Here is a 49,763-nt window from a genome sequence, read left to right on the forward strand (position 1 = left end):
AGTCCGCCTCCGCCGAAGGAGCCGCTGCTGCCCTTGCTCCAGCGCGGGCGCTCGTGGGGCTGGTCGGGGTCGCCGGGCCGGGTGCCCAGGTTGCCGAACTCGTACGGCATGCGGCGGCGTCCGTCGTTCGGCACCTCCTCCGGCTCACGGGCCTCCTCGATTCCGTGCACCGCGCCCTCCGGAGGCAGGTGCGGTTGCTCCTCCGGCTTGGGAGGGGCCGATTCGCGGCTCCTGATGCGGTCACCCAGCCAGAAGCCGCCGAGCAGCAGCACCAGAACGCCGAGTCCCACGATGAACGGACCGATGGTGAGTGCACCGCTTGCGGCCATCTCTATCGCTGAGGTAGTCATATCACCTCAATACCCATGAAAACGACATGTCTACCCCGGTCGGTGCCCGCGGGATTCCCGCGTCCCGGACCGGTTCGCCCTGCCGATCGCGTCGACCTTCGCCCTGCCGATCGCGTCGACCAACGCGTAGGTGGCGGCGGACCGGCGGGGCGGCCGGACGCCCGGCCCCGCAGGGCCGGTGCGGGGACGCGAGGAGTGCGGCGCTCCGCGGGGTTTGGCGTTCCGCGACACCGGCTACCCGCGCAAGCGTGACGTCGACTACCCGGCAGGAGCTCATCCGGTTCCTCGAGGACCGCTTCGCCTGCGCGCAGGCCTGCACCGAGTGCGCCCACGCCTGCGCACTGCGCGCGAGCCTGGTGGAGCCCGGAGGCGCGGAGGAACAGGAGCGCGCCCGCCGCAAGGGCATCATGTGCGCCGAGGTCTGCGACGCGACCTGCCGCGTGCTCTCGGACCAGAACAGCGCCGACGAGGCCGGGCTGCGCCTCCAGGTCGAGTGGTGCCGCACGATCTGCCTGGAGTCCGCACAGGCCTTCGACCGGCTGCCCGGCGCCGGGGAGGCCGGGCGCGCATGCCGGGACTGCGCCCGCGCCTGCACCGCCTTCCTGGACACGCTCACCTGAACGCGGGGGCGTGCGCCCCCGCGGCCCGCACCCCCGGGTGTCCGCCGCGGCGCCCGCCCGCCGAGGCGGCGACGAGCGGGAAGGCGAGCCGTTCGCCGCGCGGCGTGCCGGGCCGGCGCACGGGGCCGCCACCTGGCCGACGCCGATCGCGCCGTGCTACCAAGAATCATGACCGCACCCGGACCGCACCGAAGCTATGACACCGTCGTCGTGGGCGGGGGCCACAACGGCCTGGTGGCCGCGGCCTACCTGGCCCGCGCCGGGCGCTCCGTGCTGTTGCTCGAGCGGCTGGACCACACCGGTGGAGCCGCGGTCTCCACCCGGCCGTTCGCCGGCGTCGACGCCCGCCTCTCGCGCTACTCCTACCTGGTCAGCCTGTTGCCGAAGAAGATCGTCCGGGACCTCGGCCTCGACTTCCGGGTCCGCACCCGCACCGTCTCCTCCTACACGCCCGTGCGGCGCGCCGGCCGCGTGACGGGGCTGCTGGTCGGCGGAGGCGAGAGACGCACCCGGGAGGCCTTCGCCCGGCTGACCGGGGGCGGGCGCGAGTACGAGGCCTGGCGGCGCTTCTACGCCATGACCGGCCGGGTCGCCGAACGGGTGTTCCCGACCCTGACCGAGCCCCTGCCCGGGCGAGCGGAGCTGCGCCGCCGGCTGGACGACGAGGAGGCCTGGCGCACGCTGTTCGAGGAACCCATCGGCGCCGCGATCGAGGAGCGCTTCGCCGACGACCTGGTGCGCGGCGTGGTCCTGACCGACGCCCTCATCGGGACCTTCGCCGACGCGCACGACCCGTCCCTCAGACAGAACCGCTGCTTCCTCTACCACGTGATCGGGGGCGGTACCGGCGCCTGGGACGTGCCGGTGGGCGGTATGGGCGCGCTGACCGACGCCCTGGCCGCCGCCGCCCGCGCGGCGGGCGCCGACATCGCCACCGGCCACGAGGCGGTCCGCATCGACACCGACGGCCGGCAGGCCGAGGTGACCTGGCGGACGGCCGACGGCGAGGGCGTCGCCGCCGCCCGGCACGTCCTGGTCGGAGCCTCCCCGCAGCAGCTGGCCGCGCTGACCGGCGACGCCCCGCCCCCCGCGGCGGAGGGCGCCCAGCTGAAGGTGAACATGCTGCTCGAACGGCTGCCCCGGCTGCGCGATCCCGACGTCGACCCGCGCGAGGCGTTCGCCGGCACCTTCCACATCGCCGAGGGCTACGAACAGCTCGCCGCCGCCTACGCACAGGCCGCCGCGGGTGCGCCGCCGAGCGCGCCGCCCTCGGAGATCTACTGCCACTCTCTCACCGACCCGACGATCCTCGGCCCCGACCTGGCCGAACGCGGCCACCACACGCTGACCCTCTTCGGACTGCACGCCCCGGCGCGGATCTTCGCCTCCGACAACGAGGCGGTACGGGAGGAACTGCTGGCCTCCACCCTCGCCCAGCTCGACGCCCACCTCGCCGAGCCGCTCGCGGACTGCCTGGCGACCGACGCGGACGGACGTCCCTGCATCGAGGCCAGGTCCCCCCTCGACCTGGAACGGGACCTGAGGCTGCCCGGCGGCAACATCTTCCACCGGGAGCTCTCCTGGCCCCACGCCCAGGACGGCACCGGACGCTGGGGCGTGGAGACCCGGCACGCCAACGTGCTGCTCTGCGGCGCGGGTGCCGTGCGCGGCGGCGGGGTGAGCGGGGTGCCCGGCCACAACGCGGCGATGGCGGTGCTGGAGCGGCCGGAGGTGTGAGGGCGGGTCCGCGCCGCGGGACGGGAGCCACCGTGCGCCGCGGCCCGGACCGGACCGCCTCGGCCCGGCGCAGGCCGCCTGCCGTGGCGCCCCCGGTCGGTACGACCGCCGTACGGGTGCTTGACCTGCCGCGGCGGCGGCCCGAGCATCGGGTGCCATGACGCCTGGACACGGGAGCACGGTGGACGGGGTGCTGCGCCGCAGCGCCCGCCGCACCCCGGCACGCGTCGCCGTCGAGTACGGCGACCGCCGCTGGACGTACGAGGAACTGGACGACGCCGTCTCGCGCGCCGCGAGCGTCCTGCGGGCGCAGCGGCTCGCCCCGGGCGACCGGGTCGCGGCCTACGGCCACAACTCCGACGCCTACCTCATCGCGTTCCTGGGCTGCGCCCGGGCGGGCCTCGTCCACGTGCCGGTCAACCAGAACCTCACCGGTGGCGACCTCGCCTACCTGCTGGACCAGTCGGGCAGCTCCCTCGTCCTCGCCGACCCGGATCTCGCCGCCCGCCTCCCGGACGGCGTGCGCGTCCTGCCGCTGCGCGACGCCGACTCCTCCCTGCTGGCGCGGCTGCCGTCGGCGGTGCCGTACGACGGCGACGAGCCCGGCTCGGAGGACGTGGTGCAACTGCTGTACACGTCCGGTACGACGGCCCGGCCGAAGGGCGCCGTGATGACCCACCGCGCCCTGGTGCACGAGTACCTGAGCGCCATCACCGCCCTGGACCTGAGCGCGGGCGACCGCCCGGCCCACGCCCTGCCGCTGTACCACTCGGCGCAGATGCACGTCTTCCTGCTGCCGTACCTCGCCGTCGGCGCCACCAACACCGTCCTCGACGCACCCGACGGCGCAACCCTGTTCGACCTGATCGAGGCGGGCCGCGTCGACAGCCTGTTCGCCCCGCCCACCGTCTGGATCGGCCTCGCGGGCCGGCCGGACTTCGCCACCCGCGACCTCGGCGGCCTCCGCAAGGCCTACTACGGTGCGTCGATCATGCCGGTCCCGGTGCTGGAGCGGCTCCGCGCGCACCTGCCGGAGCTGGCCTTCTACAACTGCTTCGGGCAGAGCGAGATCGGCCCCCTGGCGACCGTCCTCGGTCCCGCCGAGCACGAGGGCCGGATGGACTCGTGCGGGCGGCCGGTGCTGTTCGTGGACGCCAGGGTCGTCGACGAGGCCGGAAAGGACGTGCCGGACGGCACACCCGGCGAGATCGTCTACCGCTCGCCCCAGTTGTGCGAGGGCTACTGGGACAAGCCGGAGGAGACCGCGGAGGCGTTCCGCGACGGCTGGTTCCGCTCCGGGGACCTCGCGGTGCGGGACGCCGAGGGCTACTTCACGATCGTCGACCGGGTGAAGGACGTCATCAACTCGGGCGGTGTCCTGGTCGCCTCCCGCCAGGTCGAGGACGCGCTGTACACGCACGAGCGGGTCGCCGAGGCCGCCGTCGTCGGCCTGCCGGACGAGAAGTGGATCGAGGCGATCACCGCGGTCGTCGTTCCGCGCGGCGAGGTGTCGCAGGAGGACCTCGTCGCCCACGTCCGCGCGAGACTGCCCGCCTTCAAGGCCCCGAAGCGGGTGGTCTTCGTCGAGGACCTGCCGCGGAACGCCAGCGGCAAGATCCTCAAGCGGCAGTTGCGGGAGCGACTCGGCGACGGCTGACCGCGCGGACCGCGACGCCGTCGGCCCGGCTGCCGCCCGCCGCGCCGAGCTGCGCCGGGCGGCGGCCGGGCCGACGGCGGGTGGCGGGCGGGGCGCCCGGATCCGCCCGCCGGGCGGGACGGACCGCGGGGCCGCGGCCCCGCCCTCAGCGCGAGCGCAGGTCGACGATCCGCCGCAGCTTCCCCACCGACCGCTCCAGCGTCTCGGGGTCGACGATCTCGACCGCGACCGACACCCCGATCCCGTCCTTCACCGCCGCGGCGACGGCACGGGCCGCCGCCTCGCGGGCCTCCGGGCCCGCGTCCGGTCGCGCCTCGGCACGCACCGTGAGGGAGTCCAGCCGCCCCTCGCGCGTCAGGCGCAGCTGGAAGTGCGGCGCGACGCCCGGGGTACGCAGCACGATCTCCTCGATCTGCGTGGGGAAGAGGTTCACCCCGCGCAGGATCACCATGTCGTCGCTGCGGCCGGTGACCTTCTGCATCCGGCGGAAGACGCGGGCGGTGCCCGGCAGCAGCCGGGTGAGGTCCCGGGTCCGGTACCGGATCACCGGCATGGCCTCCTTGGTGAGCGAGGTGAACACCAGTTCCCCTTCCTCGCCCTCCGGCAGCACCTCCCCGGTGAACGGGTCGACGACCTCCGGATAGAAGTGGTCCTCCCAGACGTGCAGCCCGTCCTTGGTCTCCACGCACTCCTGGGCGACGCCCGGCCCGATCACCTCCGACAGCCCGTAGATGTCGACGGCGTCGATGCCGAAACGCTCCTCGATCTCGCGCCGCATCTCCTCGGTCCACGGCTCCGCCCCGAACACCCCGACCTCGAGCGAGGTGCCGCGCGGGTCCACCCCCTGGCGTTCGAACTCGTCCAGCAGCGTCAGCATGTACGAGGGCGTCACCATGATGACCCGCGGCTCCAGGTCCCTGATCAGCTGCACCTGGCGAGCGGTCATCCCGCCGGACGCCGGGACGACCGTGCAGCCGAGCCGCTCGGCGCCGTAGTGGGCGCCCAGGCCTCCGGTGAAGAGGCCGTAGCCGTAGGCGATGTGCACCGTGTCGCCGGGCCGCCCGCCGGCCGCCCGGAGGGACCGCGCCACCATGTCCGCCCAGAGGGACAGGTCGGCGTCGGTGTACCCGACCACGGTGGGGCGGCCCGTGGTCCCGCTGGAGGCGTGCACGCGGCGCACCCGCTCCCGGTCCACGGCGAACATGCCGTACGGGTAGTTCTCGCGCAGGTCGGCCTTGCCGGTGAAGGGGAAGCGGGCCAGGTCGGCCAGGGCGCGGCAGTCGTCGGGGTGCACGCCGGCCCGGTCGAAGGACTGCCGGTAGAACGGCACGTGCTCGTACGCGTGCCGCAGCGAGGCCTGCAGCCGCTCCAGCTGCAGTGCGCGCAGGGCGGCGGCGTCCAGCCGCTCGCCCGCGTCGAACAGGTCCGTCCTCACATCCGCCATGGTGCCTCTCCCTCGCCGACCGCGGCCATCCGGTCGACCGATCATTCGGTCGTCTTGCCCGGGGATCAGTAATCCAGGCCGCCGCGCCCGGTGCAAGGGTCCGGCGTGCACTTTCCCCGACCTCCCGCGGCAATCGTGTTGCGTACCGGCGGGCGACCGGACCAGGATCACCGCACGCGCGCCCACCCTGCGACGGCACCGCCCCCTGACCGGCCGGCGCGCCGCCGGTGCCGCAGAGCCCGACAACCCGGCGGACCTCCCGCCCGATTGGCACTCACACGGCCTGTCCGTCACGGGTCCGCGATCGATAGTCTGGCCCGCGGACGACGCAATCGGGAGGAGCACGGACGTGGCCGAGAGCACCATCCAGCAGCAGCCGCTCACGGGCTGGGACAAGCCGGAACTGGATCTGAGCAACGCCGACTGGCAGTCCAGCAGCCGAGGGCTGGGAGACGTCCAGATCGCCTTCGTCGAAGGGTTCATCGCGATGCGCAACAGCGACCGCCCCGAGAGCCCTTCCCTGATCTTCACCCCCGCCGAATGGGGCGCGTTCGTGTCCGGTGCCCGGGAAGGCGAGTTCGACCTGACCTGAGGACACCGACCACCGGACCGGGCGTGCGTGTCGGGTCCCGCATTCCGGACACACGGGCGGGGAGCACCGCTCCGGCGCCGCCGGCGGGACGGCCCGGCCCCGGGAGCACCAGGACCCGATCCGGAGCTCAGGGGACCGTGACCAGGCGCACCTGCCGGTGCCGGGTTCGCGCGGGCGCGGCGGTCTCGCCGGCCTGCTGCTCGGCTCCGTCGGCCCGGCCGCCGCGCGGGATGCCGGGTGCCCCGTGGACATCGTGCCGCGTCCCGGTCGCGAGGTCCCCGAGCCGGTCGTGTCCCTCGGTCGCGGGGACCCGCGTCGGCGGGTCGGCGGCCCCCGGACGGCGTCCCGACCGCCGGCCGCGAAGACCCGTGCGGGCCCGCGTCGACCCGTTCCGCCCGCTCGCCGTCGACCGCGCTCGTGCACGTACCATGGCCGCATGTCGTTCCTCCGCCGCCGCAGCGCCACTCCCGCAGGGCCCGACTTCGACGTACTGGCCATGGACCCGGGCGACTGGCCCGGGAACCTCGGCGCCGGACTGCTGCCCGCGCCCGACGGCACCTGCCAGGGTGTCTTCCTGCGCTACGACCTGTTCGGCGGACGCGGACCCGCGATGATCATCGGCAATCTGCCGGAGGGCTCCCCGGCCCGCGAGACCGACGAGGACGAGATCCCCTTCGAGGTGGCGCAACTGCTGCTGGCACTGGAGAACGACGAGGAGGTGACCGTCGTCGGCGCCGAGGACGTGCCGGTCATGCAGGGCGACAACCTCCTCGTGGTGCGCCGGCTGAAGCTTTCCGAGTCCCGCGTCTCCTGCGTGCAGTTCGACCGCAGCGACAACGTGCTGGTCACCATCGCCGCCTGGGACCGGCCCATCACCGACGACCTGTACGCCCTGCTGAAACCGCTCCCGGCGGAACTGTTCCAGCAGGGCTGAGCGGGGCCCGGGCGACGGGACGTCAGGTCGTCGACGGCAGCAGCCGCACGTCGGCCGCGCGGACGAAGGCCACCCGGTGGCCGAACTGGATCTCGTAGTAGAGGTCCTTGCCCACCACGACCCGGTGCGAGTCCCTGGTGAAGGTGACCGCGTAGTAGTACTCGCCCGGCACGCGGTCGCCGACCACATACCTCTGACCGGCCGGCAGCCGGTACGGCAGCGGGGACACCGACCGGGCCGGTACGCCCGCGGGATACGCCGACGCCTCGGGATAGGCGCGGCCGTACACCGGGACGCTGTCGGCACCCGCCTTCGGTGTCACCACCAGGCCCGCCGCGGGCACCGCCGTGGGCTGCCCGCCGGGGTTGCGGAACCAGGCCTTCTGCCCGAGGTACCAGATCGCCGTCCAGTCACCCCACCGGTCGGCGACGGCGTACTGCTGGCCGGTCGACACCCGCGAGGACACGTCGTTCACGTCCGTCGTCGGAGCGGTGCCGATGCCGATGTCCTCGATCAGCGGGGAGTTCTCGTCGTGGTCCGAGTACAGCCGCACCGCGCCGGAGCCGTGCGCCGCGCACGGCTCGCCCGGCGCGGTGCAGCCCGTGAACACCGGCCGGTTGGCCGAGTACTCCGGCAGGATCGTCACCAGGCCGCCGCCTCGACCCGCGGTGCGGTGCAGCGGATGGCCCAGCAGCGCGAAGTAGTGCCGCCAGTCCCAGTAGGGGCCGGGGTCGGTGTGCATGCCGGGGATGTACGCGGACAGCGGAGCCGGTACGTTCTCGTGGCCCAGGATGTGCTGCCGGTCCAGCGGGATGCCGTACTTCGCGGCCAGATACCGGACCAGGCGGGCCGAGGAGCGGTACATCGCCTCCGTGTACCAGGCGTCCGGGTTCGCCAGGAAGCCTTCGTGCTCCAGGCCGATCGACTCCGCGTTGACGTACCAGTTGCCCGCGTGCCAGGCCACGTTTTCGGCCTTCACGTGCTGGGCGACATGGCCGTCGGTGGAGCGCAGCGTGTAGTTCCACGACACGTACGTCGGGTCCTGCACCAGGTTCAGGACACCGTCCCAGGTGCCCTCGGTGTCGTGGATGACGATGTACCGGATGCGCTGGGAGGACGGGCGGTCGCCCACGTCGTGGTTGCCGTAGTCGCCGTCGCCGAACTCCTCGTACGGCGCCGGGACCCACTCGCAGGCGACCGACCTCGGGCACTCGGTGTCTGCGGCGTCGGCGGTGCGCAGCCCGGCGCGGGCGAGCTGCGCCCTGTCGGGTGCGAGACCGGGCCGGGCGGCCAAAGCGATCCGCTGCCCCGAGTCCGTGGTGCGCTCCTCACCGGTCCGCAGCACGTCGTACACGTCGTTCGCGTACGCCGACGCGGTCGCGGTGTCGTCCGCGCCGGAGAAGCGGGCCACCGCCCCGTACCATTCGGCCGGGTCGTCGCTGAGCGGCTCACCGAGTTCTCGCTGAGCGTCCGCCAGCAGGGCGGCGCCGCCGGCCACGTTGGCCCCCGGGTCGGTCTGCAGCTCCCGTGCCGTGAGCCCGGTCAGCCGCGCAGCCCTCGGCAGGGTCCGCAGCCGCGCCGGGAGCCGCACGGTGGGGGAGGGGACCGCCGCCGGGTGCAGGGCGGGGCGGGCGTCGTCGCCGCGGGCGTCCTCCGCGCCGCCCTGGCCGTGGTGCGCCGCGGTCGCCAGCGCGGTGCGCGCGTCGGTGAGGTGCATCGGGCCGTAGCCGCCGGTCACACTGGGCGCACCCGCGTGCGCGTCCCAGCGCGACTGCAGGTAGGAGACGCCCAGCAGCACGCTGAGGGGCACGTGGTAGCGGGCCGCGGCGGTGGCGAAAGCCCGCTGGAGGCCGCCCGCCGCCGATGCGCCGGCAGCGGGGGAGGCCTGCGCGGCGGCGGGGGCGGGGGCCGCGCCGAGCAGCGGAAGCAGCAGGGCCGCCGTCGCGAGGGCCCCGGCGGCCCGGCGGGCGGGTCTGCGGCGCGGTGCGGACGGGGGAACGATGGCGGATCCTCGCAATGCAGCCTCCTGGGACGGTGGGGCGTGGCGGGGCGTGCGGGGCCGAACCCGGTCAGTGGTATCGGCTGGCCGACGATCCGTCAATCATGCCTTCACCAAGGCGATTTCCCATGTCAACGCCGGGATGGGCGAGTTTCGCGACGGCAGTGTCCCCGCCTGCGGCGCGTCAGCGGACTACACCAATGGGGGCTTGCGCGCAGCGAAAAGCCCGCGGCGCGCCGTGTCCGGCGTACCGCGGGCCATCCCGTCCTCCGTGTCCGTTCCCCGCCCTCCGCGTCCCCCGCCTTCAGCCCTTCAGGCCCTCCGCGTCCCCCGCCTTCAGTCCTTCAGCGGGTGCCGACCGCCGCACGCACCGCCTTGCGGGCCAGCTGGCAGTCGTCGTGCAGCCGCCGCAGCAGCAGCCGCTGCTCCTCCCCGGACGGCACGGCACCCGGATGGGCCGGCCCGGCAGCCGCCGGAGCCGCGTCGTGCATCGAACGCTGCACGGCCGTCTCGTAGGTGCGGATCTCCCGGGTGAGGACGAGCATCAGGTTCACCAGGAAGGCGTCCCGGGCGGAGGGACCCGAGGCCTGCGCGAGCTGGCTGATCTGCCGGCGGGCCGCGGGGGCGTCCCCGAGCACCGTCCACAGCGTCGCCAGGTCGTATCCGGGCAGGTACCAGCCGGCGTGCTCCCAGTCGACGAGCACGGGGCCGGCGGGTGACAGCAGCACGTTCGACAGCAGGGCGTCGCCGTGGCAGAACTGCCCCATGCCGCCGCGGCCCGCCGCGTGCGCGATGCCGCGCAGCAGTTTCTGCAGGTCGCCCAGGTCCCGGTCGGTGAGCAGCCCCAGCTCGTGGTAGCGGGAGATGCGCGCCGCGTAGTCCAGTGGTGCGTCGAACGTCCCCGCCGGCGGCCGCCAGGTGTTCAGCCGGCAGATCGCGGCGAGCGCCGCCCGCAGGTCCGCGCGCGGCGGGGCCTCCAGAGGGTGGCGGTGCAGGGCCGCCACCCGGCCGGGCGAACGCTCCACGACCAGCGTTCCGTTGTCCGGGTCGGCCGCCACCAGGCGGGGCACCCGTACCGGCGGGCGGTGCCGGACGAAGGTCCGGTACGCCGCTATCTCCTGCCGGTACCGCTCCGCCCACACCGGGGAGTGGTCCAGTAAGCACTTGGCGACGGCCGTGCTGCGTCCCGTCGTGCCGACCAGGAGCACGGAGCGCCCGCTGCGACGCAGCACCTGCACCGGAGTGAACTCCGGGCAGATCCGGTGCACCGAGGCGATCGCCGTGCGCAGTTGGGTGCCCTGGGGGCCGGACAGGTCGAGCCTTCCGCTGAGCGGCAGGGCTCCGGGCCCGGCGGGGCGCCGGTTCCGGCCCGCCCCGAGCCCGGGGGCCGTGGGCCGACCGGGGTCCAGGTAGGGGCCGGTGCCCGCCGGGCGGGGACGCACGGGCCGGGGCGGGGCGGACACGGAGGACGATGCTGCGTACATGACCGGACAGATCCCTTCGTGTGCCTGCTGTGTCAACGCGCTGCCCGGACCCGGCCGCAGGGGGTAACACCCTGGGGAGTGCGACCGCCGTTCCGAACGGCGGCCGGGTCGGGGTGACGCATTCCTACCTGACACCCGGGTGCCCGTGGCACACCATCTGGCGGACCCTGGCGAACCCTGGCGAATAGTCGCCCGGCACTTCTCCCGGGTCTACTGTCAACTCAGCCGAGAACCTGGGGGCTTGACGTGAGCGGACAACCCAACACCCGCCTGGCGGACCTGTTCGGCCTGGCCGGCTGGTCCAAGGGCGAACTCGCGAGGATGGTCAACAAGCAGGCGGCGGCCATGGGCCACCCCCAGCTGGCGACCGACACCTCGCGGGTGCGGCGGTGGATCGACACGGGAGAGATCCCGCGCGATCCGGTACCGCGGGTGCTGGCAGCGCTGTTCACCGAGCGTCTCGGCCGTGTCGTGACCATCGAGGACCTCGGTCTGGTCCGGCACGGGCGCGCGGGGAGACGGCAGGGCGGCGGGAGCGCGGAGCATCCCGACGGTGTGCCGTGGGCGCCCGAGCGGACCGCCGCGGTCCTCACCGAATTCACGGGAATGGACCTCATGCTCAACCGACGCGGCTTGGTGGGCGCGGGTGCCGCGCTCGCCGCGGGATCCGCACTCAGCGGTGCCATGTACGACTGGCTGCACACCGATCCGACCCTCTCCGCCGACGCTCCCGTCGTCGATCAACTCCTGCCCGCCGACCCCGCCGGGTTCGACCGCTACGAGGCCGCCCCCATCGGGACGCAGGAGATCGAGGAACTGGAACGCTCGGTGGAGGTGTTCCGGGCCTGGGACGCGGCCCGCGGCGGCGGGCTGCAGCGAAAGGCGGTGGTGGGACAGCTCAACGAGGTCGGCGGCATCCTCGCCTACCACCACCCACCCCAGCTGCAGCGGCGCCTGTGGGGCGTCGCCGCCAACCTCGCGGTCCTCGCGGGCTGGATGTCGCACGACGTCGGCCTGGAGCCCACGGCGCAGAAGTACTTCGTCATCGCCGCGCACGCGGCCCGGGAGGGCGGCGACCGGCCGCGGGCCGGCGAGGCCCTGTCCCGGGCGGCCCGCCAGATGGTGCACCTGGGACGGCCCGACGACGCCCTCGAACTGATGAAGCTCGCCCACTCCGGTTCGGGGGAGCAGGTGCTGCCCCGCACCCGGGCGATGTTCCACACCATCGAGGCCTGGGCGCAGGCCTCGATGGGAAAGGGGCAGGCGATGCGCCGCACCCTCGGCCGGGCGGAGGACCTCTTCGTCTCCGACCGGACCGATCTGCGGCCGCCGGACTGGATGCAGACCTTCAAGGACGAGGACCTGTACGGCATGCAGGCCCTGGCCTACCGCACGCTCGCCGAGCACGAACCGGGAGCGGCGGTGCACGCCCAGTACTACGCGGAGAAGGCGCTGGCGCTGCGCGTCGACGGACGCGAGCGGTCGAAGATCTTCGACCATCTGTCCATGGCGTCGGCCTGCTTCCTCGCGGACGATCCCGAACAGGCCGACCGGTACGCGCGGCTGGCGCTGATGTCGATGGGCTCGAACTCCTCCCGCCGGACCTGGGACCGGCTGCGCCAGATGTACCGGCTCACCGCCGAGTACGCGGGCTACCCCAGGATCCAGGAGCTGCGCGAGGAGATCAGGCTGGCCCTGCCGAAAGGCCAGTCCCGCAGGTCCGGCGGCGGAGGCAGCGCGCGGGCGTAGACCCGCCGCCCCCGCGTCAGGCGCCGGGCGTACCGCACGCTCGGGCGGGCAGGGGACTCGCCCGCGCCCCCGAGGGCCGTCAGGCGAGCCGGACGGCGGCATCCTCGGACGCCGACGCCACCCGGGCGACGACTCCAACCGGGCCGGGCTAGGACACCACCCGGGCGACGAGCACGCAGGCGCTCTCGGTGCGCACGGCGGTACCGAACTCGTCCACGACCGCCCGCACGCAGTCCTCGGCGCTGCGGGGCTGCCGGAAGCGGTCGGCCAGGTCGAGCAGGCCGGTCCCGGTCGCGGTGCCACCGTGCTGCGGAACCAGGCCGTCGGTGTGCAGGAGCAGCAGGTCGCCCGCCCGCAGCTCGTCCTCGGCCTGCCCGTAGGCGGGGCCCGGCGGTGCGCCGAGCAGGACACCGTCGGGTGCCCGCAACCGGCGCCCCGTCCCGTCCCGGTACAGCAGCGGTGCGGGATGTCCGGCCTGCGCCCACTCCAGGGTGCGGGTGCCGGGCCGGTAGCGGCAGCACAGGGCGCTGCCCAGCGCCGGCTGGGCGGTGGCGTCCAGCAAGCGGTTGAGCAGGGTCATCAGCCGGCCGGGCGCCTGGTCGGCCAGGGCGATGCCGCGCAGTGCGCCCAGCAGCATCGCCGTGCCGGAGGCCGCCTCGGGGCCGTGTCCGGCGAGGTCCCCCACGCTCAGCAGGGTGTCGCCGCCGGGCAGGTCGAGCACGTCGTACCAGTTCCCGCCGACGGCCGCTCCGGCCGTGGCGGGCAGGCAGTGGGCGGCGAGGTCCAGTACGCCCCGGCCGTCGCGGGGGAGCCGCAGCGAGCCGTGCCGCGCGGGGAGGACGGCCTCCTGAAGTTCGACCGCCACCCGGTGCTCGGTCCGCGCGCGGTCCCGCTGGTGCCGCAGCGAGTCCCGGGTCTCGGCCACCGCCTGCCGGCTGCGCCGCAGCTCGCTCACGTCGCGCAGCACGGCCCACATCGATGCGGTGCCCCCGTCGGCGCCGAGGACCGGTTCGCCCATCATGTGCAGGGTGCGCCGGGTCCCGTCCGGGAGCAGGATCCGGAACTCGCCGTCGATGGGTCTGCCGTCGATCAGGCAGTCGGTGACCGTGGCGGTCAGCCGCGGCCGGTCCTCCTCCAGTACCAGGGAGGGCAGTTCGTCCAGGGTGAGCGGGGGAAGGGCCGGGTCGTGGCCGAGGATCCGGTACAGCTCGGCGGACCAGCTCGCCTCGTCCGTCAATAAGTTCCACTCGGCGGTGCCGACGCGGCTCAGCAGCGACCCGGGTTCCTGCCCGGGCGCGGGCGCCGAGGACTCCGGTTCGGGCCCGGGCAGCGGACCGTCCCGGAGTTCGGCCAGATGGGAGTCGAGGTGGTCGAGTTGGTGGAGCGCCAGCTCGTACAACGCGCGCTGCCAGCGCTGCTCCGGTTCGGAGCCCTCGCCCTGCGCCTCCCGCCGTACGGCGTCCACCGCGCCCTTGAGCCGCCGCGCCTGCGACAGCAACGCCTCCACCGAGCCGCGTCCGGGCGGCTGTGCGGACGGGCGGTCCGCGGACAGAGGGGACGGCATGACGCACTCCGATACGAGAACGAGACGGCCGGGGCGGACTGGAGGGCCGCTACGACTGTGGCACAGGCCGCGACTCCGTGTAAGGGATTCGACGACACCCGATACGGTGGTGCTCCTGGCATATGCCAGAGTCCCCGGGTGGGAGGTGGAGCAGGTGCGCCGCACCTCGCCCGACGGCTCAGGTCCACCCCCTTGGCCTCAGGCGCGCGTGACAGCCGGGGGGACCGCCAGAACCCTTCTGACGCATGGTCAAGAGGAAGCACCCCGGCACTACGAGGTCGGCTGTGGCGCCGACGGGCTCGGGGCCCGCGTTGTCACGAGGCGTCGGCGGTCGCCGCCCGGAGGGCCTTCACCAGTTCGGCACGGCGGCTGCCGTCGGTGAGCTGCTGCTGCCGGTCATCCCAGGCGAGGGCGAACCGGCCGACCTGTCGCCAGCCGTCGGAGGCCGCGAACTCCACTCGGTGGGCGGCGATTGCGGTTCCTCGGCGGATGAGCGGACCGTCCCGGCGGGCGAGCGGTCTCGACGGGACGACCGCTCGCCCCGGGACGGGTGACCGCGCGTCAGCGGTCGGGTTCGGCGTACAGATCCGGGCGCGGGGCGAGCTCTACGGCCACCCGGCCGGCCCCGGCGAGGGACCGCACCCCGGCCTCCGCGACGGCGGAGGCCGCGTAGCCGTCCCAGGCGCCGGGGCCGGTGACCCGGCCCCGGCGGGCGGCGTCCACCCAGGCCTGCACCTCGCGGTCGTAGGCGTCGGCGAACCGCACCAGGTAGTCCTGCGGCACCTCCTCCTGGGCGGCGCCGCCGCGGGTGACCAGCATCCCGTGGTCCTCGCCGATGCGGGCGCTGCCCGCCTCGCACACCGCCTCGCAGCGCACCTGGTAGCCGAAGCCGCAGTTGACGAAGGCCTCCACGTCGACGAGGACGCCCTCCTCGGTCTCGAAGAGCACGAACTGCGGGTCCTCCAGCCCCGGGGGCGCCCCGGCGGAGGACCGCGGGCGCAGCACGGTCACCGCGGTCAATTCCTGGCCGAGCAGCCAGCGGGCGGCGTCGATCTCGTGCGAGACCGAACTGTTCACCAGCATGGCGCTGGAGAAACCGGGCGGCGAGGCGACGTTGCGGTGGACGCAGTGCAGCATCAGCGGGCGCCCCAGCCGCCCGCTGCCCAGAGCGGACTTCAGCCTCACGTACTCCGCGTCGTAGCGGCGCATGAAACCGACCTGGGTCAGCCGCCGGCCGAACCGGGCCTCCGCCTCGACGACCCGCAGCGCACCTTCCGAGTCCGGCACCATCGGCTTCTCGCACAGCACCGGCAGCCCGCGCGCGAAGGCCGCGAGGAGGGCCGCCTCGTGTGCCGGGCCGGGCGAGGCGATCAGGACCGCGTCGACACCCGGCGCGTCCAGTGCGGCCTCCGCCTCCGCATGCACCAGCACGCCGTCGATCCCCGCCGCGGCCTCCTTGGCGCGCCCGGTGTCCGGGTCGGCCACCGCGGCCACCCGTGCGCCGCTCACCACCCGGTCCAGTCGGCGCACGTGGTCGGCTCCCATGTGCCCCGCGCCCAGCACGGCCACACCCAGCAGTTCAGTCACGTTCCGTCGGCTCCTTCCCCAACCCCGGCGCCGCACCCGGCGGCACGGCTCTCGCGCCGCCTCCCGGGCGCGGCCCGCTCCGGCCTCGCCGTGCCGGCCCCTCCCGCCGGGGCCGGTTCGGGGCCCGGCGGTCCCGCGGCCCGGGCGGACCGTCCCGGCGGTGCCGCGGCGCGGCCTGCCGCGCCTGCGGGCGGCCGGTGCCACCGGGACCGCGCCCCCGGGGCGTGGTAGGCGGCGCCGCGGCACCGGGCCCGCGGACCCGGTGGAGGGCGTTCGCGCACACGGCGGGCAGGGGCGGCTCGGGCGACTGCACGGCCACCAGCGTGTCATGGTCGCCGGCAGGCCCGGATGCCGCCCCTGCCGCCCGAGGGTTCAGTACCGCAGCACTCCCGCGATCCCGGCCGAGTCGAGCAGGGTGCCGTCGGGGACGAACCGGACCTCGGCGCCGGTCTCCAGGCACTGCTCCACGATCTCGTCCACGATGTCCTGGCGGGCGTCGAGGTCGTCGGCCCCCGCCGGTTCCAGGTGACCGCCGATATCGCGGACGATCGTCCGGAAGTTCTCCTCGACGGCCAGCAGCCGTACCCGGCCCTCCTGGGCGCTCTGCCAGACCTCGTCCACGCCGGCCGCGAACGTCCGGTGGCCGCGTGCCGCCTCCAGTTCCCTGGCCACGGTGACGGTGCCCTTGTCCAGCTCGGCCTGGTGCGCCGGTCGCACCGCCTGCCAGACCGCCTCCGGCCCGGAGTGCGCCAGACCGCCGTGGGGCACGTGCACCGCGCACTTGGCGACGCTGCCGGCCTCCTCCAGCAGGGACAGGGCCGCCTGCTCCCCGGTGAGGTACACGGGCCGCGGGTCGTCGCGCAGTACGGCGGTCATCGCGATGTCCGCCTCGCGCAGGAACTGGCGGGTGCCCTCGTCGCGGAAGGTGCTCGGCTGGTCGCCGATCCGCTCCCGCCGCTCGGCGTCGAAGTTCTCCCGGCCGCGGGTCAGCGGGAAACCGCCGCTGTGCTGTTCGGCGACCCGGTCGGTGCCGCCGCTCCACAGCGTGACGCGGTCGGCGGAGACCGACAGCACCCAGAAGGGCTGTTCGGAGGCCTGCGCGGAGACCAGGTTGCGGGTGAGGAAGGTGTCCGACAGCACCACCCGCTCCGGTACGGTCCGGGCCAGCGACCACACCTGGTGCTCGCCCGGCGCGGCGAAGATCGCCAGACCGTCCTCGGCGTGGGCCAGGTCGATCTCGGCCAGGGCCCGGTCGAGCTCGCGCACCACGTCGGCGCGGCGGTCTCGGGTCACGGCGGGATCGGCCTCCAGTCGTCGCTTGGCCTGGGCCACGGCATTGCGCAGCCGGACCCGGTCCTGGGTGTTCAGCGGCGCGCGGCGATGCGTCGGTGTCAGCACGGACACCGCCGGGTACGGGCGCGGACGGCGCAGTTCGGCGAGGGTCGCGGGACTGAGTGCGTGCTCCATATCCAGCACCATAGGACCGATTTGTCCGTCGGGCATTCGGGCTAGTCGGCCGAGCTCGCTCCGGGGGCGCCCGGCGCGGTCAACGCCCCTGGGGGTGCGGGTGGTTCGGCCCGTGGCGGGCCGGCGGGGACGGGGGAGGCGCCGTCCGGGCCGGTACTCGCCGGTAGGGCGTCACCCGGCTGGGGGAGGGGCGCGGGAGGGGGCCGGTGTCTCGGGGGTGGCCGTGGCGCGAGGCCGGTGGTGCCGGGGCCGGTGGTGCCGGGGCGGCCGTGACGGGAGGTGGCCCGGCTAAGCTACCGGTCAGTAATCGATGCTGTCCAGGAGGCACCCATGCCTCGGTTCGAGGGCGCCGCACCTCGGCCGTCCCGCGCGAGGCGGTCATGACGCTGTACGGCGCCATGCGGGCGTTCGACGTACTGGACCGGGTCGGCGAGATCCGGGTGCCCACCCTGCTGGTGCACGGTTGCCACGACGTCCAGCTCCCGGCACGGCAGATGCTGCGGATGGCCGAGGCCTGTCCGGACGCCGAGGTGCGCATCATCGACGCGGGCCACGAACTGCCGCTGGAGCGGCCGGCCGAACCGACCGCCGCGCTCGACCGCTTCCCGGCCGCCGGCGGGTGACGGGCACCGGCCCCCGCCGTGCTCACCTCTTCTCCTCGGCGCCGCACGAACTGCCGTCCGGTGGCAGCGCCCCGTACAGCAGGAACGCGTCGACCTTGCGGTGCACGCAGCGGGAGGAGCCGTATCCGGTGTGGCCCTCGCCCCGGTTGTCCAGCACCACCGCCGCCGAGCCGAGCCGAGCGGCCGTCTCCACCGTCCACCGGTAGGGCGTGGCCGGGTCGCCGCGGGTGCCGACGAGCAGCATCCTGGCCGTGTCCACGTCCTTCACCCTCTTCCGGATGAAGTCGGTCCCCCTGGGGCGGCCGTAGCACATCAGCACCTGGGCGAGACGGTACTCGCCGAAGACCGGCGAGGCGTGCTGGTACGCGGCGCGCAGCCGGTCCAGGTCGCGGGTGAGCCTCGCGGCGCCGGGCCGGTCGGGGTCGTCCGCGCAGTCGACGGCCATCAGTGCCGCCGGGAGGTTGTCCCGGGGGATGTCCTCCTCGTCCACCAGGCGGTGGCCCGTGCCGCTCCCGGCCCGGCCGCGCAGCGGCAGCGCGTAGCCGCCCGAGGTGAACGCCCTCAGGCCGCTGCTGTCCCCGTCCCCGACCAGGTCGGACAGCGCCCGCTCCAGGGAGGGCCACAACTCCTCGCTGTAGAGGGCCTGGGCGATGGCGCCCACCAGGTCCTGGCCGGAGAACGCACCGCCGAGGTCGGTCGGCACCGGGTTCTCGTCCAGAGAACGGACCAGCCGGACGACCTCCTCGCGCGCCGACCGCGGGTCCTGGCCCAGCGGGCAGGCGATGTCCCGCGCGCACCAGTCGACGAAGTCCTCCAGCGCCCTCTGCTGACCCTGCGCGGCCGCGAGGCCCTGCTCGGCGAGCGGCTCGGTCAGGGTGTCCACGCCGTCCAGCGCCATCCGGCCCACCTTCCCGGGGAACTCGGCGGCGTACACCGCGCCGAGCCGGGTGCCGTAGGAGAAGCCGAGGTAGTTGAGCCGGTCGTCGCCGAGCGCCTGGCGCATCACGTCCAGGTCCCGCGCGGCGTCCACGGTTCCCATGTGGCGCAGAACGGGTCCGGAGTGCCGGGCGCAGACGGCTGCCGCCTCGCGCAGCCGGCGCAGCACCGTCCCGGGGTCGTCCAGTACCCCCGTGCCGCCCTCCGCGGTCTCCCAGACGCCGTCGGCGCCCTCGTCCTCGCCGCAACTGACCGGCGCGGAGCGGCCGACGCCGCGCGGGTCGAAGGACACGACGTCGTACTCGTCGGTGAGGCCCATGAAGTCCTTGCCGCCCAGGGCCAGTTCGCTCACGCCCGAAGCGCCCGGGCCGCCGAAGTTCAACAGCACCGAGCCGCGCCGGTGGCCCGTCGCCCGGTACCGGGACAGGGCCAGGTCGAGCGTGCCCGCGCCGGGGTGGGCGTAGTCCAGCGGGACGGTGACCTTCCCGCACTGCAGGTCCTTCGGCACCTCCTCGCCCCTGCACGCCGACCAGCTCACCCGCTGGTGGTAGAAACGGGTGAGTCCGGGCCCGGGCGCGGACTCCCGGTGCGGAGCGGCGGCGGGGGGCAGCAGCCCGGTGCCCAGCAGGGCGAGCCCGGCGGCTCCCGCCAGCGCGCAGCGGCCTCCCGTCGCGGACCGCGTGGACAGCTTGGCCAGCATCTGTGCCTCCAGAGACGCCCCGTCGCGGACCGGAACCGGCGCCCTCGCTCACCATAAGTGGGCCTCCGGAGGCACGCCTCCGGACGGGTGGCGCCGGCCGGCGCGGTGGCCGTTGCGTGATCGTGTGTTCTTGTGACGATTTCGGTCGAGATGCCGCTCGATGGGGTGGACGGCGCGATCGGCCATAACCGCTGCGATCCGTCCGCGTTTCACCCGGTGCGGGCGAACGCCCGCGTCCAGGTCTGGAAGGCAGGGCACCAATGAGACGGGTTACCCGAATCGGCGTGATCGCGGTCGCCGCCTCCGGCGCGCTGACGGCGGCGATGCCGGTGCACGCCGCGCTCGCGGCCGGCGACGGCTCGACCGCGGGCGCCACCTCCGTCGGCTCGCCGGGAGTGGTCTCCGGCAACACCGTTCAGCTACCGGTGAACATCCCCGCGAACGTGTGCGGGAACACGGTGAGCCTGGCGGGGCTCCTCAACCCCGCCTTCGGCAACGACTGCGCCACGACCGGCGACAGCCACGCCGGGCCGGCGCACGGCGGCAGCGCGGCAGGGAGCGGCACCCGCGCCGGCGGCGGCGCCACCAGGAGCGGCACGGACGTGCGGGGTGCCACCCACGCACACGGCGGAAGCCGCACCCGCGGCGGGACGCAGGCGCTCGGAAGCGCCCTGGACGCGCCCGGCGTGGTGTCCGGCAACGCCGTGCACCTGCCGGTCGAGTCGCCGCTGAACGTCAGCGGCAACACGGTGAACGCGGGCGGCCTGCTCAACCCCGTCATGGGCAACCGTGCCACGAACGCCGAGGGCGGCCATCCCGCCGAGCCGGCGCCGGAGCACCCCGCCGCGCCGCCGCAGGCACCTCCCCGGGCCCGGCCCGCCCCCGCCGCCCCGCCGCGGGAGACGGTGGCCACGCTCGCCAGCACGGGCGCGGACGCCACCCTGCCCGCGGCCCTCGGGAGCATCGGCCTGATCCTCGGCGGAGCGGTGCTCTACCGGCGCTTCCGCCCGGGCCGGGAGGGCTGAGTTCCGGCCCGCACGGCAGGGCCGCCGGGACCCCTCCCGCGGCCGGCCGGCGGCACCCGGTCGGCCCGCGTCCGGCGCGGGGACCGTTCCGTCGGCGCGCGGCCGGAGGGGTGTGTGCCGGGCGGGCCGCCGGTCCGTCCGGCGTGCCACCGCGCCGGGCCCGCCGCAGACCTGCCGGGTCTGCGCCGGGCCCGCCGCAGACCCGGCGGGAGGGACGGGTGCCGCCTGGTGCCCGACCGGCGTACCGTCAGGCCGCCGCCGGCGAAATCTCCTTGCCGAAGGCGGCGGCCGGTGATGTGGTGAACCCGTGGATCGCGATGCGGTACTCGCCCGCTACGACCGCGAGATGCGTGAGGGTGCCCGCCCGGACTCCCCGGGCGCCCTGGTGGAGCGGGTGGGGGACGTGGTCCGCCAGACAGCGCCGGCGCACGGCTGGAACGGCGTCCTGTGGTCCCGTCTGGACGCGGCCGGTGCCGGCCCGGCCATCGCCGGGCAGATCGCCCACTTCGCCGGTCTGGGACGCGAGTTCGAGTGGAAGGTCTACGGGCACGACGCCCCCTGCGACCTCGGACGGCGCCTGACGGCGGCCGGGTTCCGCGCGGAAGCGCAGGAGACCCTCATGGTCGCCGACACCGCGGACGTGTCACGGGGCGTCGCACTACCCGAGGGCGTCCGGGTGCAGACGGTCACCGACCCCCGTGGAGTCGACCTGGTGGTCCGGGTGCACGAGCAGGCGTTCGGCTCGGACGGTTCCGGGCTGAGAAGGCGGCTCCTGGAACGGCTCTCGGCCGATCCGGGCGCGCTCGTCGCGGTGGTCGCTCTCGCCGCCGGTGTCCCGGTGGCCTCCGCCCGCATGGAGCTCGCGCCCGGCACGCGGTTCGCCGGCCTGTGGGGCGGTGGCACGGTCGAGGCCTGGCGCGGCAGAGGACTGTACCGGGCTCTCGTCGCCCACCGGGCGCGCATCGCCGCCGAGCGGGGCTACCGCTGCCTCCAGGTCGACGCCGGTGCCCTGAGCCGCCCCGTGCTGGAGCGCCTCGGCTTCGAGCCGCTGACGACCACGACGCCGTACGTCCGCCCGGTGTGACCGGCGCCTGCGGGCGCGCCCTCGGGGCGTTGGCTCGGGTGCGACCCGGGTGCGTTCCGGGGCGTGTGCGGCGGGAGGGAGCCGGGGGGCGGGGATAAGGACCCGCGGCCCGGCCGATGCGGGCCGTTCGGCCCCCGTCCGCCTTCCGGCGGGTACGGGAAAGTGGGGTGCGCGGCGGCGACACCGCCGCGTGGGGGGAAGCCTCCTGCGAGCCCGATCCTCTCCCGCACGGGCGCGCGGTCGAGGCCGAGGCCCGTCGCCGCGGTGGTGAACCGCGGCGGCGGGCCTGTGGGAGGAGGGGGAACTCCGCGGAACGGGGGCCGTCCCCGCGTCCCGCGGCGTGCCCGGCCGGTCAGCGCCGGGCCCGGCTGCGGTCCAGCGCCGCCACGCCCGCCGCGGCGAGGCCGATCTGGATGAGCCACTCGATCCAGTCGACTCCCTTGGTGTCGGCCACACCGAGGCCGCCGGCGAGCGCCGACCCGAGCAGCGCGGCGACGATGCCGACCAGGATCGTCCACAGCACTCCGATGCGCTGGCGGCCGGGGACGACCAGGCGTCCCAGGATGCCGATGATGGCGCCGATGACGACGGCGCTGATGATGCCCGAGATCTCCATGTGTGTCCTTCTTGGGGTGACTCCAGCTTCCATTCTGATGCCCACTCGGCGGTGGTGCAGTCCCTTCCGCTTGCGGGGCGTCCCTGCGTCCGTTGTTCACCGCGTCGTCACATCAGAGGTCTTTCCCGAGAGGTTGACGCGGGTAGAACGTGGGTGACGCTCCTTCACCTGCCAGTCCGCGCGCGGAAATCGGCCGCGCGCGCCACCTCTCCCCCCACCCACTCGGAGGTTCGCCGCATGCTCGGATCACGCAGGCCCCCCACAGCCGGAACCGGAAGCACGGCCGGAGCGCAGGGCGCACCCGGAACGGAGAGCGCGGAGGGAGCTGGTGCGGAGGGCGCGGCCGGGGGGCCGCCCATATCCCGTCCGGCGCGCAGACGCCCGCGTGCCCTGGTCACCGCCCTCACGGCGCTCGGGCTCTCCGCGGGCGCCGTGTTCCAGATCGGCGCCCCGGCGCAGCAGGCGCACGCGGCCACCGCGCACCGCGTCCTGTTCGACAACGCCCACGCGGAGACGGTCGGCAACGCCGACTGGATCATCTCCACCAGCCAGCCCGACCCGCTCGGCCAGGACGCGTCCCCGTCCGCCGAGACGGACTGGACGGGAGCCCTGTCCTCCTGGGGCGTGGCCCTGCAGAAGACCGGTGACTACCGCCTCGACACGCTGCCCCCGGGCTCCCACCTCACCTACGGGGGCTCCTCCGCCACCGACCTGTCCCAGTTCGACACCCTGGTGCTGCCGGAACCCAACACCCTCTTCACCAGCGCCGAAAAGACGGCGATCATGAACTTCGTCAAGGACGGCGGCGGACTGTTCATGATCTCCGACCACACCGGAGCCGACCGCAACAACGACGGTGAGGACGCGGTCGAGATCCTCAACGACCTGATGAGCGACAACAGCGTCGACTCCACCGACCCCTTCGGCTTCTCCGTCGACTCGCTCAGCATCGGCTCCGACCACCCCGCCGCCGTCGACGACAGCTCCGATCCGGTACTCCACGGGCCCTTCGGCACCGTGACCGGAAGCCTGATCGCCAGCGGCACGACCGCCACCCTCAGGCCCGCCGACAACCCCTCCGTCGCAGGCCTGGTGTACCGCACCGGATACTCCGGCAACTCCGGCGCCTTCTTCGCCACCAGTACCTTCGGCAGCGGCCGGGTCGCCTTCTGGGGGGACAGCTCCCCCATCGACGACGGTACCGGCCAGTCGGGCAACACCCTGTACGACGGCTGGAACGACTCCAGCGCCACCAACGCCGCGCTCGCCCTGAACGCCACGGCATGGCTCTCCGGCGGGAGCGGCAGCGGGGGCAGCGGCGGCGGGGGCTCCGGCACGTGCACCGCGGCGCAGCTGCTGGACAACCAGGGCTTCGAGTCGGGTGCCGCGTACTGGAGCGCCACCAGCGGTGTGATCACCGACTCCGGGGGCCGGTCCCCCCGCTCGGGCTCCTACTACGCGTGGCTCGACGGCTACGGGACCGCGACCACCGACACCCTCGCCCAGTCCGTGGCGATCCCGTCCGGCTGCTCCGCGACCCTGAGCCTCTACCTGCACATCGACACCGCCGAGACCACGTCCAGCACCGCCTACGACACCCTCAGGGTCCAGGTCCTGAACGGCTCCGGGTCGGTGCTCGCCACCCTCGCCACGTACTCCAACCTGGACGCGTCGTCCGGCTACACCCGGCACACCTTCGATCTGAGCGGCTACGCGGGGCAGACCGTCACCCTCAAGTTCACCGGCACCGAGGGGTCCAAGCTCCAGACCTCCTTCGTCATCGACGACACCGCCCTCGACGTCGGCTGATCCGGCCGGGGAGCGCGCCGAGGGGGGCGGTCCGCCGCGTGCGGGCCGCCCCCCTCGCCCTCTCGGCCGGGCCGAGGCTCCCCTACGGCCTGGCGCTCTTCGCCGCCGAACCGGCGCACAGCAGGCCCAGAATCACGGCCAGCCCGCCGATCACGGCGTTGTTCCACACCACGCCCGCGTCGGGGCTGTCGCCCACGATCCACGGGGCGATGATCATCCACACGCCGAGCGCGCACATGGCCCAACTCAGGCCGTACATGCGCTCCGGCGACAAGGTGAAGCCCAGCCCCAGCAGCCCGATCGCGATCCCGACGATCACGTTGTGGGTGACGAGCGGGGGCTGGCTCGCCGTGTAGTGGAGGATCCACGGCGACACGGCGCAGTACAGGCCGAGCAGGAAAACCGGCCCGTCCACGAGCGCCACATCGCGACCGCCGAGCATGCGGGCGTACCGGGCCCGCATCTCGGAGACATCGGGGTGCGTGGTCATGTCCCCTCTGGTGTGCGACACATCGGCCATGGCTCGTCTCCTTCGACTGAATGGCCAGACCGCTCGAGGGAGCGGTGTGCGGTGAGCGCCGCCTGCCTCCATTGTGCCCTTATCTGTCCTTTATGTGTAGAGGTGGGGTCCGGTGTTCTCGGGGGCGGCAACGACGGGCCGGGCGGGGCGCCGCCGGGGCGCCGGAACGTGCCGTGACCGCTGCCCCGCCCGAGCGGTCCGCTGCCCGGGCGGGGTCGACGCGCATCGATTCTGCGTCGCTATAGTCGGTGCCATGAGTCGCACGGCGGACGACGGCGCGACGGTGCGGCATCCGGCACCGGTCGCCCCCGGCACCGGCACCGGCCCGGCGGCAGCTGCCGATTCGGGGCTCACCACCGGAGCCGTGGCCCGTCGCCTGGGCGTGGCCCCGACCACGCTGCGCTCCTGGGACCGCCGCTACGGCATCGGTCCCGCGGTCCGCGCCGACGGCCGGCACCGCCGCTGGTCGCAGCAGGACGTGGCGATGCTGGAGACGATGTGCCGGCTCACCTCGGAGGGAGTTCCTCCCGCCGAGGCGGCCCGGGCAGCCAAGGAGAACGCCGGCCCGGTCCGGCCGGTCCCGGAAACCGGCCCGATGCCCTCGCTCCACTCGGCCCGGGGACCCGTCCACTCCCCGCGGGCGGCCGGGACGCTGCCGCTGGGCGACGTGCGGCAGGAGTGCCGCGGTCTGGCCCGCGCCGCGGTGCGGCTGGACGCGCCCGCCGTGGAGGAGCAGGTGACCACCGCGGTGGAGGAACACGGTCTGACCGTGGCCTGGCAGGAGGTCATGGTGCCGACGCTGCACGCCGTCGGCCGGAAGTGGGCCTCCTCGGGTGACCGGTACGTGGAGGTGGAACACCTGCTGTCCTGGCACGTCTCCAGCGTCCTGCGCCGCTGCACCCGGCCGCCCGCGCCGTACGGCGGCTCCGCGGCCGGCCCGGTCCTGCTGGCCTGCCTGCCGGGGGAGCAGCACACCCTGCCGCTGGAGGCGCTGAACGCCTCGCTCAGCCTGCACGGGGTGCCGACCCGCATGTTCGGTGCCGCCGTGCCGGCCGAGGCGCTCACCGCGGCGGTCCGGCGGCTCGGCCCGGCGGCCGTCGTGCTGTGGGCGCAGACCCGGTCGAACGCGAGCCTGCCGCTGGCGCAGCACGTCGCCGACGCCCGGTGGGGAGTGAAGGGCGCACGGAGCCGGACCCGGGTGATGCTGTGCGGCCCCGGCTGGGCCGGGCGGACCGCCTACGGCATGCTCAGGTCCTCGTCCCTGCACGAGGCGGTGCGGATCCTGACCGGCCTGCACCAGGGGCAGCAGGGCGACTGAGGGGCGGCCCCGCCCGGCGATCGGCGGCCACCCGCCGCCGACCGTCCGCCTGCCGCCTGCCGCCTGCCGCCTGCCGCCTGCCGTCGGTCGACCGGTGTCCGACTCCGGCCGTCCCGCCGGGGCGGTGCCGCCGGAGCGCGACCGGATGCCCGCAGGCGGCGAACCCGGCGCGGCGCTCACACGCTGAGCGCCTCGCGCACGGCGTGTTCGGCGTCCCCGCCGCCCTCGCCCTGCGCGGTGACGCGCCCGGCCTCCAGCACGTAGTACCTTCCGGCCGCCCGCATCGCGAATCCGACGTGCTGTTCCACCAGCAGCACCGACAGCCCGCCGCGGGAGGCCAGGGCGAGGATCGTCTCCTCGATCTCCGCCACCACGGACGGCTGGACACCCTCCGTCGGCTCGTCCAGGAGCAGCACCCGCGGTTCGGTCACCAGCGCCCGGGCGAGCGCGAGCTGCTGCCGCTGACCGCCGGAGAGCAGACCCGCGCGACGTCCCGACAGTGCGCGCAGCGCCGGGAACAGGTCCAGCGCCTCGTTCACCGCCTCCCGGCCGCGGCGCCGGCCGTCCGCGACGAGCTGGAGGTTCTCCGCCGTGGTCAGGTGCGGGAAGGACTGCTGGCCCTGCGGCACGTACGCCATGCCCCGGGCCACCCGCTCGTGCGGCCTGCGGCGGGTGATGTCCTCGCCGTCCAGGCGGACCGCGCCGGCGCCGGGGGAGAGCAGTCCCACCGCCGCGCGCAGCAGGGTGCTCTTGCCGGCGCCGTTGTGCCCGAGCACCGCCGCCACACCGTCCTTCGGCACCTCGACGGTGACACCGTGCAGCACGGTGCTGCGGTGGTAGCCGACCCGGACGTCCTCGATCTGCAGCATCACGCCTCCTCACACCTCCTGCACGGCCGCGTCCGCGGCCGCCCCGGCGGGAGCGCCGCCCAGGTAGACCTCCTGCACGCGCGGGTCCGCCTGCACCTCGGCCACGGTCCCCTCGCTCAGCACCCGTCCCGCGTGCAGCACCGTCACGCTGCGCGCGAAGGACCGCATGAAGTCCATGTCGTGCTCGATGACCACGACGGTGCGCTCGCGGCTGATGCCCCGCAGCAGTTCGCCGGTGGCCTGCCGCTCCTCGTGGCTCATGCCGGCCACCGGCTCGTCGAGCAGCAGCAGCCGGACGTCCTGCACGAGCAGCATCCCGATCTCCAGCCACTGCTTCTGCCCGTGGGCGAGCGTCCCGGCCGGGGTGTCGGCCGCGTCCGACAGGCCGATCGTCTCCAGCGCGCGTGCCACACTCCCGGGCACGCCCCTGCGGCGGCGGAGCATGGTCCACGCGCCGCGGCCGGCCCCCGCCGCGATGTCCAGGTTCTGCAGCACCGTCAGCTCCTCGAACACGGTCGCGGTCTGGAAGGTGCGACCGATCCCGGACCGTGCGATGCGGTGCACGCTCCGGCCGAGCAGTTCGGTCCCGCCGAACCGCACCGAACCCCGGCCCCGGACCAGGCCGGTCACCGCGTCGACCAGGGTCGTCTTGCCCGCCCCGTTGGGTCCGATGAGGAACCGCAGGTCACCGGAGTCCACCCGCAGGTCCACCCCGTCGACCGCGGTGAAGCCGTCGAAGGCCACCGTCAGTCCTCGTACGTCCAGTCCGCTCATGCCCTCTCTCCCACCGGTGCCGGGGTCGCCGCGTCCGCGGTGCCCTGCGCGGTCCCCGCCGCAGTGGACCGGCGCCGCCGCAGGGCACCGGTCAGCGAGGCCAGGCCGCCGGGCAGGAACGCCAGCGCCACGATGAACAGCAGCCCCTGGAAGTACGTCCAGGCAGCCGGGAACTCCTCCGAGAGCGCGGTCCTCGCCCAGGCGACCGCGAGCGCGCCGAGGACCGCGCCGACCAGACTGGCCCGTCCGCCCACCGCGGCGCCGATCACGAACTCGATGGACGGCACGATGCCGACCAGCGCCGGCGAGATGATGCCGACCGCGGGCACGAACAGGGCACCCGCCAGGCCCGCCGTTCCGGCGGCGACCACATAGGCGACCAGCTTGACGTTGGCCGGGTCGTAGCCGAGGAAGCGCACCCGTTCCTCCGAGTCCCGCACCGCGACCAGGAGTTCACCGAACCGGCTGTGCACGAGCTGCCGGACCAGGGCGACCACCAGCAGCAGGGCGGCGGCGATGAGGAAGTACACCATGCGCTGGTTGACCGGGTCGTCGAGGGCGTAGCCGAAGAAGCCCTGGATGTCGGTGAGCCCGTTGGTGCCGCCGGTCGTCGCCTGCTGGCCGACCAGCCAGATCGCGAACGCCGAGGCGAGTGCCTGGCTGAGGATCGCGAAGTAGGCGCCCTTGACGCGGCGGCGGAAGACGAACAGGCCGAGCAGCGCCGCCACCGCCATCGGCAGCAGCACGGTCGCCGCGACGGCGAACAGCGGGTTCGCGAACGGCCGCCACCACCAGGGGAGTTCGGTGGCGGAGCCGTACAGCTGCATGAAGTCGGGGAGGTTGCCCGGCCCCGCGTCGGCGAGCTTCAGGTGCATCGCCATGGCGTAGCCGCCGAGCCCGAAGAACACGCCCTGGCCCAGGGTCAGCAGCCCCCCGCGGCCCCAGGCCAGGCAGATGCCGACGGCGACCAGGGCCGTGCACAGGTACTTGGCGAGCAGGGAGAGCCGGAAGTCGGACAGCGCGAGCGGCGCCACGGCGAACAGCAGCACCGCAGCGCCCGCGAAGCCGGCCCAGGTGCGTGCCGGGCGGCCGCGGAGGGGGCCCGTGCGGTGGGAGGGCGGGGCGGTCATACCAGACTCCTCGTGCGCAGCGTGTACAGCCCCTGGGGCCGCCACTGGAGGAACGCCACGATGGCGACCAGGACGAGCACCTTGGCGACGCTCACGGTGGTGGAGTACTCCAGCACCGACTGCAGCACCCCGAGCACGAAGGCGACGATGACGCTGCCCTTGAGCTGCCCGATCCCGCCGACCACGATGACCAGGAAGGCGTCGATGATGACGTGGGTGCCCATGGTGGGCCCGATCGGGCCGACGAGGGTGAGCGCCACCCCGGCGACGCCGGCGAGCCCGGAGCCGATGAAGAAGGCGGTGCGGTCCACCCGGGAGGTGGAGACGCCGGACACCTCGGCCAGGTCGCGGTTCTGGACCACGGCCCGGATCCGCCGGCCCAGCGGCGTCAGCCGCAGGGTGAGCGACAGCGCGACCACCGCCGCGACCGCCAGCCCGAGGATGAACAGCCGGCTGCTGGCGACGGTGAGCGGATCGTCGCCGCCGACGAGCGTGAGGTTGCCGGTGAGGATTTCCGGCGCACGGGTCTGCACGTTCGGTGCACCGAATACGTCGCGGGCGAGTTGCTGGAGCATCAGCGAAACGCCCCACGTGACGAGAAGGGTGTCGAGTGGCCGCAGATACAGCCGGCGTATGAGCAGCCATTCGAGCAGGGCGCCGAGGGTACCGGAGACGAGAAATGCCACGGGAAGAGCGACGATCAGCGAAATTCCCGCGGCGGAAATGGACTTCTGCAGGACGTACGTGGTGTAGGCGCCCGCCATGATGAACTCGCCGTGGGCCATGTTGATGACGTTCATCTGGCCGAAGGTGAGGGACAGGCCGAGCGCGATGAGCAGCAGGACGGCACCGATCGAGATGCCGGTGAAGGTCTGACCGAGGACCACGGTCACGGGGCGGCTCCGAAGGGGCGGGGCAGGGGGCCGGCGGCGGCGCGGCCCCCTGCGCGGCGGACGGTCAGGACAGCCCGGAGGCCCATGCGTAGCCCTTGAGGAACGGGTCCGGCTTGATGGGTTCGCCGGAGTCCCACACCTGGGTGATCAGACCGTCGGTGCCGATCTTCCCGATCCGCGCGGTCTTGTAGATGTGCTGCGAGGCCCCGTCGACGGTGACGGTGCCCTCAGGTGCGTCGAAGGTGATCCCGTCGGACGCGGCCTTCACCTTCTCCGGGTCGAACGACTTCGCCTTCTCGACCATCGCCTTCCACAGGTAGACCGAGGTGTAGGCGGCCTCCATCGGGTCGCTGGTGGGCTTGTCCCGGCCGTACTCGGCCTTGTAGGCCTTCACGAACTTCTCGTTCGCCGCGCCCGGGGTGGTCTGGTAGTAGTCCCAGGCCGTCAACTGCCCCGCCAGGTACTGCGCACCGATCGACTTGACCTCCTCCTCGGCGATCGACACCGAGACCACCGGCATGCTCGCGGCCGTCAGGCCCGCGGACTTGTACTCCTTGAAGAAGGCCACGTTGGAGTCGCCGTTGAGGGTGTTGAAGACCGCGTCCGCCTTGGAGGCCTTCACCTTGTTGGCGATCGTGCTGAACTCCGTGGAGCCCAGCGGGGCGTAGTCCTCGCCGAGGATCTGCATGCCGTTGGCCTTCGCGTACGCCTTGATGATCTTGTTGGCGGTGCGCGGGAAGACGTAGTCGCTGCCGACCAGGTAGAGCCGCTTCCTGCCCTGGCTCTTGAGGTAGTCGAGGGCCGGCACGATCTGCTGGTTGGTGGTCGCGCCGGTGTAGAAGATGTACGGCGACTCCTCCAGGCCCTCGTACTGCACGGGGTAGAAGAGCAGCGACCGGTTCTTCTCGAACACCGGTTTGACGGCCTTGCGGCTGGCGGAGGTCCAGCAGCCGAACGTCGCCGCGACGTGGTCGTTCTTGATGAGCTTGGCCGCCTTCTCGGCGAAGGTGGGCCAGTCGGATGCGCCGTCCTCGCTCACCGGCTTGATCTTCTTGCCGAGCACCCCGCCGGAGGCGTTGATCTCGTCGATCGCCAGCAGCAGCGAGTTGCGTACGGTCACCTCGCTGATCGCCATGGTGCCGGAGAGCGAGTTGAGCAGGCCGACCTTGACCGTGTCGCCGCTGACGTCGATCTCCGCGCCCTTGTCGGACGACGGGGCGCCCGCGCCGGTCTTGGCGCCGCACGCGGACAGCGCCACGACGGCGGCGAGCGCGGCGCCCCCGGCCAGGAAGCGGCGGCGGAGCATCGCGGAAGAGCTGGAACTGCGGGAACTGCGGGAACTGCTGGGACCGCTGAACAAATGAACCCCCTCGGGTGTGGAGGACGACCTCCTCCTGAAGTGCGGTCCACAGCTTCAAGTCGCCCTGTTTCAGGGGTGTTTCGCGATACTTTCCCGGAGGCAACAAAAAATGCCCCGACGGTCTGTGACGTGTATTCAGATCCTGAATTCACAATTCGCCGGAGCATTCTCATTACTTTCCGCGGGAAGTATCTTGGTGCCGGCGAGAGCTGTCAAGGGCGGGGGCCGCCGGTATCCAGTTCCGTGACCACGTCGAAATCCGGGCCGTCCGCACGCGCCAGGTAGATCCGCTGCCGCACATGGCTCCCCCGCAGGTGCAGCAGTCCGCGGGGCCCCTCGTACGACACCGTGTCGGCCGCCGCCCCGATCGCCCCCATGTCGAGTGTTCCGGCCCGCTCCAGCAGCGCCGCCAGCAGCAGCACCCCCTCGTAGCAGGATTCGCCGAGGCTGCCGGGCACCGGGGCCTCGATGCCGTAGCGGCGCGCGTACCGGCCGTGGAAGTCGAGGGTGTCCTGGTTGGCGAGCGAGGCGAAGAAGCCGGCCGTGCTGTACAGGTCCGCAGTGGCTGCCGGGCCGCTGGCCAGCAGCATGTTCTCGTCCATCAGCGTGCTCAGCCGCAGGCAGCGGGCGGGCAGCCCGCGAGCGGCGAACGCGCGGTTGAACCGCACCGCGTCGCTGCCGACCAGCAGCATCAGCACCGCATCCGCCTCCGCGTGCTCGATGCGCCGCAGTACGGGCCCGAAGTCGTCGGTGCCCAGCGGCAGATAGGCCTCGCCGCCGATCCCGGCACCGCACCGGCGCGCATAGGCGCGCGCCGCCCGCGCCGTACGCCGCGGCCACACGTAGTCGTTGCCGACGACGAACCAGCGGCGCACCCGGCGCTCCCGGGTCAGCAGGTCCATCGCCGGGCGCAGTTGGTCGCGAGGCGTCTCGCTGGTGAGGAAGACGCCGGCGGTCCGCTCCCCGCCCTCGTAGAGCGCGGTGTAGACGTACGGCACGCGAGAGGCGATCCTCGGCGCCAGCGCCCGCCTGACCGAGGAGATGTGCCAGCCCGTGACGCCCTGGACGACCCCCAGATCGACCAGCGCGGCCACCCGGTCGGCGACCTCGCGCGGCGGCGCCCCGCCGTCCACGGGCAGCAGCCGCAGCTCGCGGCCGAGGACCCCGCCCGCGCGGTTGACCTCCTCGGCGGCCAGCCGCGCGCAGAGTTCGCAGGCCGGCCCGAAGATCCCCGCGGGTCCCTGCAGGGGGAAGACCAGCGCCACGCCGAGCGCCGAACCGTCGGCGGTGAACCACTCGGGGACAGGGGGCACGTGCCGGAACATGGCGCCATGATTTCGGGTCCACCGGGTGAACTCCAGCCCCGCCTCCCGCCGGAGGGCGGGAGCGCTCGCACCCCGGGCGCCCGTCAGACCTCCAGCATCACCTGGTCCAGCGCCTTCCGCTTCAGGTCCGGCACCTCGCAGTCCTCCGCCGGATAGCCGACCGGGATCACCGCGAAGGCCTTCTCGTTCTCCGGGCGCCCCAGCGCCTGGGAGAGGAACCGCATCGGGCTGGGCGTGTGGATCAGCGCGGCCAGGCCCGACAGGTGCAGGGCGGACAGCAGCATGCCGACCGCGATGCCCACGGACTCGTCCACGTAGTAGTGCTTGCGCTTGGCCCCGTCCTCACCCAGCCAGTACCGCTGCTGGAAGACCACGATCAGCGCCGGCGCGTCCGTGAGGTGCGTCTTCACCGCGTCCGTGCCCAGCGGGCGCAGGGCGGCGAGCCACTCCTCGCCGAGCCTGCCGTCGTAGGAGGTCCGCTCCTCGCGCTCGGCCTCCTCGCGGATGCGCCTGCGGATCTCCGGGTCCCGGACCAGGACGAAGGTCCAGGGCTGCTGGTGCGCACCGGAAGGCGCCGTGGCCGCGCAGGCGATGGCGTCCCGTACGACCTGCGCCGGCACCGGGTCGGAGGAGAACCGGCGCACCGTGCGCCGCTGCCGCATGCGGTCGCGCAGCTCCGCCGCACGGGTCAGGGACTCCGCGGGCTCCATGCGCTCCGGGCGGTAGGGGACCGGGCGGTAGGGGGCGCCGTGGGTGGGCTCCCAGCGTTCTTCGGTGGTGGCTGTCATGGGGGAGAGTCTGGTGCCCCGCGCCCCCCGGGTTCCAGGGGCGGGAACGAAGGGCAGAGCCAAGAAGGACGTCCCGCTGCCTCGAGCGACACCTCGCCCGCCGGATCCACCGCGCACCGGCGGGCACACCGGCGTCACGAAGCACGCGAACCGCCCCCGCTCCTGCGGCCCGCCGGCCAGGGGAGCATCCACCGGAACGACTGCGGAGGCCCGAACGATGAACCACGAACTCGCCGCCGAGTTCCACCGCCGCGCCGAGCAGGACCAGGCCGCCCGCCGCCGCGCGCTCGAGGGCGGCGACGGCCGCGAACTGGTCCGGATCGACGCGGACAACACAGCCTGGCTGAAGCGGGTCGTCGAGGAGCACGGCTGGCCGGGGATCACCCTGGTCGGTGAGCAGGGGGCCGACGAGGCATGGCTCCTGGCGCAGCACGCAGACGCAGCTCCCGGCTTCCAGCGCCGGGTACTCGACCTCCTCCGGGGCGCCGTCGAAGCCGGGGAGGCCCTGCCGTGCCACCTCGCGTACCTCACCGACCGGGTCCGCGTCGCCGCCGGCGAGCCTCAGGTGTACGGGACCCAGTACACCAGCGACCCGAACGGGAACCCGCGGCCGCTTCCCGTGACCGAGCCCGACCGGTTGGACGCCCGGCGCGCCGCGGCGGGTCTGGAGCCGGCCGCGGAGTACGACCGGCGCGTGCGCGGCCGCGAGTAGCCGCCGTACGGAGGATGCCCTCGCACCGGGCGCCACCGTGTCGACGAGGACGTCGCTCCGCCGGCTCGGCGGGACACGCGAGGGCGCCGGGCCGCTTGACGGCCCCTGCGGCCGTCGTGCGTCCTTCGCCCCGCCGGCCCCCGCCCCCGCATCTCCTACGATGTACCCACGCCGTGACCTAGGAGCAGGATGCCCGCTTCATCTCCGCGCCGCCCCGACCATCTGGTGCAGCTCCTCACGCGGGCCGAACGCCTGACCGCGCGCCGGCTCGAGACCGCCCTCCTCGGCGAGGACTGCACCCTGGAGGCGTGGCGCGTGCTGGCCGTGCTGTCCGACGGGGCCGGGCACCACATGACGGCGATAGCCGAGGCGGCCTTCCTGCCCGCGCCGACCCTCACCAAGCTGGTCGACCAGCTCGTCGACCGCAATCTGGTGCACCGCCGCGTCGACCCCCTGGACCGGCGCAGGGTCCTCGCCCATCTGACCCCGCGCGGGCAGGAGTACTGGCGGCGCGTCGACCGGGCCGTGCGCGCCGACTGGCCCCCGATCGGCGAGGGCGACGAGGAACTGCTCCGCGCCCTGCTGTCGCGGCTGTCGGCGGCGCTAGGCCCGGCGCCGGCCGCGGAAACGGCCCGGGACTGACGGGACGCCGCCCCCGGTGGACCCGCGCGGCGAGGCTGCCGACCGGGCAGTGGTGCACCGCGCCGTCGACCGGACCTGCCGGGCAAGAGGACGCGCCGGGAGTGCCGCTCGGCGGCATGTCCCTCCGGCCCGCGCTCCACCTCACTGCGGGGTGCGCTCGGCGATCAGCAGTGCATAGCCGAGCACGCCGTCCGCGACCGCCGCACGGGCGGCGTCGAGAACGGCCGGAGCCGCCGCGAGGTCCGCACCGGCCTCGTCGAGGCGGGCCGAGGCCGTGATGCGCAGCAGGTCCAGCCGCGCCTCGATCTGGTCGATCATCCGCAGCACCGCCTCGTCGTGGCGCTCGGTACGGAGCGTGCGCAGGCCCGCACCGGCCAGGATCCCGACGTACTCGCGGAGCGGCCGGGCATCGGCGATGCAGGCGATCCGCGCGCCGAGACCGGACAACTCGGGCGGCAGCCGGGCCGGGTCGACCGTGACGTCGGTGAGGCCGAGACGGCCGCCCGGCCGCAGGACACGGGCGAACTCCGCTGCGGCCCGGGCCTTGTCGGGGAAGGTGCACAGCGCGCACTCGCACACCACGGCGTCGAACGCGCCGCCGGGCGAGGGCAACTGCTCGGCGTCGCCGGTGGTGAACCGCACCCGGTCGGCGAGCCCGGCCGCCCGGGCGGCGCCCCGGGCGAGGGCGGTGTTCGCCGGTGCGTAGTCCACCCCGTCGACCTCGGCGCCGTATGCGTCGGCCAGCAGCAGGGCGGTGGTGCCGCGGCCGGAGGCGACGTCGAGGACCCGCGCACCCGGGGTCAGGCCGAGGCCGTCGGCGAGGCGGCGGGTCAGGGCGGAGCCCCCGGGATGGTACGAGTCGCCGAGGAGGAGGGCGACGATGTCGGAGGCGTACGCGGCGGCGCAGCACGCTTTCAGCTCCTCTCCGCCGGGCGGCAGGCTCATGACGGGAGCCTCCCTTCTCCGGCGCCCGCGGTGCGGACGGTCCTGCTTGACGTTGAGGGTGTAGGGGTCCTGGAAGTCCTGCACGACGATCATGAACGCCTTGTCGTCGAGGTCCTTCACCGCTTCGGGCAGGTCGATGCCGCAGCCTCCCCCACCGCCGACGGCTGCGGAACCGCCCCCGGTGCAGTCCAGGGCCTCGGCCGTCGCCCGCAGCTTCTCCCCGGTCGTCGCCGCGCCCATGAACGCGGAGGCCGACCACAGCTTCTCCAGGGCCTCGCGGATCGCGGGATCGGGCATGACCCGGTTGGTGACGTAGTCGAGATGGTCCTCCACGTTCAGCAGCCTGGGGATGGGCACCACGGTGCGGTCCCCCGGTTCGCCGTCCACCAGAAGGTAGGTGAGGGAGCGGCAGGTCGGGAAGCAGCACGGCACCGGGAAGAAGTCGCCCTTGCGGAACCAGTCCGGGCGCTGCTCGCCGATGAGGCGGATCACGTCGGGGTTGGTGAGCCGGTCCAGCGGGTCGAACTGCAGGTGTCTGCCCGAGTGGGTGACCGGCTGGAACACCACCGAGCGGACGGCGGGGTGGTCGATCCCGTACTCGATGACGGCCCCGAGTTCGTGCTCGTTGAGGCCGCGTTCGACGGCGGCGACGAGCGCGACGGTCAGCCCGGCCTCGGCGCAGTTGTCCAACGCCCGCTGTTTGAACGACCGCAGGTCGCGGCCCCGGATCCGAAGGTGGGTGCGCTCGTCGAAGCCGTCGAACTGCAGGTAGATGTTGACCGATCTGCCGGGCACCCGGTTGCGCTCGCCGAGCGCGGCGACGAACGCTCTGTCGGTGGCCAGGCGGATGCCGTTGGTGTTGAGGGTGACGTTCCTGATCGGACGGGTCTGGGCGAGGTCGACGAAGTCGAGGATGTGCTTGTGGATGGTGGGCTCCCCGCCCGAGAACATCACCACCTCCGCCTCCCCCTCGGATTCCACGAAGGCGTCGAGCATGGTCGCGCACTGCTCGCGGGAGAGGGAGTAGCCTCCGCCGCCCTCGGGTCCGCTCTCGGCACCGCTCGCACCGGGGGACTCGCGTGACGGGTGGCCGGAGTCGGCGAAGCAGATCGGGCAGTCCAGGTTGCAGCCGGTGTTCACCTCGATGATGCCCAGGCACGCGTGCTGCTTGTGCTCCGGGCACAGCCCGCAGTCGCTGGGGCAGCCGTCCTTCACCTCGGTCTGGAAGACGAGCGGGACGGTGCCGGGCTTGTTGAAGCGGGCCGACGACAGGTACTCCTCGGCGTCCCCGTACACCAGCGCCTCGAACTCCCCGTGCTCGCGGCATCGTTTACGCAGGTAGACCTTGTCGTCGCGGATGTTGACCTGGGCGTCGACGGGTGTCTTGCACAGCGGGCAGACGGACTTGGTGAACTCCACGAACACCTCGTCGCGGTCCGTCTTGCGCCGGGGCTCGGATGCCTGGGCCATGCGGAGCTCCTTCGTGTACGGGTTTCCTTCACTCACCGGACGGCGCCACGATCAGGGGTGCCGCCCGCAGGCAGTGCGGGTGGGGCGGGGCCGGCCGGACCGGACGCGCCGGGGGCACCCGCCGGAGCCTGACGATCGGGGCGACGCGTACCGCCCCGCGGGGCCTGCCGGGGCGGACGCACCTACGCCGGTCCACCGAGGGCTGCGCGCCGCTCCGCCTCCCGCGCCACCGCGGTCAGCGTGGCCTCGACGGCGGTCTCCCAGCGCGCGGCGACGGCATCGCCCCACCACCGGCCGAGCGCCCACAGGTCGGTACCCAGTTCGCCGCGGTACACGAGCCGCGTCCCCGACTCCTGCTCGGCGAGTTCGAAGGTCTCGGTGACCGCCGGGACGGGACCGCGCACCAGGCGGAAGTCGATCCGGGCGGGCCGGGTGAAGCGCACGGTCTCCACCGTCGTCGCCGTCAGCCGCCCACCGGCGACCGGCGTGCGGTGCGCGGCGAGCACCATGTCGCTGCCCCGCTCCAGCACCGTGACCTTCTCTCGCGCGGCCCGGGTCGCCCGGCCGAGGTAGGGCTGGGCGATCACCTCGAACACCGTCCCACGCGGCGCGGCGATGTCGAACCGCCGCGGACCGAGCGGGCGGGTGCGCCGGCCCACCCCCACATCCAGCGGCATCGCTCCGGTCACCAACCCCAGGTACCCGGCCGCCAGGGCCGAGCCGGCCGCGGCCACCGCCGCCGCCCCACCGATCCGCACCATCGCCCCGACCTCTCCACTCGTCCGTTCCCGTCTCCCGTGCGACGCTAAGCCGTACCGGCCCGCCGATCAGTGAGCGCGCTCACCGTCCCCGCTCCGTGTCGCCCCCGGTTCCGAGCGCCGGCAACCGGCGGAGGACGGAAGGACGTGGTGCCCGTGTCCGGGACCGGCGACAGCCGCGCCGCGACGAACGCGCTGCTGGCCGACCTGCGTGAGGCCGGCCCCGTGCCGTCAGCCGCCATGCGCTTCCTCGGACGGGCCGCACGCCGGTCGCTGCGCCAGGCCTCCCGGCGCCCGCGGGCCCTGGCCGAACTCACCGCCGTGCACGCCGTGCTGTACGCCGCGGCGGCCGGCCGGCGGCCCGGACGGCGCTGGGTGGTGGCCGGCTGGGGTATGGCCGTCCTGCACCTCGGACTGCTGGAGCACCGCAACCGCCTGGCCGCCGCGGATCTCGTGACCCTGCTGCGTGCCAACCTCCCCGCCCTGCCCGGCGGTTCCGGCAGGGCCTGCGGCGTCCTGGCGATCGCCCTGGACGTCGCCGACGGAAGCCTCGCCCGTCGCCGGGGGACGACGTCCCCCTTCGGCGACCACGCCGACACCTTCGCCGATGCCGCCTTCTGGACCTGGTTCACCCTGCGCCACGACCCCAGCCGCACCGTACGGACGGCGGCCGTCGCCGCCTGGGCGCTGCCGGTGGTCGTCGTGACCGACGTGGCGCTGCGGCGCGGGGCCGTGCCGGAGCGGCCGCGCCCCGTCCTGCTGCGCCCGGCTGCCGCCCTGCAGGTGGTCGTCGCCGTGCGGCGCCTGGCCCGCCGCTGAGTCGTCCCACCCCGCTGCCCTTCCCGCTGCCCGCGGTCCGTCCGGAGGGACTGGCATCCCGCGGGGTTTTACGTATAACCTCTCCCGTCAACCGCCCGCACCGGAAGGTTCCCGATGAGACGCATCGCCCTGGTCACCCTCGTCGTCGACGACTACGACGAGGCGATCGGCTTCTACACCGGCGCCCTCGGGTTCCGTCTCGCCGAGGACTCGCCGCGCCCCGACGGCTCCCGCTGGGTCGTCGTCGAACCGGGCGGCGACCGCGCCGCCACCGCTCTGCTGCTGGCCCGTGCGAAGGACGGCGCCCAGCGGGCCCGCGTCGGCGACCAGACCGGCGGGCGGGTCGGCTTCTTCCTGCACACCGACGACTTCGCCCGCGACCACGCCCGCCTGACCTCGGCGGGCGTGACCTTCCTGGAGGAGCCCCGCACGGAGGCGTACGGCACCGTCGCCGTCTTCCGCGACCTGTACGGCAACCGCTGGGACCTGCTCCAACCCGCCACCGCCTGAGGCGGCACCCGCCGCCCGAGGAACCGCACCACCACGAGGAACGCCCGCTCATGACCGCTCCCGCCCACCGTATCGACGCCGACACCCTGCGCCGCCTGCCCAAGGCGGTCCTGCACGACCACCTGGACGGCGGGCTGCGCCCCGCGACCGTCGTGGAACTCGCCGCGCAGGCCGGCCACCCGCTGCCCACCACCGACCCCGGCGAGCTGGCCGCCTGGTACGTCGAGGCCGCCGGCTCCGGCGACCTGGTCCGCTACATAGCCACCTTCGAGCACACCCTCGCCGTGATGCAGAGCCGCGAGGGCCTGCTGCGCACCGCCGAGGAGTACGTGCTCGACCTCGCCGCCGACGGCGTGGTGTACGGCGAGGTGCGCTACGCCCCCGAGCTGATGGTGCGGGGCGGACTGACCCTGGAGGAGGTCGTCGTCGCCGTGCAGGAGGGCCTGGCCGCGGGAATGGCGAAGGCGGCCGCCGCCGGCACTCCGGTGCGGGTGGGCACCCTGCTCTGCGGGATGCGGATGTTCGACCGGACCGGGGAGGTCGCCGAGCTGGCGGTCGCCCACCGCGACGCCGGTGTCGTCGGCTTCGACATCGCGGGCGCGGAGGACGGCTTCCCGCCCGCCGACCACCTGGCCGCCTTCGAGCACCTGCGCCGGGAGAGCGTGCCGTTCACCATCCACGCCGGGGAGGCGCACGGCCTGCCCAGCATCCACCAGGCGATCCAGGTGTGCGGCGCGCAGCGGATCGGGCACGGTGTGCGGATCACCGAGGACATCGTGGACGGCAAGCTCGGCCGGCTGGCCGGCTGGGTCCGCGACCGCCGGATCGCGCTGGAGATGTGCCCGACCTCCAACCTCCAGACCGGCGCCGCCGCCTCGATCGCCGGGCACCCGATCACCGCGCTGAAGGACCTCGGCTTCCGGGTCACCGTCAACACCGACAACCGACTGGTGTCCGGCACGACCATGACCCGGGAGATGTCCCTGCTGGTCGAGCAGGCCGGCTGGACCGCCGAGGACCTGCGGGCCGTCACGGTGAACGCGGTCAAGAGCGCCTTCATCCCGTTCGACGAGCGCAGGGCGCTGATCGAGGACGTCGTCCTGCCGGGCTACGCGGACCTCTGCTGAAGCAGCCCGCGCACGTAGGCCGCCTGCCCGACGTGCTGGAGGTCGTCCGACAGGACGCTGACCAGCCGTACGCCCAGGGTGACCGGCGGGTCCCAGCGCTTGTCCACGACACGCTCCAGGTCCTTCGCGGTCAGTCCGCGCAGGGCCTGGAGCGACTGCTCGTGCACGGCGTCGTAGTAGCCGGTCAGCAGGTCGGCGGAGTCGACGCGGACCTCGCCGACCTGCTGCGGGCCGTGACCGTACCCGGTGTCGAGGCGCGGCAGGCCGAGGCCGAAGGCCCGGTGCCAGTCCCGCGACAGCCACACCTGCTCCAGGCCGAAGGCGTCGGCGATGTGGTCGTCCTGGATGCGGGTGAGGTGCCAGACCAGCCAGGAGACGGAGTTGGCTTCGTGGGAGGGGCGGGCGTTGAGTTCGTCCGGGCCGAGGCCGGCGACGGCGGCGTGCACCTCTTCGCGGATGCGGCCGTAGCCCTCGATGAGGATGTCCTTGGCATGCATGACTCCACGATCGCTCAGCCGCCGCTCAGCCGCTGCCCGTGTCCAGCAGCGCCATCAGGGCCCGTGCCGCCGGGCTGGTGGACTGCTGCGGCGGCAGCAGCGCGGCCGTCGCGTAGGCGGTCTCGTCACCGCACCTGACCGGCAGCGCGGTGAGCGAGGGGCGCTTGTCCCGGAAGTGGCGCGGTACGACGGCGACGCCGAGGTTCTCGTCCACCAGGTCCAGCAGGCTGTGCACGTCGTTCACCTCCAGCGCGACGGTGCGCCGCACGCCCGCGGCCGCGAAAGCGGCGTCGGTGGCCCGCCGCGGCCCCCAGTCCGGGTGGAAGTCGACGAAGACCTCGCCCCCCAGCTCCCGCGGTGCGACGGCCGCGCCGGCCGCCGCGAGCCGGTGCGTGGGATGGCAGAGCACCGTCATCGGCTCGCCGGCCAGCGGCACGGAGCGCAACTGGCCGGTGTCGGCCTGGGGGCTGTACGCGAACGCCAGGTCGAGGCGTCCGGCGGCGACCTCCTCGGCCAGTGCGCCGGAACCGGTCTGCCGCAGCCGGATCTCGACGTCCGGGTGGCGGCGCCGGAAGGCGGCCAGCAGGCCCGCCACGTTCACTCCGGCGATGCACTGCTCGGTCCCCAGCGACAGGGTGCCGCGCAGCACGCCCTGCACCGCGGCCACCGCCTCGTGCGCGGCCCGCACCCCGGCCAGGATCCGTTCCGCCTCGCGCAGCAGCGCCCGTCCGGCCTCGGTGAGCGTCACCCGGCGTGTCGTGCGCACGAACAGGGCGGACTGCAGTTCCCGCTCCAGGGCGCGGATCGACGCCGACAGTCCGGACTGGGACACCATCAGCCGTTCGGCCGCCCGGGTGAAGTGCTGTTCCTCGGCGACCGCGGTGAAGTGCTGCAGATGACGCAGTTCCATGATTGAGAAGGTTATCCGCTGAATCCCATCGGATTCTTCTGTTGGACCGCTGGCCCGCAGCTCGCGCAGAGTGGGTACCGCTTTCCGGCGAACCCCTCACCACCGTGCCCACGCCCGTCATCCATGGAGTCGCGTTGTACACCGCACACCCCGACCGCTACGCGGACCTGCCCTACCGGCGCACCGGACGCAGCGGACTGAAACTCCCCGCACTGTCGCTCGGGCTGTGGCACAACTTCGGTCCGGACCGGCCGGCCCGGACCCAGCGGGCCATCCTCCGGCGCGCCTTCGACCTGGGCGTCACCCACTTCGACCTCGCCAACAACTACGGCCCGCCGCCCGGTGCCGCCGAACTGGCGCTCGGCGAGGCCCTGCGGGACGACTTCGCGTCCTACCGCGACGAACTGGTCGTCTCCACCAAGGCCGGATACCTGATGTGGCCCGGTCCGTACGGCGAGTGGGGGTCGCGCAAGTACCTGCTGTCCTCGCTCGACCAGAGCCTGAAGCGGATGGGCCTGGATCACGTCGACATCTTCTACTCGCACCGCCCGGACCCGGACACTCCGCTGGAGGAGACGATGGGCGCCCTGCACTCGGCGGTGCAGCAGGGCAAGGCCCTCTACGTCGGCGTCTCCAACTACTCCGCGGAGCAGACCCGCGAGGCGGCCCGCATCCTCCGCGAACTGGGCACCCCGCTGCTGATCCACCAGCCGCGCTACTCGATGCTCGACCGCCGGCCCGAGGACGAGGGCCTGCTCGACGCCCTCGACGAGCTGCAGGTCGGGTCCATCGCCTACTCCCCGCTGAAGCAGGGCCTGCTGACCTCCCGCTACCTCGACGGCATCCCGGACGGCTCCCGCGCCGCCGGGGACAGCCCGTTCCTGAACGCCGACGCCGTCACGGAGGACCTGGTCGCCAGGCTGCGCCGGCTCGACGAGATCGCCGGGGCCCGCGGCCAGTCGCTGGCCCAGATGGCGCTGGCCTGGGTGCTGCGCGGCGGCAGGGTGACCTCCGCCCTCGTCGGGGCGAGCAGCCCGCGGCAGCTTGAGGACAGCATCGCGGCCACCCGCAACCTGGACTTCGACGCGGAGGAACTCGCCCGCATCGACGCCGTCCTCAAGGGCTGAGGCACCGCGGTACGCAAGGGCCGAGCCGTGGCCGGGGGAGGACCCCGACCGCGGCTCGGCGCTCTCGGCCGCGCCTCGACCACCCCGGCAGCGGCTCGACCGACCCCGGCGGCGGCTCGCCGCCCGCGGCGACCCGGGGCGGCCACCCTGCCGGGCGGCCCGGTCCGGGCGGTTCCGCTACCTCCCAGGTCATCGCCGTCCCCGCGGTCCCCCCGGCGGCCCCCCGCGCCCGGGAGCGGACACCGGTTGCCTTGTTTCGGCCAGTCGGCCCGGTGAATATGCCAGGAGACTGGCCGAAAAGCATGGTGACTGTGGTTCAGCGGTGAACATACTCGAACACGAGCAGTAGTGCACCGCACACAAGCCGCAGGCAGGGAGAGGCGACGCCGCCAGGCGGGCGAGGCGCGACGGGGGAGTGAGACGTGCACGACGAGTTCCTGTGCCATGTCACGGCGTACGGAGTCTGCGACGGCCGGCGCATCGGAGTACCGCTCGGCACCTACCGCGCGCCCACCCTGGCCCTGGCCCTGTGGTGGCTGCGCGACCGGGCCTGCTGGATCGCCGACCGGCTCGACCCGGAGCCGGGCGGGCCGCACTTCCCGACCGGCGCGCTGGTCCCGGTCGCCGACACCGTGACCGACGTGCCGGGCGTGCTGCGGGCCTGGTGCGCGGACCCCGACCGGCAGGGGCAGGTCGCCGACGAGCTGGCCGGCGGGCGCCTGGTGCGCATCGCCACCAGCGACGACACCACCGAGTACGAACTGCTCGCCGAGTCCGTCGACGCCCTGCGCATGCAGCGGGCGGCGCCGCCGCTCCTGGTGCCCGTCGCCTAACCGAGTTCGGACTGACCAAGAAGTCGCTGTCGCTGACCGGCTTCACCACCGTCGGCCAGTTCGTCGGCACCCTCGACTACGTCGCCCCCGAACAGATCTCCGGGCGGCCCGTCGACGGCCGCTGCGACGTCTACGCCCTCGCCTGCGTGGTCCACGAGTGCCTGACCGGTCACCCGCCGTTCCGCCGCGACGACGACATGGCCCTGCTGTGGGCCCACCAGTACGACGAACCGCCGCCGCCGACCGAGGACCGGCCGGACCTGGCGGTCGGCCTGGACGCCGTGTTCGCCCGGACCCTCGCCAAGAGCCCGGACGACCGGTACGACTCCTGCCTCGCCTTCGTCGCCGCGCTGCGTGCCGCGGGCACCGAGGACCCCGGCACCGGCGCCTCCGACGGCGGGCACCCGCTGACCGAGGTGGACCTCGCCGCCCGCCCCCCGGCCGGCAGCGGGCTCAAGTCCCCTCCGGGCTGGGCCGAGCCGGTCCTCCGACCTCGCGGAGCAGGCCGCGCCGCCGCAGCGCGGTCGCCGTCAGCGCCCCCAGGAATCCCGTGACCGCTCCCCACAGCAGCGCCAGGCCGACCGCCGTCGCCGTCTCCGGCCTCAGGAACAGCCGACCGGACAGGCCACCGCCCAGATCGCCCAGCCCCAGCAGGGACAGTCCGTAGTGCGCGGAGATCCGGGCGACGAGGCAGACCGTCCACACCGTCAGCGCCGACGCCACCGCCATCTGCACGGCGTGCTGCCACGCCCGCATCCGGGCGGGTGAACGCGCCGCCAGCACGAAGGCCGCCGCGAGCATCAGCACCGCGGTCGCCGCCACCAGCCACCACACCCGGCCGTCGTGCTCGGCGAGGGTGCGGAGGTTCAGCGCCGAGATGTCCGGGGTGCGCAGCACCTCGTCCAGCACGTGCGGCATGGGCAGCCCGAACGGACCCTCCACCCGTCCGTTCCAGGTGGCGCCCATGCCGACGGTCAGCGCCGGCCAGGCCACGTTCGGCAGGCCCAGCAGCACCACCGCGAACGTCTCCGCCGGACGGCCGCGGGTCGCGGCGACCACCAGGGCGATCACGAGGCCGACGGCGACGCAGGCCAGCAGCAGCGTCACCATGGCGTACGCGGCCGGCCGCACCGACTCCTGGAAACGCAGCAGCCGCCCCGGAAGCGGCGCGCCCCGCGCCACCAGCAGGGCCAGCACGAACACCCCGGCCAGCCACAGCAACCCGAACACGACCGAAACCGGGACGTCGGCGCGGAAACCCACCTCGGGCGTGATGCCGAACAGGTCACCGAGATCGCTCAGGACGTTGTCCCCCAGCGGGATCGCGAAGGTGTGCCGGGCAGCGAGCGCGAACCCGAGCAGCCCGAGCAGCCACACCACCGCGATCCGCGCGGCCCAGCCGGCCAGCTCCCCGGCGCCGGCGACCGCCCGGTGCCGCAGCGGCCGCAGGAAGCCCGCCGCGACCACCAGGGCACCGGCCAGGGTGACGGACAGGGGCATCACCGTCATCCCGGCCGAGGTGCCGGCGAGTGCGCCGGCGTTCCCCGACACCTCCACGCTGCCGCCGACGGCGGTCACCACGGTCGCCGCCACCACGCGCGCGAAGGCGCCGTCCGGCAGATCCGCCGCACCGGCCGCCCACAGCCCCAGCGCCGCCGTGGCGCCCATCGCGAGCAGACCGAGCACCGCGGCGGCGACGGCCTGCGGCCAGCCGTGACGGGCGGATGTCCGAACGGAGGCGGTGGGGGAGCTCACAACGCCACGCTAAGCAGCGCGCCCGGCGGGCGCCCGCCGGGAGGTCCGTCCGCGTCCGCTTGCGCCCGCCACCGCACCGGAGCACACGATGGCCGCACCCCAGCCGCCCCTGTCGAGCCCGGCCACCGCGGCGGGAACGGCGTCCCGGTCGGCCGCCGCCCCACCGGGACCGTCGAGCGGCCTCGCCGAGCTGTAACGCACCCCACTCCACCCCCGCCCCGGAAGGGGGAGTGGCCGGCGCGGCACGGGGTACGAGGACAGGTGCAGCAGAGTCCGGCCGGTCCGGAGAACGAGGAAGACCACGCATGACCGAGTATCTGGGCGGGGCAGTGATACCGACTGGTTTCGACGTGCCCGTGGAGCCACTGAGACGGGCGGCCCACTACAGCGGGGAACCGGGGAGCATCGCGGAGGCCCGTGCGCTGGCCGCGCGCTTCGTCGAGCAGCTCACGACCGAGTGGTGCGCCGCCGTCGGCGACCGGACCCGCGAGGAGCTGCTGCTGGTGGTGAGCGAGCTCGTCACCAACGCCGACCGGCACAGCAGCGGCCCGTACATCCTGGAACTGGAGGGCACCGACGCCGCGGTGACCGTCTCCGTGTACGACAGCAGCGGCGCGCTGCCCGTACGGTTCCCGCGCGACCCGGAGCGCATCGGCCGGCACGGCCTGGAGATAGTCGGCGTGCTGGCCACGGAGATCACCGTGGAGCGCGTCCCGGTCGGCAAGCGGGTGCGGGCCGTCGTACCGCTGCGCTGAACGCCCGCCGCCGGCTGCGTAGCGGGTGCCGCAGACGCCCCGTCACCGGCACCTCGGCCGCTCGCGGGGTGCACCGGACGCGCAGGCGCCACCCAGGCGCACCCGCGTCGGGATGCGCCCTGTCAGGCGCATCCCAGCTCGCCGAGCATGCCCTCCCGCAGTCGGGTGAGTATGTGCTTGATCAGCCGGGAGACGTGCATCTGCGAGCAGCCGAGCTGCTTCCCTATCTCGGCCTGGGTGGCCTCCTCCACGAACCGCAGATGGAGGATCCTGCGGTCCCGCTCGCCCAGGTCCGCCATGAGCGGCGCCAGCGACCGGAAGTCCTCGACCAGCTCCAGCCGCTGCTCCTCCACGCCGATGAAATCGGCCAGCACCGCCTCGCCGTCCTCCGCCCCGTCACCGGTGAGGGCCGCGTCCAGCGAGGCGGAGTTGTAGCCGTTCGAGGCGAGCTGCGCCTCGACCACCTCGTCGTCGGAGAGGTCCATCAGCGTGGCCAGCTCCGCGACCGTCGGTTCCCGGTCCAGCCGGGCGGCCAGTTCGTCGCGCGCCCTGGCCAGTTCCACGCGCAACTCCTGAAGGCGCCGCGGCACGTGCACCGCCCAGGTGGTGTCCCGGAAGAAGCGCTTGATCTCACCGACGATGTAGGGCAGCGCGAACGAGGTGAACTCCACCTCCCGGGACAGGTCGAACCGGTCGATGGCCTTGATGAGACCGATCATCCCGGTCTGGACGACGTCCTCCATGTCGTCACCGCGGCTCCGGAACCGGCCGGCCGCGAACCGCACCAGCGACATGTTCATCTCGATGAGCGTGTTGCGGACGTACTGGTACCCGTGCGTCCCCTCCTCCAGCTCCGCCAGGCGGCGGAAGAACCGGCGGGACAGCTCCCGTGCGTCCCGGGGTGCCACGTCGCGCGCGTCCCCGACGCCCGGCAGGGATCCCGCGTCCGTGCTCGTCCCGGTGCTGTCCTTGGTGAGTTCTGCTTCCGGCCGGACCGCGGCGGTGGCCATCGGATCTTCCCTCCCACGAGAGCGGGCAGCGACGATTGCACTCAACGTCCGCTTACCCGGGCCCCATTGGCGTATGCCCGGTGTGCCTCGGTTGGGGCGGAAAGGCGATGTCGGGAGTAAACCTCCGGTGCCGGCCGGTCGCTCCGCCCCGGGACGTCGCGACGCCGTCCCGTCGCGACTTCACTCAGGGCGGAACGCCTGCCCCTCCCTCTTCCGAACGGCGGGAACCTAGGCTGGGGCGGTGAGCAACCGAGCGCCGAAGACCGTCCGTGTCCCGCCGCCCCTTCCGCCGGGCGGGCGGCCGCCGACCGCCCGCCCGGCCGAGGCCGGACCACCTCCCGAACCGCTGTGGCGCGACCTGGTCGGCGGGGTCCTGCGAGGCGAGCGCCTCGCCCAGGAGCGCACCCTCAAGGACGTCGCCGACACGGCCCGCATCTCCATGCCCTACCTGTCGGAGGTCGAGCGCGGCCGCAAGGAGGCCTCCTCGGAGGTCCTCGCGGCCGCCGCCCGGGCCCTCGGCCTCGGGCTGGGCGACCTGCTGGCCCGGGCGCACTCGGAGCTGTCCGGCGTGTCCGTGCGGCGGTCCGCCCGCCCCGGTGCGTCCACCGCCCCGCGCAACGGACTCTGCCTGGCGGCCTGACCGCGGCGGACTCCGCCCGGCCCGCGCCGCGGCGGACTCCGCCCGGCCGTTCGACCGGGGGGAGCCCGCCGCGTGTCACCCGGCGAGCCGCCGGCTGAGCACCTCGTCGGCCAGTCCGTAGGCCACCGCCTCCTCGGCGGTGAACACCTTCTCGCGGTCCATGTCCGCGCGCAGTGTCGCCGCGTCGTGCCCGGTGTGCCGGGCGAGCACCTCCTCGACCTGCGAGCGGATGCGGGCCATCTCCTTCGCCTGCAGGGCGAGATCGGACACCGTGCCCTGACTGCCACCGCTGGCCGGCTGACCGAGCAGCACGCGCGAGTGCTCCAGCACGAACCGCCGTCCAGGGTCCCCCGCGGCAAGCAGCACGGCCGCCGTGGACGCCGCCTGCCCGACGCAGAAGGTGGCGACCGGCGCCCGTACGAACCGCAGCGTGTCGTAGACCGCCATCAGCGAAGTGATCGATCCACCGGGCGAGTTGAGGTACACCGCGATCTCGGTCTCCGGAGCCGCCGCCTCCAGGTGCAGCAGCTGCGCGATGACGACGCCCGCCACCGCGTCGTCGATCTCGGTGCCCAGGAAGACGATCCGCTCGCTGAGCAGGCGGCTGAAGACGTCGTAGGAGCGCTCGCCCTGCGGGGTGCGCTCGACGACGTGCGGAATCGTGTACGTACCCATGCGCCTACAGCCCCGTCCGTCGCCGCGACGCGGCCGGGTGAACGTCCGCGAGGGACTGCACCACCCGGTCCACCATGCCGTACTCCCTGGCCTCCTCGGCCGTGAACCAGCGGTCCCGGTCGCCGTCCCGCGAGATGGTCTCCGGGCTCTGCCCGGTGTGCTCGGCGGTGATCCGCTCGATGACCCGCTTGGTGAACTCCAGGTTCTCCGCCTGGATCTCGATGTCCGCGGCGGTCCCGCCGATCCCCGCCGACGGCTGGTGCATCATGATGCGCGCGTGCGGCAGCGCGTACCGCTTGCCCGGAGTGCCCACGGCCAGCAGGAACTGGCCCATGCTGGCGGCGAACCCCATCGCCAGCGTGGACACGTCGTTCGGGATCAGCCGCATGGTGTCGTAGATCGCCAGGCCGGCGTGGACCGAGCCGCCGGGGCTGTTGACGAACAGGCTGATGTCGGTGCGCGGGTCCTCGCCGGACAGGACCAGCAACTGGGCGCAGACCCGGTTCGCCGAGACCTCGTCGACCCGGGTGCCCAGGAGGACGATCCGCCGACCGAGCAACTGGGCGGCCAGGTCGTCGTCGAAGCGGCTGGTGGGGGTGCCGCCCTCCTCCGCCCGGGGCAGCGCGACCGGCTCCAGGCCGGCCGTGAGTGGGGACATCGTCGCTCCTCGTACGTCGTGTGCGGCGTATCTCGCCGCACCGACCACTCTCCGGCCGACGCCTCTGCCGGGGGAGGTCTCTCTGCCCGCCGCAGATTCGCCCCCGGCAGAAGGCCCCCGCGGCGGAGCCTGAGCCCGGCAGCGGGTACCGCACCGCCGGGCGCGCCGGAGGCGGGCGCGGGCGGGTGGCGGCGCCCTGCCGCAGCAGCGGCAGACGGAGACGGAGACGGAGACGGAGACGAGGGACCGTACTCAGGCCGAAGCGCTCGCACTCTGGTGACGAGACGGAGCTTCCGGGGCGAAATGCCAAGAATGTCAGGAATGGCGAGACCCGACTACGATCTCAGCAACGGTGTGAGACGAGCCGCGACGCGACCAGCCGGGGCGCTGGGCGATCCGCGGCCGCCGGACCGATGAGTTCGGCGGGCCGCTCCCGTCTACACCGGTGACAGCGTCCGCATCGGCGACGGCGCTACCGCTCCCATTCCCAGGAGGTGCCTCATGGCGTCCGACGGATTCACCACCTGCCTCTGGTTCGACGGCCAGGCGGAGGAGGCCGCGAACTACTACGTGTCGGTCTTCGAGAACTCCCGCATCGACCGGGTCGGCCGCCACTCCGACGCCGGCCCCGGCCCGGCGGGCTCGGTACTCGCCGTGGAGTTCACGGCCAACGGCCAGAAGTTCCTCGCCCTCAACGGCGGACCGCAGTTCACGTTCAGCGAGGCGATCTCCTTCCAGATCTTCTGCGCGGACCAGGCCGAGGTCGACCACTACTGGTCGAAGCTGACCGAGAACGGTGGCGAGGGCGGTCCCTGCGGCTGGCTGAAGGACCGCTACGGCGTCTCCTGGCAGGTCGTTCCCGAGGGCCTGCTCGACATGATCAACGACCCGGACCCGCAGAAGGCCGCCCGTGCCGCGAAAGCCATGATGTCCATGGGCAAGTTCGACATCGCCGAACTGGAGAGG

The 49,763-nt window shown here is 73.8% G+C and carries 48 protein-coding genes and 2 pseudogenes; 24 read left to right on the top strand and 26 right to left on the bottom strand.

The features are described from left to right. On the bottom strand, positions 1-350 hold a 350-nt coding region (locus ACL02U_RS25435; RefSeq protein ID WP_412793261.1), incomplete at its 3' end, for a DUF6479 family protein. A gap of 248 nt (positions 351-598) precedes the next feature. On the opposite strand from ACL02U_RS25435, the gene ACL02U_RS25440 reads away from it, so the two are divergent. From ACL02U_RS25440 to ACL02U_RS25450, 3 genes are all read left to right on the top strand, one after another. Next, complete coding sequence (locus tag ACL02U_RS25440; RefSeq protein ID WP_412793262.1) at positions 599-970, top strand: ferredoxin; 372 nt, start codon at positions 599-601, stop codon at positions 968-970. A 168-nt stretch (positions 971-1,138) separates the two neighbouring features. Further along, on the top strand, positions 1,139-2,707 hold the full coding sequence (locus ACL02U_RS25445) for a phytoene desaturase family protein (RefSeq protein ID WP_412793263.1): 1,569 nt from the start codon (positions 1,139-1,141) through the stop codon (positions 2,705-2,707). Positions 2,708-2,864: 157 nt separating this feature from the next. Continuing rightward, positions 2,865-4,364: an acyl-CoA synthetase gene (locus ACL02U_RS25450; protein ID WP_412793264.1), complete on the top strand. Its 1,500-nt coding sequence runs from the start codon at positions 2,865-2,867 to the stop codon at positions 4,362-4,364. Between the two features lie 145 nt (positions 4,365-4,509). Here ACL02U_RS25450 and paaK read toward each other — a convergent pair whose 3' ends face one another. Beyond that, positions 4,510-5,808 (bottom strand): phenylacetate--CoA ligase PaaK, encoded by a 1,299-nt coding sequence (gene paaK, locus ACL02U_RS25455; protein WP_412793265.1) that lies wholly within the window; start codon positions 5,806-5,808, stop codon positions 4,510-4,512. 349 nt (positions 5,809-6,157) lie between these two features. Between paaK and ACL02U_RS25460 the strand changes: the two genes are divergently transcribed. Then, complete coding sequence (locus tag ACL02U_RS25460) at positions 6,158-6,400, top strand: DUF397 domain-containing protein (protein ID WP_412793266.1); 243 nt, start codon at positions 6,158-6,160, stop codon at positions 6,398-6,400. A 436-nt stretch (positions 6,401-6,836) separates the two neighbouring features. Continuing rightward, positions 6,837-7,334 carry a hypothetical protein gene (locus ACL02U_RS25465; protein WP_412793267.1) on the top strand — a complete coding sequence of 166 codons (498 nt, stop codon included), beginning with the start codon at positions 6,837-6,839 and terminating at the stop codon, positions 7,332-7,334. 22 nt (positions 7,335-7,356) lie between these two features. Here ACL02U_RS25465 and ACL02U_RS25470 read toward each other — a convergent pair whose 3' ends face one another. Together ACL02U_RS25470 and ACL02U_RS25475 are read right to left on the bottom strand one after the other, a co-directional pair. After that, on the bottom strand, positions 7,357-9,351 hold the full coding sequence (locus tag ACL02U_RS25470; RefSeq protein ID WP_412793268.1) for an N-acetylmuramoyl-L-alanine amidase: 1,995 nt from the start codon (positions 9,349-9,351) through the stop codon (positions 7,357-7,359). A 326-nt stretch (positions 9,352-9,677) separates the two neighbouring features. Then, entirely contained in the window at positions 9,678-10,817 is a 1,140-nt protein-coding gene (locus tag ACL02U_RS25475; RefSeq protein WP_412793269.1) for an aminoglycoside phosphotransferase family protein, read from the bottom strand. A gap of 246 nt (positions 10,818-11,063) precedes the next feature. On the opposite strand from ACL02U_RS25475, the gene ACL02U_RS25480 reads away from it, so the two are divergent. Further along, entirely contained in the window at positions 11,064-12,566 is a 1,503-nt protein-coding gene (locus tag ACL02U_RS25480; protein ID WP_412793270.1) for a hypothetical protein, read from the top strand. Between the two features lie 148 nt (positions 12,567-12,714). Here the strand turns inward: ACL02U_RS25480 and ACL02U_RS25485 are convergent, their stop codons facing one another. From ACL02U_RS25485 to ACL02U_RS25500, 4 genes are all read right to left on the bottom strand, one after another. Then, positions 12,715-14,130, bottom strand: coding sequence for a PP2C family protein-serine/threonine phosphatase (locus ACL02U_RS25485; RefSeq protein ID WP_412793271.1), 1,416 nt, complete (start codon positions 14,128-14,130; stop codon positions 12,715-12,717). Between the two features lie 314 nt (positions 14,131-14,444). After that, complete coding sequence (locus ACL02U_RS25490) at positions 14,445-14,588, bottom strand: hypothetical protein (RefSeq protein WP_412793272.1); 144 nt, start codon at positions 14,586-14,588, stop codon at positions 14,445-14,447. Positions 14,589-14,691: 103 nt separating this feature from the next. Next, entirely contained in the window at positions 14,692-15,717 is a 1,026-nt protein-coding gene (locus ACL02U_RS25495; protein WP_412793273.1) for a Gfo/Idh/MocA family protein, read from the bottom strand. Positions 15,718-16,089: 372 nt separating this feature from the next. Further along, the gene (locus ACL02U_RS25500; protein ID WP_412793274.1) at positions 16,090-17,184 is read right to left on the bottom strand and encodes a chemotaxis protein; all 1,095 of its coding nucleotides are present in this window, start codon (positions 17,182-17,184) and stop codon (positions 16,090-16,092) included. A 356-nt stretch (positions 17,185-17,540) separates the two neighbouring features. On the opposite strand from ACL02U_RS25500, the pseudogene ACL02U_RS25505 reads away from it, so the two are divergent. Then, positions 17,541-17,807 (top strand): annotated as a pseudogene (locus tag ACL02U_RS25505) (alpha/beta fold hydrolase); the annotation flags it as partial. Positions 17,808-17,829: 22 nt separating this feature from the next. Here the strand turns inward: ACL02U_RS25505 and ACL02U_RS25510 are convergent. Beyond that, positions 17,830-19,443 (bottom strand): alpha/beta hydrolase, encoded by a 1,614-nt coding sequence (locus ACL02U_RS25510; RefSeq protein WP_412793275.1) that lies wholly within the window; start codon positions 19,441-19,443, stop codon positions 17,830-17,832. 132 nt (positions 19,444-19,575) lie between these two features. Between ACL02U_RS25510 and ACL02U_RS25515 the strand changes: the two genes are divergently transcribed. The 3 genes from ACL02U_RS25515 (at position 19,576) to ACL02U_RS25525 (ending at position 21,552) form a co-directional block, all read left to right on the top strand. After that, on the top strand, positions 19,576-19,707 hold the full coding sequence (locus ACL02U_RS25515; RefSeq protein WP_412793276.1) for a hypothetical protein: 132 nt from the start codon (positions 19,576-19,578) through the stop codon (positions 19,705-19,707). Then, on the top strand, positions 19,704-20,468 hold the full coding sequence (locus ACL02U_RS25520; RefSeq protein WP_412793277.1) for a chaplin: 765 nt from the start codon (positions 19,704-19,706) through the stop codon (positions 20,466-20,468). Before ACL02U_RS25515 ends, ACL02U_RS25520 begins: the two co-directional genes overlap by 4 nt. 307 nt (positions 20,469-20,775) lie before the next feature. Continuing rightward, a complete protein-coding gene (locus tag ACL02U_RS25525; RefSeq protein ID WP_412793278.1) occupies positions 20,776-21,552 on the top strand; it encodes a GNAT family N-acetyltransferase in 777 nt (258 codons plus the stop codon). A gap of 352 nt (positions 21,553-21,904) precedes the next feature. Here the strand turns inward: ACL02U_RS25525 and ACL02U_RS25530 are convergent, their stop codons facing one another. Next, complete coding sequence (locus tag ACL02U_RS25530; protein WP_412793279.1) at positions 21,905-22,168, bottom strand: GlsB/YeaQ/YmgE family stress response membrane protein; 264 nt, start codon at positions 22,166-22,168, stop codon at positions 21,905-21,907. A gap of 357 nt (positions 22,169-22,525) precedes the next feature. Between ACL02U_RS25530 and ACL02U_RS25535 the strand changes: the two genes are divergently transcribed. Beyond that, positions 22,526-23,977: a hydrolase gene (locus ACL02U_RS25535; RefSeq protein ID WP_412793307.1), complete on the top strand. Its 1,452-nt coding sequence runs from the start codon at positions 22,526-22,528 to the stop codon at positions 23,975-23,977. A gap of 82 nt (positions 23,978-24,059) precedes the next feature. Here ACL02U_RS25535 and ACL02U_RS25540 read toward each other — a convergent pair whose 3' ends face one another. Beyond that, positions 24,060-24,497: an SPW repeat protein gene (locus ACL02U_RS25540; protein ID WP_412793280.1), complete on the bottom strand. Its 438-nt coding sequence runs from the start codon at positions 24,495-24,497 to the stop codon at positions 24,060-24,062. A gap of 253 nt (positions 24,498-24,750) precedes the next feature. Here ACL02U_RS25540 and ACL02U_RS25545 point away from each other — a divergent pair, with 253 nt between their 5' ends. Then, positions 24,751-25,815 (top strand): MerR family transcriptional regulator, encoded by a 1,065-nt coding sequence (locus ACL02U_RS25545; RefSeq protein ID WP_412793281.1) that lies wholly within the window; start codon positions 24,751-24,753, stop codon positions 25,813-25,815. A 176-nt stretch (positions 25,816-25,991) separates the two neighbouring features. Here ACL02U_RS25545 and urtE read toward each other — a convergent pair whose 3' ends face one another. From urtE to ACL02U_RS25580, 7 genes are all read right to left on the bottom strand, one after another. Then, positions 25,992-26,684, bottom strand: coding sequence for an urea ABC transporter ATP-binding subunit UrtE (gene urtE / locus ACL02U_RS25550; protein WP_412793282.1), 693 nt, complete (start codon positions 26,682-26,684; stop codon positions 25,992-25,994). Between the two features lie 9 nt (positions 26,685-26,693). Next, complete coding sequence (gene urtD / locus ACL02U_RS25555) at positions 26,694-27,458, bottom strand: urea ABC transporter ATP-binding protein UrtD (RefSeq protein WP_412793283.1); 765 nt, start codon at positions 27,456-27,458, stop codon at positions 26,694-26,696. Continuing rightward, positions 27,455-28,588 carry an urea ABC transporter permease subunit UrtC gene (urtC, locus tag ACL02U_RS25560; RefSeq protein ID WP_412793284.1) on the bottom strand — a complete coding sequence of 378 codons (1,134 nt, stop codon included), beginning with the start codon at positions 28,586-28,588 and terminating at the stop codon, positions 27,455-27,457. The genes urtD and urtC overlap by 4 nt, the downstream gene beginning before the upstream one ends. Next, complete coding sequence (urtB, locus tag ACL02U_RS25565) at positions 28,585-29,481, bottom strand: urea ABC transporter permease subunit UrtB (protein WP_412793285.1); 897 nt, start codon at positions 29,479-29,481, stop codon at positions 28,585-28,587. Before urtB ends, urtC begins: the two co-directional genes overlap by 4 nt. 64 nt (positions 29,482-29,545) lie before the next feature. Then, positions 29,546-30,787 carry an urea ABC transporter substrate-binding protein gene (gene urtA, locus ACL02U_RS25570; protein ID WP_412793286.1) on the bottom strand — a complete coding sequence of 414 codons (1,242 nt, stop codon included), beginning with the start codon at positions 30,785-30,787 and terminating at the stop codon, positions 29,546-29,548. A 266-nt stretch (positions 30,788-31,053) separates the two neighbouring features. Next, on the bottom strand, positions 31,054-32,166 hold the full coding sequence (locus tag ACL02U_RS25575) for a substrate-binding domain-containing protein (RefSeq protein WP_412793287.1): 1,113 nt from the start codon (positions 32,164-32,166) through the stop codon (positions 31,054-31,056). An 83-nt stretch (positions 32,167-32,249) separates the two neighbouring features. Beyond that, positions 32,250-32,954, bottom strand: coding sequence for a nitroreductase family protein (locus tag ACL02U_RS25580; protein WP_412793288.1), 705 nt, complete (start codon positions 32,952-32,954; stop codon positions 32,250-32,252). A gap of 217 nt (positions 32,955-33,171) precedes the next feature. Between ACL02U_RS25580 and ACL02U_RS25585 the strand changes: the two genes are divergently transcribed. Next, the gene (locus ACL02U_RS25585) at positions 33,172-33,666 is read left to right on the top strand and encodes a DUF6624 domain-containing protein (RefSeq protein ID WP_412793289.1); all 495 of its coding nucleotides are present in this window, start codon (positions 33,172-33,174) and stop codon (positions 33,664-33,666) included. A gap of 189 nt (positions 33,667-33,855) precedes the next feature. Further along, on the top strand, positions 33,856-34,308 hold the full coding sequence (locus ACL02U_RS25590) for a MarR family winged helix-turn-helix transcriptional regulator (protein WP_412793290.1): 453 nt from the start codon (positions 33,856-33,858) through the stop codon (positions 34,306-34,308). A gap of 141 nt (positions 34,309-34,449) precedes the next feature. Here the strand turns inward: ACL02U_RS25590 and ACL02U_RS25595 are convergent, their stop codons facing one another. Together ACL02U_RS25595 and ACL02U_RS25600 are read right to left on the bottom strand one after the other, a co-directional pair. Further along, complete coding sequence (locus ACL02U_RS25595) at positions 34,450-36,723, bottom strand: methyltransferase domain-containing protein (RefSeq protein WP_412793291.1); 2,274 nt, start codon at positions 36,721-36,723, stop codon at positions 34,450-34,452. Between the two features lie 182 nt (positions 36,724-36,905). Then, a complete protein-coding gene (locus tag ACL02U_RS25600; RefSeq protein ID WP_412793292.1) occupies positions 36,906-37,484 on the bottom strand; it encodes an SRPBCC family protein in 579 nt (192 codons plus the stop codon). A 153-nt stretch (positions 37,485-37,637) separates the two neighbouring features. Here ACL02U_RS25600 and ACL02U_RS25605 point away from each other — a divergent pair, with 153 nt between their 5' ends. From ACL02U_RS25605 to ACL02U_RS25615, 3 genes are all read left to right on the top strand, one after another. Next, positions 37,638-38,300 (top strand): CDP-alcohol phosphatidyltransferase family protein, encoded by a 663-nt coding sequence (locus ACL02U_RS25605; protein ID WP_412793293.1) that lies wholly within the window; start codon positions 37,638-37,640, stop codon positions 38,298-38,300. Between the two features lie 114 nt (positions 38,301-38,414). Next, the gene (locus ACL02U_RS25610) at positions 38,415-38,810 is read left to right on the top strand and encodes a VOC family protein (protein WP_412793294.1); all 396 of its coding nucleotides are present in this window, start codon (positions 38,415-38,417) and stop codon (positions 38,808-38,810) included. A 50-nt stretch (positions 38,811-38,860) separates the two neighbouring features. Continuing rightward, complete coding sequence (locus ACL02U_RS25615) at positions 38,861-39,937, top strand: adenosine deaminase (RefSeq protein ID WP_412793295.1); 1,077 nt, start codon at positions 38,861-38,863, stop codon at positions 39,935-39,937. Here the strand turns inward: ACL02U_RS25615 and ACL02U_RS25620 are convergent. Next, complete coding sequence (locus ACL02U_RS25620) at positions 39,919-40,434, bottom strand: mycothiol transferase (RefSeq protein WP_412793296.1); 516 nt, start codon at positions 40,432-40,434, stop codon at positions 39,919-39,921. The genes ACL02U_RS25615 and ACL02U_RS25620 overlap by 19 nt on opposite strands. 25 nt (positions 40,435-40,459) lie before the next feature. Next, positions 40,460-41,344, bottom strand: coding sequence for a LysR family transcriptional regulator (locus ACL02U_RS25625; protein ID WP_412793297.1), 885 nt, complete (start codon positions 41,342-41,344; stop codon positions 40,460-40,462). Between the two features lie 134 nt (positions 41,345-41,478). Between ACL02U_RS25625 and mgrA the strand changes: the two genes are divergently transcribed. From mgrA to ACL02U_RS25645, 4 genes and pseudogenes are all read left to right on the top strand, one after another. Next, positions 41,479-42,471: an L-glyceraldehyde 3-phosphate reductase gene (mgrA, locus tag ACL02U_RS25630; RefSeq protein ID WP_412793298.1), complete on the top strand. Its 993-nt coding sequence runs from the start codon at positions 41,479-41,481 to the stop codon at positions 42,469-42,471. A gap of 422 nt (positions 42,472-42,893) precedes the next feature. Further along, on the top strand, positions 42,894-43,304 hold the full coding sequence (locus tag ACL02U_RS25635; protein WP_412793299.1) for a hypothetical protein: 411 nt from the start codon (positions 42,894-42,896) through the stop codon (positions 43,302-43,304). Between the two features lie 32 nt (positions 43,305-43,336). Next, a pseudogene (locus ACL02U_RS25640) lies at positions 43,337-43,447 on the top strand (serine/threonine protein kinase); the annotation flags it as partial. Positions 43,448-43,450: 3 nt separating this feature from the next. Further along, the gene (locus tag ACL02U_RS25645; protein WP_412793308.1) at positions 43,451-43,858 is read left to right on the top strand and encodes a hypothetical protein; all 408 of its coding nucleotides are present in this window, start codon (positions 43,451-43,453) and stop codon (positions 43,856-43,858) included. On the opposite strand, the gene ACL02U_RS25650 is transcribed toward ACL02U_RS25645, so the two are convergent. Then, positions 43,758-45,059, bottom strand: coding sequence for a streptophobe family protein (locus tag ACL02U_RS25650; RefSeq protein WP_412793300.1), 1,302 nt, complete (start codon positions 45,057-45,059; stop codon positions 43,758-43,760). The two genes, ACL02U_RS25645 and ACL02U_RS25650, sit on opposite strands and share 101 nt — an antisense overlap. A 305-nt stretch (positions 45,060-45,364) precedes the next feature. Between ACL02U_RS25650 and ACL02U_RS25655 the strand changes: the two genes are divergently transcribed. Continuing rightward, positions 45,365-45,814 carry an ATP-binding protein gene (locus tag ACL02U_RS25655; protein WP_412793301.1) on the top strand — a complete coding sequence of 150 codons (450 nt, stop codon included), beginning with the start codon at positions 45,365-45,367 and terminating at the stop codon, positions 45,812-45,814. Positions 45,815-45,936: 122 nt separating this feature from the next. Here ACL02U_RS25655 and ACL02U_RS25660 read toward each other — a convergent pair whose 3' ends face one another. Beyond that, positions 45,937-46,824 (bottom strand): RNA polymerase sigma factor SigF, encoded by an 888-nt coding sequence (locus ACL02U_RS25660; protein ID WP_412793302.1) that lies wholly within the window; start codon positions 46,822-46,824, stop codon positions 45,937-45,939. Between the two features lie 241 nt (positions 46,825-47,065). Here ACL02U_RS25660 and ACL02U_RS25665 point away from each other — a divergent pair, with 241 nt between their 5' ends. Continuing rightward, entirely contained in the window at positions 47,066-47,464 is a 399-nt protein-coding gene (locus tag ACL02U_RS25665) for a helix-turn-helix domain-containing protein (protein ID WP_412793303.1), read from the top strand. Between the two features lie 75 nt (positions 47,465-47,539). Here the strand turns inward: ACL02U_RS25665 and ACL02U_RS25670 are convergent, their stop codons facing one another. Next, the gene (locus ACL02U_RS25670; RefSeq protein WP_412793304.1) at positions 47,540-48,139 is read right to left on the bottom strand and encodes a ClpP family protease; all 600 of its coding nucleotides are present in this window, start codon (positions 48,137-48,139) and stop codon (positions 47,540-47,542) included. A gap of 4 nt (positions 48,140-48,143) precedes the next feature. After that, positions 48,144-48,797, bottom strand: a complete 654-nt coding sequence (locus ACL02U_RS25675) for an ATP-dependent Clp protease proteolytic subunit (protein ID WP_412793305.1) — start codon at positions 48,795-48,797, stop codon at positions 48,144-48,146. Positions 48,798-49,298: 501 nt separating this feature from the next. On the opposite strand from ACL02U_RS25675, the gene ACL02U_RS25680 reads away from it, so the two are divergent. Continuing rightward, a partial coding sequence (locus ACL02U_RS25680; protein ID WP_412793306.1) for a VOC family protein occupies positions 49,299-49,763 on the top strand: 465 nt, incomplete at its 3' end.

It is taken from the genome of Streptomyces sp. MS06, assembly GCF_047200655.1.
In the GTDB taxonomy this organism is placed as follows: domain Bacteria; phylum Actinomycetota; class Actinomycetes; order Streptomycetales; family Streptomycetaceae; genus Streptomyces.

Coding starts and splice junctions, on each gene's coding strand:
- ACL02U_RS25445 (WP_412793263.1), top strand. CDS start 1,139: ATGACCGCACCCGGACCGCACCGAAGCTATGACACCGTCGTCGTGGGC.
- ACL02U_RS25450 (WP_412793264.1), top strand. CDS start 2,865: ATGACGCCTGGACACGGGAGCACGGTGGACGGGGTGCTGCGCCGCAGC.
- paaK (WP_412793265.1), bottom strand. CDS start 5,808: ATGGCGGATGTGAGGACGGACCTGTTCGACGCGGGCGAGCGGCTGGAC.
- ACL02U_RS25465 (WP_412793267.1), top strand. CDS start 6,837: ATGTCGTTCCTCCGCCGCCGCAGCGCCACTCCCGCAGGGCCCGACTTC.
- ACL02U_RS25475 (WP_412793269.1), bottom strand. CDS start 10,817: ATGTACGCAGCATCGTCCTCCGTGTCCGCCCCGCCCCGGCCCGTGCGT.
- ACL02U_RS25485 (WP_412793271.1), bottom strand. CDS start 14,130: ATGCCGTCCCCTCTGTCCGCGGACCGCCCGTCCGCACAGCCGCCCGGA.
- ACL02U_RS25500 (WP_412793274.1), bottom strand. CDS start 17,184: ATGGAGCACGCACTCAGTCCCGCGACCCTCGCCGAACTGCGCCGTCCG.
- ACL02U_RS25510 (WP_412793275.1), bottom strand. CDS start 19,443: ATGCTGGCCAAGCTGTCCACGCGGTCCGCGACGGGAGGCCGCTGCGCG.
- ACL02U_RS25520 (WP_412793277.1), top strand. CDS start 19,704: ATGAGACGGGTTACCCGAATCGGCGTGATCGCGGTCGCCGCCTCCGGC.
- ACL02U_RS25530 (WP_412793279.1), bottom strand. CDS start 22,168: ATGGAGATCTCGGGCATCATCAGCGCCGTCGTCATCGGCGCCATCATC.
- ACL02U_RS25540 (WP_412793280.1), bottom strand. CDS start 24,497: ATGGCCGATGTGTCGCACACCAGAGGGGACATGACCACGCACCCCGAT.
- ACL02U_RS25545 (WP_412793281.1), top strand. CDS start 24,751: ATGAGTCGCACGGCGGACGACGGCGCGACGGTGCGGCATCCGGCACCG.
- urtE (WP_412793282.1), bottom strand. CDS start 26,684: ATGCTGCAGATCGAGGACGTCCGGGTCGGCTACCACCGCAGCACCGTG.
- urtD (WP_412793283.1), bottom strand. CDS start 27,458: ATGAGCGGACTGGACGTACGAGGACTGACGGTGGCCTTCGACGGCTTC.
- urtC (WP_412793284.1), bottom strand. CDS start 28,588: ATGACCGCCCCGCCCTCCCACCGCACGGGCCCCCTCCGCGGCCGCCCG.
- urtA (WP_412793286.1), bottom strand. CDS start 30,787: ATGCTCCGCCGCCGCTTCCTGGCCGGGGGCGCCGCGCTCGCCGCCGTC.
- ACL02U_RS25575 (WP_412793287.1), bottom strand. CDS start 32,166: ATGTTCCGGCACGTGCCCCCTGTCCCCGAGTGGTTCACCGCCGACGGT.
- ACL02U_RS25580 (WP_412793288.1), bottom strand. CDS start 32,954: ATGACAGCCACCACCGAAGAACGCTGGGAGCCCACCCACGGCGCCCCC.
- ACL02U_RS25585 (WP_412793289.1), top strand. CDS start 33,172: ATGAACCACGAACTCGCCGCCGAGTTCCACCGCCGCGCCGAGCAGGAC.
- ACL02U_RS25590 (WP_412793290.1), top strand. CDS start 33,856: ATGCCCGCTTCATCTCCGCGCCGCCCCGACCATCTGGTGCAGCTCCTC.
- ACL02U_RS25595 (WP_412793291.1), bottom strand. CDS start 36,723: ATGGCCCAGGCATCCGAGCCCCGGCGCAAGACGGACCGCGACGAGGTG.
- ACL02U_RS25600 (WP_412793292.1), bottom strand. CDS start 37,484: ATGGTGCGGATCGGTGGGGCGGCGGCGGTGGCCGCGGCCGGCTCGGCC.
- ACL02U_RS25610 (WP_412793294.1), top strand. CDS start 38,415: ATGAGACGCATCGCCCTGGTCACCCTCGTCGTCGACGACTACGACGAG.
- ACL02U_RS25615 (WP_412793295.1), top strand. CDS start 38,861: ATGACCGCTCCCGCCCACCGTATCGACGCCGACACCCTGCGCCGCCTG.
- ACL02U_RS25620 (WP_412793296.1), bottom strand. CDS start 40,434: ATGCATGCCAAGGACATCCTCATCGAGGGCTACGGCCGCATCCGCGAA.
- ACL02U_RS25625 (WP_412793297.1), bottom strand. CDS start 41,344: ATGGAACTGCGTCATCTGCAGCACTTCACCGCGGTCGCCGAGGAACAG.
- ACL02U_RS25655 (WP_412793301.1), top strand. CDS start 45,365: ATGACCGAGTATCTGGGCGGGGCAGTGATACCGACTGGTTTCGACGTG.
- ACL02U_RS25660 (WP_412793302.1), bottom strand. CDS start 46,824: ATGGCCACCGCCGCGGTCCGGCCGGAAGCAGAACTCACCAAGGACAGC.
- ACL02U_RS25670 (WP_412793304.1), bottom strand. CDS start 48,139: ATGGGTACGTACACGATTCCGCACGTCGTCGAGCGCACCCCGCAGGGC.
- ACL02U_RS25675 (WP_412793305.1), bottom strand. CDS start 48,797: ATGTCCCCACTCACGGCCGGCCTGGAGCCGGTCGCGCTGCCCCGGGCG.